Source organism: Mycobacterium sp. WUMAC-067, from assembly GCF_020217485.1.
In the GTDB taxonomy this organism is placed as follows: domain Bacteria; phylum Actinomycetota; class Actinomycetes; order Mycobacteriales; family Mycobacteriaceae; genus Mycobacterium.
The window spans coordinates 1-57,671 of record NZ_JAEKMI010000025.1 but is presented as its reverse complement, the minus strand read 5'-3'; the positions used below and the strand labels follow the sequence as shown (position 1 = coordinate 57,671).

Below are 57,671 nucleotides of genomic sequence, written 5' to 3'. Positions count from 1 at the left end.
TGGCAACGGTATCGAGCGCCAGTACCACAAGTGCCTCGACTACGAAATGCCCGAACCCCTCGAGCACTACCGCGCGCTGCTGACCGCGCTCGCGCGCCTGGCCGGCACGCATCGCTCCGGCCGGCTGCCCGCGGAATTGACCGCTCACTTTCCGTTGGACGTGCGGGCCGCGACGGTCGGGGAGCGGGCGGCGTTGTCCGCGGAGCAGCTGGACCGACGGGTGAACCAACTTGCCGAATTCGCGCGCACCCATCCCGGGTTGCTGCCGGCGAACGTCGGCTCGCCGGAATTCCTGGCCCGCCTGCGCGATGACGTAGCCCGCGTGGCGCTCCATGAGCACACCATCGCGCACCAACTGGCCGACGACTCCGACTATGTCGCGCTGTGCCACTGGAACGCCAACATCGACAACGCGTGGTTCTGGCGCGACACCGACGGCGCGTTGCACTGCGGCCTGATGGACTGGGGATGCGTCGCCCAGATGAATCTGGGCATGGCGCTGTGGGGAGCGATGTCCGGCGCCGAGACCGAGATGTGGGACGCGCATCTCGACGAGCTGCTGACCCTCTTCGTCATGGAATACGAGCGCTGCGGCGGTCCACGTCTCGACCCGTCCCGGTTGCGTCGGCACATGCTGCTCTATGCGGCCGCCATGGGGGTCGCCTGGTTGTTGGACGTGCCGGCCCTGATCCGCAAGCGATTCGACGCCGTGCCCGGCACGCGCAAGGATCCACGCATCCGGGACGACGAAAGCGTGCGCGCGCCACTGCAGATGCTGTCGAACCTGCTCAGCGCGTGGGAATGTCATCGAGTGGGGGACCTGCTCGATGACGCGGTGCCCTAGCGTCAAACTGGGTCGTCGTCGCCGTCGTAATTCAGGAATCGTTCGGGGTGATGGAAGGCGTTGGTGCGGGGTTGTCCGTGGTCGAGGTGGGCCGGTGGGAGCCATTCGGTGTCGCCGCGGGCGTTTTTGCGGGTGGTCCAACCCTTTTCGGCTAGCCGGTTATCCGGTCCGCAGGCCAGGGTGAGGTCGTCGATGTCGGTGCGATGCGTGGTGGTCCAGCCGCTCACGTGGTGGACCTGGCTGTGATACGCCGGCGCGTCACAGCCCGGTTTCGTGCAGCCCCGGTCCTTGGCGTACAACATGATTCGCTGAGCGGGAGAGGCCAGCCGCTTGGTGTGGTGTAACGCCAGAGCCCTGCCGCGGTCGAAGATCGCCAAATAGTGGTGGGCGTGGCTGGCCATGCGGATCAGATCCGACATCGGCACCAACGAGCCCCCGCCGGTGATACCTTTACCTGCCGCGGCTTCGAGCTCCTGCAGGCTGGTGGAGACCACGACCGACACGGGTAGGCCGTTGTGGCACCCCAGCTCCCCGGAGGCCAGCAGGGTGCGCAGCCCGACCAGCAGACCGTCGTGATTGCGCTGGGCTGGGGTACGCAGGTCACGGCGCACTGCATCGTCATCGGGAACCTCATCGATGAACGGAACGTCGTCGTCAGGATTGCAGGCGCCGGGGGCGCCCAGCTTGGCCAGCACGGGTTCGAAGGTGGCGCGCGCCTCGGGGGTCAGATAGCCGCGGATGGGTGACATGCCGTCGTATTGCTGGGCGCCGACGGTGATGCCGCGCTTGCGGGCACGCTCGCCGTCTTTGAGTTTGCCGTCGGGGTTGATCCAGCCCATCAGCCGGTGGGCGTATTTATGCAACTCATCGGGGCGAAAGCCGCGGGCCTGCTGCGCCAAATCTTGGTCGGCGTGCTCGTGGATGCACGGGTCGCCCCCGGACGGCAGGTTGGCAAAGAAACCGCGGATGACCCGCACGTGTCCGTCGCCGATCAATCCTTGGCGTTGGGCGGCCGCTGTGGCGCTCAAGGTGGGGGCCAACACCTCCCCGGTCAACGCTTGACGTTCCCCGAGATCAGCGGCTTCGTCCACCCGGCGGCCGGCCTCGGACTTGGTGATGCGTAACCGATCGGCCAGCGCACAACGCAGGGTGCCACCGAGTTCTGTCGTGGTGGCCTGGGCGCGCAGCTGATTGATCAACTCATGCTGGGGGGCGCGCAGCCGGCGCGCAACGCGTTCGATGCGCTCGAGCGTGCGCAACCGTTCCGGGGTGGTGAACACCTCAAAGGACAACGCGCACAACCGGTCCAGGTCGGCATCGAGCGCTTCGAAGACCTCGACGATCTCATCCCGACTGCTCGAACCCATGCCCCAAAGTGTAGGAACGGCCACCGACAAAAAACCGCGGATTGTGACCACTGAAACCGCAGTGACACAAGGGATTTCGATATCCGTTTCCGGTATCCGTAATCGCGCCCGTGGGGCCGGGAAGGACCGACGCCGCCCAGGCTAACCCCAAGCAGGACTGGTGGTCAGCACATCGACGCCCTCCTCGGTGATGTGGACGGTGTCGCGGCGGAACACCGCGCCGGCGCCCTGCCGCCACACATAACCGGTGATCGCCAACACCATGCCCGCCTCGAGTTGGTCGTGCTCGCCCGCGGCCAGCAGGGCTTCGGACACGACCGGCGGGTCGAAACCCAGCCCCAGCCCGTGCGCGATCGGCATCGGCGGTATCGGCTCACCGACCGCCTCATAGGCGGCGAGCAGATCGCGGGTGGGTGCGCCGGGACGGCACGCGGCGAGCATCGTGTCGTACAACGTGTTCGACCGCGAGAAGAGCTCGCGCACATCGCCGCTGACGGCGTCGCCGGCGGGCCAGGTGCGTCCCACTTCCGCGACGTAGCCGTCCGCCAACGCGCCCGCGGCGAACGCGACGAGATCGCCCGATCCGATCTCGTGCGCAGAAGCGCGGCGCCACGGCTGTTCCCGCGACGTCACCCACGCGGCGTCCTGGGTGGCCGGCGTGCTCACCCCGCCGGCGGCCATCGCCTCCATCATCACCCCGGCCAGGGTCCGCTCCGACACCGCGGGCGCCAATTCGCCCAGGGCAGTGGCGAGTCCGTGGTCGGCGACGCGAAGGGCCGCCTCCATCGCGGCGATTTCGTCGGGCGTCTTGATGCGCCGAGCCGCGCGCATCGCCGGCTCGGCGTCGACGAGTTCCGCGTGGGGAAATGCCTCGGGCAGCAGCGCGGCGAAAGTCGGTGTGATCGCATCGGTTCCGACCCGCCGCGCCGACTCTGCGCCGTCGACCTTCTTCAGCACGTCGATGAGCGTCATCGGGTTCCAGGCCAGCCCGTAGAGGTGATCGTGGTCGATCTCCTCCGGGACCCCCTCATCGTCGGTGCTGTTGAGGTAGATGTCCTTAGTGGCACGCACCAGCACACACATCGGACCGAACGGTCGTGTCCCGGCGATCCACAGCTGCGGCGCGCCGGTGACGTAACGAATGTTGGCCTGCCGCCCGAGCACCAGGATGTCCAGACCATGCTCGTCCATCTGGGCCAGCGCGCGTTCCCGGCGCCCCGAGCGCAACGCCACGGGGTCGGGCAGAACTTCAGTCGTCATAGGGGGTGTAGGGGTAGTCGGTGATCGGCACGTAGCCGTCCTCGGTGATTACCACGATCTCCTCACTCCGATAGCCTCCCGTGCCGTCCTCCCACATGACCGGTTCCAAGACCAGCACCATGCCGGGCGGGAAGACGAAGTTGTCGTCGAACTCCGCGCCGAGATCCGTGCCGATCATCGGCGCCTCGGCGGGATAGGTGCCGATGCCGTGCCCCAGATAGAAATGCGGCAGCCAGGGTTTGCGGCCACCGTTGGCGCCAATCGCCGCGCGCGCCAAATCACCGGACGTCGCACCGGCTTTGGTCACGGCCAGCACCGCGTCGAGGACAGTGCGCCACTGCCGGAACTGGTCCTGCTGTCGTGCCGTCGGGCGCTCGCCGACCACCCAGGTTCGCCCGAAGTCGGAACAGTATCCGGCGTAGGTGATGCTGATGTCGGTCCACAGCACGTCGCCGGCCGCCAGTTCGCGATCCGTCGGCAGCAACGGCAGCGCGAGGTCGCCGTGCGTCGTCCATACCCCGGCTTCCCGGGAGCTCGGCATCACCTGCCAGATGGCCTCCAGCATGTTGGTGGTGGCGCCCAGCTCGAACGCGCGACGCACGAACGTGGCCGAAAGATCGATCTGGCGGACGCCCGGCGCGAGCGCCTGCTGCACGTCCACGATGGCCTGTTCGGTGATGCGGGCCGCCCTGCGCAGACAGGACAATTCGTCGCGGGTCTTCACCAACTGCGCGGCGCCGACCACGATGGCCGCATCCGTCGGTGGGCCCGCCGGGAAGAGCTTGGGCGCCGCCCGCCGCATCGCCCCGGTGAGCTCGTCGACGGCGATGCGCGCTCCCGGCGGGACGATCCCGGCCAGCCGCCGCGCGAAATCCTCGACCCCGTGGTCGAATTCGAGGTACGCGGGGCCGTGCAGATGGTCGTCGGGAACCGGCGCTTCCGCGCACGCCCCGCTGCGGAACGGCATGAACAGGTGCGGATACACGTCATCGGCGAGCACCACCGCGACGGGGCGCTCCACGTGGGACAGGCCCGCATCCAACAGCGGCCAGCTGGCGCCCGTGGCGTAGCCGACGTAGCCGTTCAGCAGCAGGATCAGCGCGTCGACACCGTGTTCGGCCATCGCCGCCCGCAGCCGCGCTCCGGTCTCCGCGCGCATGCGGGCCCAATCCGGCTCGTCGGGGATGTCGAGCACCGAGTCGACGGCGGTCGCCGAGTTCGTCATGCGGCGATCCCCAGGAATTTCTTGATGTTGCCGCCGACAACACGCACGGCGTCCTCCGGCCCGACGGCGCCGACCACCGCGGCCAGCGACCGCTCCGAATAGCCGAAAGTGCTTTCGTTGTGCGGGTAGTCCGACGACCACATCACCTTGTCGACGCCGATCTCGTTGATCTGCCGCAAGCCCAAGGGATCGACCATGAACGAGGCGTACATGTGCGTGTCCCAGTAATGGCGAATGTGGCGCTCGGGCTGGTGCGCGAGCATGTGCCGATACGAGGCCAGCACGTGCTCGGCGTCCTGCAGCGCCGTCGGTACCCAGGCAATACCGCCCTCGAACCAGCCGACCCGCAACCGCGGATGCCGGTCGAGGATGCCGCCGAAGATGTACTTGGAGAACATCTCTCGAAACGAGTCGATGTTGACCATCATGGCCACCGCCACGCTGTTGACCTCGCTGGGGAACTTGGGTTGACTCTCGCCGATATGGTGCGCGACCGGCAGGCCGGCCTCTTCGATCTCGTCCCACACCGCGCTCATCGCGGTGCTGGAGTAATCGATGGGCTGGCCGTCGCGGTCGTTGCCGGGACTGATCGGCATCAGAAACGTGGTCAGCCGCAGCGACTTCAGCTCGGTGAGCGTGCGGCGGGCGCCGGCCGGATCCCACCAGTTGATCAATCCGACGCCATAGCAATGCCCGCCGGAACGTTCCTGAACGTCGGCGATGTGCTCGTTGTAGACCCGAAAGATCCGCTCGCGGATCGCGTGGTCGGGATGGTGGAACAGCGCGAGCACCGCATTCGGGAAGGCCAGTTCCCTGTCGACGCCGTCTTCGGCGAGCTCACGAACCCGGGCCTCGACGTTGTTGGTGGCCGCCCCGGCGAGATCGTCGTACTGCATGAGCACCGCGCTGAAGTCGCCGACCACCATCGACTGTCCGGGCGGGCCGAGCAGGTACGCGCCGTCCTCGTACCAGATCCGCGGGGCCTGATCCTTGAGATCTTCGGGAAAGCGCTCGTAGAAGATGTCGTCGGCCACCGAGATGTGGTTGTCGGCGGAGAAGACCTCGGTGCCGGCCGGCAGGCCGGTGCTGAACTCCGCGGCATGACCGCGACGGTCCTTGGGCGCGCCGATCACGCCGTCGGGATAGACGGTTTGGGCTGGGCTGGACATCATCGTCCCTTCATCGGGGATCACTCATCATTGTGCATCTGGGTCGGGATAGGTGACGCCACTGAGCCGCTCGGAAAGCTGCCACAGCTGTCGCACGTCGGTGTCGCTGCGCACCAACCGGGGGACTCGAGCGAAAGTGACTCCACCCCTGACCGTCTCGTAGAAGCCGCGCGGACCGTAATACATGGCGCCCTGCGCATCCGGGGACACCGCGGCGTAGAGGGACGGCTTGATGCCTTCGTCGATGTCGAGCCACATGAACGGCATCACGCGCCAGGTCAGTTGCGTCAACCGGGCCTGCAACGTGGGTTTGTCGCGGCCGTACGAGGCGCCGCTGAGCAGGTTCGTCTTGGTCAGGCCCGGGTGCGCAGCGTTGGACATCAACCCCCAGCCACCCTGGCGGCTGCGCCGATCCAATTCGACGGCGAACATCAGTTGCGCCAATTTGGCGACCCCGTACGAATGCATGGGCTTATAGCCCTGCTGCGCATTGACATCGCCGAAGTCGAGCTTGCCCTGGGTCGCGGCGAGGCTGCTGACCGTCACCACCCGCGCGGATTCCGCCGCCCGCAGCAACGAGAGCAGGTGTCCGGTCAACGCGAAGTGGCCTAAATGGTTTGTCCCGAACTGCAATTCGAAGCCGTCGCGGGTCTGCTGGCGCTGCGGCGGCGTCATGACGCCGGCGTTGTTGATCAGAATGTCGATCGGGCGCCCTTCGGCGGTGAGCTGTTCACCCAGCGCCGCCACGCTTTCCAGCGACGACAGGTCGAGTTGCCTGATGGAGAGCTTGGCCTGCGGCACCTCTCGGCGGATGTCGGCGGCCGCCCGTTCGCCCTTGACCCGGTCACGGACAGCCATCACCACGTCGGCGCCCGCGGCGGTCAGCCGCTTCGCCAGGCCGAACCCCAAACCGCTGTTCGCCCCGGTCACGACCGCGAACCTGCCGCGCAGATCGGGAACACTCAGCGCGAGATCGGGCTTCACCATGTCACGGGCAGCTCATAGAGGCCGTAGGCCAGCGCGTCGTGCTTGAACGGAAGCTCATCCAGCGGCACGGCAAGCCGCAGCGTGGGGACGCGGCGCAGCAGGGTGGGCAGGACGATCTGCAATTCCATGCGGGCCAGCTGCTGTCCCACGCACTGGTGGCGACCGTAGCCGAACCCGACGTGCGGCCCGTCTTCGCGCAAAAGGTCGAGGCGGTCCGGGTGGGGGAACTGGCGCTCATCCCAGTTCGCCGGGGCGACGTCGAGGATGATGCCATCGCCGGCGCGGATCGTCTCGCCGCCAATCTCGATGTCCTCGACGGCGATTCGGCGCTGACCGGTCTGGATGATGCTCAGGTAGCGCATCAGCTCCTCGACCGCGGTCGCGATGACCTTCGGATCGTCGGTGTCGCGCAACAGTGCCCGCTGATCGGGATGCTCGAGCAACGCGGCGATGCTCAGGCTGATCATGTTCGCCGTGGTCTCATGACCCGCGATCAGCACACCGGTCGCCAATTGTGCGGCTTCGCGCACGCTGATCTCTTCGGCGTTGACCCGCTCGGCGAGGTCGGACACCAAATCCTCTGAGGGGCTTTGCATTTTCGTCCGAACCAGGTTGGCCAGATACTTGGCCAGCGAGGCAGCACCTTGCGCGGTGTCCTCCTCGGTCGCGTAACGGCCCATGCCGCGCTGGGCTTGGGTCTGGAAGAATTCCGCGTCCTCGTACGGCACGCCCAGCAGTTCGCTGATGACCAGGGAGGGGACCGGCAGCGAGAGGGTGCTGACGACGTCGCCCGGCTTCGGCCCAGCCAGCAGGGCGTCGATGTGATCGTCGGTGATCTTCTGCACCGCCGGCCGCAGGGCTTCAACACGCTTGAAGGTGAACGGTTTCGACAGCATCCGGCGAAACCGGGTGTGCTCCTCGGCATCGGAGGTGAACACCGAACGCGGGCGCTTGTGCACCGTGGCCAGCATGCCCGCGTTCCAGTGCGGATAACCCGGCAGCCGGTCGTCGACACTGGTGCGGGAGTCGGTGAACAGCGCGCGGATCGCGTCGTAGCCGTGGATGAGCCACGGTGTGCTGTCGTCCCAGATCCGCACCCGGCTCAGCTGCTTGTCGGCGTTGAGCTCCAATACCTGCGGGGGCGGGGAAAACGGGCACCCCGGCGCGCGTGTCATCGGAAACTCCGGGATATCGGTGGCGGTGGATCCTTCGGTCATCGTGCTCCTCGGTGTTCGGCTTACGCGGTTGTCGGTGACGGCTGGCCGCCCGCCGCGGCCACGTGGACGGGCGCGCGCCACAGGCCGACGATCGCGTCGATCAGCCCTTCGGCGGCGACCGGCCAGGCCGAACGCGATCGCGGCCCGTGCTCGGCCAGCGCGCCCTCGTGCTCGGCGCAGGTGTGCATCAGCAGGTTGCGCACCATCACCATCCGTTCGGAACGCACCCGCTTGGGCAGCTCGGGGAGACAGCGGTTGATGCCCTCGAGCGTCTCCACCAGTAACGGCGAGGCCAGCGCATCTTTGGTGACCACGTGGCGATACGTGGGATCGGCCATGGCCTGGGCGGCGAATCGCGCATACCAGCTCGGGGTTCCCAGCGCGGCCAGATGTTCGGTCAGCGGACGCACCAGCGCGCCCACCCAGTCCCGCAGCTCGGCGGAATCGCCGACCGCGGCCAGCATGTGCGCGCGCAGCTCCTCGATCGGGTCACGGTGTTTGGCTTCGATCGCGCGCAGCAGGTCGACCCTGCTCCCGAAGTGGTAACACGCCGCGGCGTTGTTGCCCTGTCCGGCCGCCTCGCTGATCTGCCGGTTCGACACGGCATACATCCCGCGTTCGGCGAACAACACCTCGGCGGCCGACAAGAGCGCCTCTCGGGTGCCCGTCGACCTTTCGGAACGAGCGATCCGCTCGGCGGTCATCGCCTCAGTGAACACGCGCCGCTGGGTTAAATCAAGCAATTTATTTAGTTGGGGGTTCCGCGGCGGCCCCGGATCCCGCCCGCCGGCGCCCGATGACGGCGGCCGAAAGGTCCGTCGAATTCCAATTCGGCGTGCTGCGAGCGAATTCCGCCCGCGTCACGGTTGTTAGCTGACCGGGAATGCGGGGCGCCGCGCCGGGCACGCCGGGCGGCATCCCCTGGGCACCGCAGGGCCGCCCCTTGACGAAATTGGTCGTGAGATGTCTAATCCGGACGAGAAATCGGGAGGCAGAACCGGTGGTCGTAATCGACACGCGGACCGTGGATCGGACGGGGCTTCACCGCATATGGAAAGCGATTCTTATCGGCATCGCGGCCATTGTGTTTGCGGCATGCTACTTCCAGCCGGTTCTCCTCATCGGGGTCGCCCTGATTGTTGTGGCGCTGCTGTGCGCGCGCTTGGTCTATAAGGGCCGGGACCGTTATATCCCCAATTTGTATGCGCGGGACATCGAAATTTACGACGATGCATATCGTTCGTTTATCGGGCGCACGCTCGCGGATCTGCGTCGGTGCAAGATCGGGGGCCACACGCTGCTGTGGGAGGCCTCGCGCCTGGCGACGCCAAGCCCCGGCGATCCTGACGAATTGCTGCTTGACCTCGGCGTCTGGGCGGGCTGGTCGACCCGGCTCATCTCTGACGCCTCCAACCGCACGGTGTACGGGTTCGATACCTTTTCCGGGCTCGTCGAGGACTGGCAGATCGATGACCACACCGTCATCAAGCGCGGGACCTTTTCACTGGCGGAGCCGGTGGCGCAACGTTTCATCCGGGATACCGGCGTCAGCTTGCACGACGGGGTGCCCGACGCGCTCGGCCGCAAGGTGGAGTTCATCAGGGGAAGCACCTACGAGACGCTGGCCCCATTCCTGGCCGACCGGCCGGGCGCCATCATCAAGCTTTTTCACATGGATCTGGATACCTACGAGAGTTGCCTGCACGCGCTGGAAACCTGTAAGGACCGCTTCGTCGAGGGATCGATCCTTGTCTTTGACGAATATCTGGTCACCAATGGCGAAATGCTGGCGTTCTACGAGTTCCAGAACAAGTACGAGTTGCAATGGCGCTACCGCGCGTGGGGCCTCGAGGCGTGGGAGATGAACCTCGAGATGGTTACCGCACGCCCGAAACGGGCCATCTACTACCTGGTCACGATGGCCTTGCATTGGACGATCGGGAGCGGCAGCTACGCCTGGACCTTTTTCCGCAAAAGGTTTTGGCGATTTTGGCTGGGCGCGCCGCTATCCGACATGCTTTTCATGCTTGGCGCTGCGGGACAACGTAAGTCGGTCAGCCTGGAAATCACCGGGCTGGGCAAACTCGATCGAAACCGCCCCGTGCAGCACTAGCGGCTGTTCAGCCGCCCCAGACCGCGTGGGCGCCGGCGTCGCCCACCCGGTAGATCTGGAGCGTCGACGCGATGCCGGTCGCGAGCACCACGATCGCGACGAGGACGTGGAGCACCACGCGGCGCTGATCGGATCGGCGTTCGACGACACGGAGCGCGATGAGCGCGACGGCAACCGCCAGCAGCGCGGCGGAGAAGTAGGTCATGACGCCGCCCCGCTCGGCGTGCTCGCGCAGGATCGGGCTGGGGTTGGCCTGGCGGTCGTAGAGCCACGCTCCGGCGTCGATGGTGATGGGCGTCAACACCATCGTCACCGCCGCCAAGATCAGCGTGAGCCACATCAGCTGCCCGCGCCGGGCGGCCGGCCAAAGCCCGCACGCGATCTCCAGCGCGGCGGTCAGCGGCACGAGCACCAACACGAAATGCAGCAACAGGGCGTGAGCCGGCATCCCGATGACGTTCATGGCGTCCCTCGGCTGGGGGTCTGCTCGGGCCTGCTCAGCGCCTAGCCGCCGAGCCCCTTCTTGATGGCCGCGTCTTGCTTCTGGCCGACATCGTTGACGAAATCAGGCGGGGCCAGCGTGTCGGTCGGGCCGTCGAACTGCAGCGTGGCGAGCGCCCTTCCCTCGGTGAAGAGCAGGATCACCACACCCTTACTGCGGTCGGGCGCGTTTCCCATCAGCATCGTGCCGCCGCTGCCGACGTTCGACGGTTGCGTGGTCGGGTCCTTGACGACGCCGCCCTGTTGGCCCTTGGCGGCGTTCAACGCGTTCGTCGCCGCCTCGGGGTCGTCGTAGACACCAATGGTCACCTTGATCGCGTGGCTGCCGTCGTCGTCCTTGAAGGTCGTCGCCACGCCCGGCTGCCCATTGGGATTGCTCGTCGGGGGAGCGGCGGTAAAGGGAACCGGTGCATTGATGTCGCTCGCCTGGATGAGCAGCCGGGCGTACTCATTGGGCTGTGCCGGTGCCGCCGACGACGACGGTGGTGCCGAGCCGGGGCTGCTGGTGGCGGAGGTTGCCGAGGTCGCGGATCCGGTCTTCGACGTCGACGGTTGCTGCTTGTTGTTGCCGCAGCCGGACACCGACACCGCCAGCGCCGTTGTCGCTGCGACACCCGCGAGCAGCGCTCGTGAAATCCTCATCGATCGAGTTCCCTTCCAGGTCTTCCCGGCGACCGCGTCGGGTCCGTCCTTCGAATCGCACAGTACATTGCTCCGCGGCGAGGGACGCCGCGGAGCGTACTGGGTGCCGGATGGGTTACTCGAGTTGGTCGCGCAGGCAGCGCAGGGTGTTTGCCAGGATGCGCGAGACCTGCATCTGCGACACCCCGATCCGCTCCGCGATCTGGCTCTGCGTCATCGATTCGAAGAACCGCATGCGCAAAACGTCGCGTTCGCGAGGCGGCAGCGTGGCGACGAGGACGCGCAGCGCTTCCCGGTTGGTGATGTGCTCGATCTGCGGATCGATGTCGCCCACCGAGTCGGCCACCGAGCGCGGCGTTCCGGAACTATCGGCGCCCAGCGGTGCGTCCAAGGAATCGAGCCGGTAGGCATCGCCCGCGACGAGGCATTCGACGATCTCCTCCCGTGGAACCTCGACCATCTGCGATAGCTCGCCGGCGGTGGGGGCGCGCCCCAACTGCTGGGCGAGATCGGCTGTCGCCCTGCTGATTTGGACGTGCAGCTCGCGCAGCCGCCGTGGCACACGCATGCCCCAGCTGTGGTCGCGGAAGTAACGCCGGACCTCGCCCATCATGGTGGGGACGGCGAACCCGATGAAGCTGGGGCCCTTCGCGGGGTCGAACCGGTTGACGGCGTTCATCAGGCCCAGGCGCGCGACCTGAATCAGGTCCTCGAGGCCTTCGCCCCGGCGGGCAAAGTGGCTGGCCACGTGGTCGGCCAGTGGTAGGCATCGGGCCACGATGCGTTCGCGCTGGCGGCCGTACTCATGCGATTCGGCCGGCATCTGATTCAGTTCCACGAACATGTCGACGACGTCGTCGTAGGAATCGTCTGATTGTCGGGCGCCTGCCGGTGCCGGACGGGTTGGGGCAATCGTGTTGGTCATCGGGCGACGCACCTTGTGTTCACTCGAAAAATCGCATAAACGCCTGCGCGAGAACAAGTTTGCATTGCTGACTCACTTCCCTGAGTCTATGCAGAAAGACATTGCGGAACGCCGCACAGTCGCCTCCACTGCATCCTGATCCGCGGGACTTGTCGTTTACCCACCGCACCCGCGCTACCAACGGGGAGATGACTCTCGGGTGTTTGATCGCCGGAGCCAGTACCGAGCTCAGTAGCCGTGGGGCTGACTGGCCGCTTTGAGCTAAACGGCGACAAGTCCAGAAGCGGACTTCAGTGGAGACTATACGCCCCCGCGCAGCACCCGGCGATCGGTCCCGGCAGCCGGTTGGTGGCATTGCTTAACTGTTTCCGCGGTTTACTAGTGGCGTTCAGCAAGTCGGCGATCTGGGCGCCGCGCCTGCACGCTGGCTGCCGTCATGGTCCCGAGCTGCGGTGTTGTGAACTACCGGCGGCCCGACAACCCAGGACGCGGCATGGTTGGCAAACAGAGTCGTCGTCTCGCTCGGCTGGCGCCGCCTGCGGGTTGGTGGCTGGGCCATGGACGCGAACACCCGGTTTGAAGAGGGCGTTTGCGACTCGGGTGGCCCGAAGATGATCGGCGCCAGTGTTCGCTTCGGTATCGTTCGCCTGATGTTCATGATCCAATCCAGTGGCGTGCGTGGGACCGATCGCGAGAGCGATTCGCGCGCAATGCTTTACGTGGGCCGTGCGGTGTGCCGGGGCTCCCGGTGAGCGGACGTGGCGCGCAGGCCCTGCTGGAGGGGCGCGGGGTGGCGGTGTCCGGTGGCAGTCGCGGGATCGGACGCGCCGTCGCCGAATTGTTGGGCGTCCTGGGCGCCGGTGTGGTCGTCAACGGGCGCGACGGGCACGCCGTGGAGGAGACGGTCGCCGCGATCATCGCGTCGGGCGGACGCGCCGCCGCGGTGGTGGGAGCCGCGGATGAGGAACGCGTGGCCCAAACACTCGTCGACGCGTGCGTCAGCACTTTCGGGCGGCTGGACTCGCTGATCAATTGCGCCGGAATCGCCGAGCCGCCGGGTTCCTCGATCCTGAAGATCTCCGCGGCCGAGTTTGACCGGCTGATCGGTGCGCACCTGGGCACGGCGTTTCACACGTGCCGGGCCGCCGCGCCGGTCATGGCGGCGCAGGGCCACGGAGCCATCATCAACACCAGTTCGGTGGCGTTTCTGGGCGACTACGGCGGGACCGGCTACCCCGCGGGCAAGGGGGCCGTCAACGGCCTGACGATGGCCATCGCCGCCGAACTGAAGCCCCACGGCGTTCGCGCCAACGTGGTGTGTCCCGGCGCCAGGACGCGGCTTTCTACGGGTCTCGAGTACGAAAGACATATCGAAGACCTGCACCGCCGCGGGCTGCTCGACGACGTGACGATGCGGGCCTCGCTCGACAGCGCGCCGCCCGCATTCGTGGCCCCGGTCTACGCCTATCTCGCGAGCGACTTGGCGCGTGACGTGACGGGCCAGATCCTCGTGGCCGCGGGCGGTTTCGTCGGCAGCTTCGACCGCCACACGCCGCGCCTGTTGGGTTATCGCGATCACCACGAGGCCGGTCCGTGGTCAGTGGAAGACATGCACAACATGATCGGCGCCGCGACCGAGGCGCGATGAGCGGTGGCGCACCGGACGTCCGAAAGCCGCCGCCTGCCGCATGATCCGGGCCGGCGGGCCCCGCACCGTTTACGGGCGAACACACCCGCGATGGACATATCGATAGAAATGTATGGCCACCGTCGGGGCGCCCGGCGGGTGCGGTACGTGCGAGCCTCTTCGGCGGTCCGGGTCAGGATGCCTTTGACGAGCGCCGGCGCGTTCGCGGCGGCTCGGCGGTGCCCAGCGCATCCATCGCGCGGACCAGCTGCGGGTAGGCGATCGCCGGCCCGATCCAGCGGGTGAGATAGCGCCGCAGATCGGCTCCGCTGCGCGGCGGCCGCCCGGGGTCGGTGAGGAAGGAATGCAGGACCCGCAACGAGAATTCGTTCAGCTCGTCCAGGCCCGCCTCGTCGAAACCGTAATGCTCCCAATCGATGTCGTAGCGATGCAGCATCGACCGACCGAATGCCAACGCGGTATCGGAGATGATCGACACCTTCTGGCCACCGCGATGGCGCTGGTTGAGGACGAATTCGACCTGATTGTCCGAGGCCAGCTCCTCGACGGCGAAGGCCATCCCCTCCGTGATGGCCACGACCGGGTCGGTAACGCCTTCGAGATGGGCCGCCATGCGATCGAGGAAGCCGTCGGCCGAACGCATCGCGGACGCCACCAACAACGCCTGGGTTCCGGGGAAATAGCGATAGACGGTCTGGCGGGTGACGCCCAGCGCCCGCGCCACGTCGGCGATCCGCAACGCTGAACCGCGTTCGTCGATGATCCTGTCGGCGGCGTCGAGGATGCGCTCGATGGCCTCCGTATCGGAAGCCGGAGTATTTCCTGCCCAACCGTGACTGCGCATGATTACCGAACGGCAAACCGGTAGGCGGTGATCCCCACAGCTGGATCATAGCGTCCGTCGCGGCGCCGCCGTTGCTGGCTAACCATCGCGTCGCGGACCGAGAACGCGGCCAGACACTATGCCCAGTATGTATGATCACTGTGGATCCAGCAGGCAGGGCGCCCGGCAGAAAGGCCGACCGATGCAGTACGACACCGTGATCACCAACGGGCGCTGGTTCGACGGGACCGGAGGACCTTCGGCGCTGCGGGACATCGGGGTACGTGACGGCCGCGTCGTCACCATCGCCGAGGGGCCACTCGACACGACCGGCGCCGACGTCATCGACGCGACGGGCCAATGGGTGATCCCCGGCATCATCGACATCCACACCCACTATGATGTCGAAATCCTTTGCGCGCCTGACCTTTCCGAATCGCTGCGGCATGGTGTGACGACCGTGATGCTGGGATCGTGTTCGCTGTCCACCGTGTACCTGAACAGCGTTGACGCCGGAGACATCTTCGGCCGGGTCGAAGCCATCCCCAGGCGCTACGTCATCGAGCACCTCGACGCGGCGCGGTCGTGGACCAATCCCAGGGAGTATGTGGCCGAACTCGAACGCCTCAACCTGGGTCCGAACCTCGCGGCCTTCATCGGCCACTCCGATCTGCGCGCGGCGACGATGGGTCTGGATCGGGCGACGCGCAAGGACGTCCGGCCGTCCGCGGCGGAACTCGCCCGCATGGAAGCGATGCTGAACGATGCGCTCGATGAAGGTTTCGTCGGAATGTCCTCCCAGCAACTGCTGTTCGACAAACTCGACGGCGAAGTCTGCCGGTCGCGCACGCTGCCGTCGACGTACGCGTCACCGCGCGAGCTGCGCCGCCTGAACGCGATTCTGCGGCGGCGCGACAAGATCTTGCAGTCCGGCCCGGACATCAAGAATCCGCTGTCGGTGCTCTCGCAGCTGCTGACGTCGCTCGGGTTCCGCCGGCCCCGGCTGAAGACCAGCCTGTTGTCGGCGGCCGACATCAAGGCCATCCCGTTCGTCATTCACGTCATGGACCGGCTCGCCCGCGTCGTCAACGCCCTCGGCGGCAACTTCCGCTGGCAGCATCTGCCGGTGCCGTTCGAGGTCTACGCCGACGGGATCTCGTTGGTGGTGTTCGAGGAGTTCGGCTCCGGTGCGGCGGCGCTGCACCTGCAGACCGAGATCGAGCGCAATCAGCTCATGCGTGACGAGGAGTATCGGCGCAAGTTCCGCAAGGACTACGACAGCAAGTTCGGGCCACGGGTCTGGCACCGCGACTTCTTCGACGCCGAAATCGTGGCCTGCCCCGATGAATCCGTCATCGGCAAATCGTTCGGGCAGGTCGGCGTGGAGCGCGGCGGGCTGCACCCGGTCGACGCCTTCCTCGACTTGGTCGTCGAACACGGCGAGAAGCTGCGCTGGCGCACCACGATCTCCAACCACCGCCCCGAGGTCCTCAAGAAGATGGCCCAGAGCCCGACCATCCAGATGGGGTTCTCCGACGCGGGCGCGCACCTACGCAACATGGCGTTCTACAACTCCGGACTGCGCCTGCTGCGACACGCGCACGACGCCGAGAAGTCCGGCAGGCCGTTCATCTCGATGGAGCACGCCGTGCACCGGCTGACCGGCGAGCTCGGGGAGTGGTACGGCATCGACGCCGGGACGCTGCGCGAGGGTGACCGCGCCGACATCGTCGTCATCGATCCCGACAAGCTCGACGACTCCCTCGACCGCTACGCCGAGCATCCCGTCGAGTCCTACGGCGGGCTGTCGCGGATGGTCAACCGCAACGACGAGACCGTCACGGCCGTGCTGGTGTCGGGGAAGCTCGCGTTCGCTGCGGGCAAGGCCGCGCCGGCGCTGGGCAAGGAACGATTCGGTCAGTTCCTGCGGGCGGGCCGCCCCTCCCGAAAGCTCGCCGCCACCGGCTAACGGATAAGCTTGCGCGGCAAGGGCTTTCACGCCACCGAGGCGCCCAGGATCAGGTTGACGGCCTCGTCGAGCTGGCCGGCTACCTCGGCGAAGCTGATGAACCGGGCGGTCATCAGCGCCCCCGAAAAGGTCATCTGCAGCGTGGATTTCACCGCACGCGGCCAACCCGGGCCCAACGCGGCGCCGATCCGCCGGGACACCTCCTCGCCGATCTGTTCCCGCAGCGGCGTGACCGCCGGATCGTCGGCCATCAGCGCCGCGCCGCACGCGGCGGTCAACTCCGGCTCATCGGCGACCACCACCGCCATGTCCCGCAAGGTGGCGCTGACCCGGGTTTTGGTCGTCTCGTTGACGTCGGTGTGCAGCGGCAGGTCGCGCAGGAAGCGCAGGTACACCGCGGCGACCAGCGCGCTCTTCGACGGGAAGTAGGTGTAGGCGCTCGCCGGTGACACCCCTGCGCGAGTCGCCACGGCCCGCATCGTCAGGTTCGCGTACGACGATTCCCGCAACTCCTCCAACCCGGCATCGAGTACCTTGCGAATCGTCTGGCCCGGACGGCGATCCGACCGGCGGGCCGCACCGGCGGCGGTTCCGGCGACAACCGCCGGGAACGACGCCTCTTTGGACACTCGTCCAGTGTAGGAAGGCGGCCCGCCGCCAACAACTTCCATTCCTCGCGGTCGTCTTCGCCGCGCGATTCCAATAGCAGACAGCTGTCCAGAAGAAGCGGGTCCTAGAGTGTCGCGTATGGGCGAATCGGACCGGCATCGCTGGGACGAGCGGTACGCGGCGAAGGCGCCGCCGACGCTGGATTCGGTTGCGCCGCCCGATGTTTTCGCGCGCCACGCGCAGGAGTTTCCCACCGCCGGCACCGCGCTCGACCTGGCCTGCGGGCAGGGAATCGGCTCGGTCTGGCTGGCGTTGCGCGGCCTGGACGTGGTGGGGCTGGACATCTCCCCGGTGGCGATCGCCCACGCGCGGGATTTGGCTCAGCGTGCCTCGGTGGCCGGCCGCTGTCGCTTCGACGTCGCCGATTTCGACGGCGGCCTGCCGGCGGGTGCGCCCGTCGACGTCGTCCTCTGCTGCAAGTTCCGGGACCGTCGCCTCGACCGTGCGATCATCGAGCGCCTGGTGCCCGGTGGGCTGCTGGCGATCGCCGTGCTCAGCGAGGTGGGGGCGCCACCGGGGCCGTTTCGCGCGGCGCCGGGCGAGCTAACCGCCGCGTTCGCTCAACTGGAAGCGGTCGCCGCCGGTGAAGGAGGCGGTCAGGCCTGGCTGCTGGCGCGAGCCTGACCGCCAGAAGGCGGACTATCCGGCGCTGCCTTGTGCGCGGCTCGAGCGGCGACGATCCAGTCGCCGTGTCGGTGTGGCGTTGCGGTGCGATATCGCCGGTTCGGCGGGGGAACTGGCCTTGGGTGACCGGGCGTTGCCCCGTCGCCGCCGGTTACCGCCGGTGTTCTGGCGATGCTGGCGCGCGGGAACGTTGGCGGGCGCCGGGGCCTGGTAGGGGGCGACCTCACCCACGAGCACCTGGACCGCATCCGACGTCGCGGTCACCTGCTGAGGAGCGACCTTGATGCCGGCCTTGCGCAGCAACACCTGCGTATCTTGGCGCTGCTCGGGTAGCACCACGGTGACGACGTCACCGGCGCTTCCCGCCCGCGCGGTGCGTCCCGACCGATGCAGGTAGGACTTGTGCTCGCTCGGCGGGTCGATGTGCACGACGAGTTCGACCTCGTCGACGTGCACACCGCGCGCGGCGATATCGGTCGCCACCAGCACGCGGGCGCGACCGGAGGCAAACATGGCCAGGTTGCGCTCGCGCGCGGGCTGAGACAGGTTGCCATGCAGGTCGACCGACGGAACGCCGGACTCGGTGAGCTGCTTGGCGAGCTTGCGGGCTTGATGCTTGGTGCGCATGAACAGGATCCGACGCCCGGTGCCGGAAGCGAGCCGGTGCACCAGGTCCTTCTTGGCCGCAGCGTTGGCCACGTGGAACACGTGATGGGTCATTTGCGCCACCGGTGAGTCGGCCCCGTCGACGGAGTGCAACACCTCGTTCTGGAGGAACCGGGTGACGAGCTTGTCGACGCCATTGTCCAGGGTCGCCGAGAACATCATTCGTTGGCCGCCGTTCGGGGTCGCGGCCAGGATCCGGGTGACGCCGGGCAGGAAACCGAGGTCGGCCATGTGATCCGCCTCGTCGATCACGGTGATCTCGATCGCCTCGAGGCTGATCACACGTTGCTTCATCAGGTCCTCGAGCCGGCCGGGGCAGGCGACGACGATGTCGACACCGGATTTGAGCGCGGACACCTGACGGCTCTGCGATACCCCGCCGAAGATCGTGGTGACCCGCAGGCCGCAGGCCGCCGCCAACGGCTCGAGCGTCGCGGTGATCTGCGTTGCGAGCTCGCGGGTGGGCGCGAGAACCAACCCCGATGGTCGTGCGGGGCGCCGGTTTCCGGGGGAGAGGCGGCTGACGAGGGGGATCGAGAATGCGAGAGTCTTTCCGCTGCCGGTTTTCCCGCGGCCGAGGACATCTCGGCCGGCGAGTGTGTCGGGCAGGGTTTCCACCTGAATCGGAAAGGGGTGTGTTATGCCGCGCGCTGTGAGCGCGCTGACGATGTTTTTGCCCACGCCGAGTTCGGCGAAAGTCTTGTCGGTAGTCACTTTTCGGTGCCTTTCAGGCATCGGTGGTGCCGTGTCGGAGACGAGAGGTCACGCGGGCATCGGCACGAGGATGGCGAGATTGCCGGGTGGCAAAATCGATCGCCGCGAGACAAGCTAGTGCACGATGCACGCTCATCTAGGTGTCAAGCGCGATCTTCTTCGCTGGGCACCAGGGGGATGAGGAAGCGTTCCACGACGGTGTTGGCATGCAGTGTTATGAAGCCAACGTTGTCGCCAGCGTAGCGCATCGCCGACCGAAGCCCCTCATCAGCCGCGAAAAGCAAGGGTTGTTGTGCTGGAGCTCACTATTTGCGATGACGTCGCTCAGGATTCCAACCTGGCCCGCACGGCGGTCAGCCTTGCCTCGAGTTCGGATTCGTCGATGACGCCGCGCGCGACGAGCGAGTGGGCCAGCGCAACCAGCCGGTTCTCCGGGTAGGGCAGTTCGGCGTAGACGGTCGCCGACAGCGTGTCCTCATCCTCCCGCCGCTCGGCGAACCCGAGGGCCTCTGCGCCGCAACGGCTTTGGTCGATCGCATCGCAAATCCCGTCGAGACTCGTCTGCCAGGGCGGTACCGGGTTGTCGACCCCGTACTTCGCGGTCATACGACTCCAGATCTGGTTGCGCTCAACGATTTTCGTCAGCGGCGCGACCGTGGATTCCGCGATCGGGCGAGGGTTGTGCGCGGTGCTCATCTGTGCCTCAGGGCGCTGCGGGATGGACGGCGGCTCGGGTCTGGGTGACGGCGTTGGTTGTCACCCCCGGCTTGGGCAGCGCGACACCGATCAGGCAGTCGCGCGTGACGATCTCGGCGAGTTGGTCTTCGGTCCAGCCCTGCGTTCCGTCGGGACGGACGGGCATCACCATGAACCGGTGCTTCTGGTTGGAGTCTTCCACCCGGATCTCGACGTCCTCCGGAAGGATCAGGCCGAACTCCGCGAGCACCTGGCGGGGCCAGCGGACGATGCGGCGGCGATAGTTGGGCGTCCGATACCACTCGGGCGAATTGCCCAGAATCGGCCGCGGATAACACGAACACAGCGTGCAGACGATCACATGGTGTAGCGTCGGGGTGTCTTCGAGCACGTGGAGGGCCGTGAAGTCACTCGGGGTCCCGAATCCGGTCGGTTCCAGCCAGTCGACGCCCACCTCCTTGCTGGCGGCAAGCGGATCCGAGCGAACCAGCTCCTTGTAGTCGGGATCGAGCCAGGCCCGCGCCACCAGGCGCGCCGCGGGCGTCGGGCCGATCTGTTCGGCGAACTCGGTGAAGCGGCGATGATCCTCCGCGGTGAAAAGCCCCTTCTCGATGCACAATTCGCGGAGCGCGATCTCGAGGACTTCGAAGTCGGTGATTTCATCCACCATGGGCGCGGCGGTGCGCTCGTGATCGTGTTCGTCAGCGCTCATGCCGTAGTCCTTTCTCGAACTCGGATCCCGTGGCTAGGCCGATTCCAGCCATCGTTCCGGGATCTCGGTCTGCAGGGTGTCGTTGCCGGGACCGGTATAGCCGTGCCACAGCTCGGAGAGGTTGAACCGGACGATGTAGAACCACTCGGGCCGTTGGTCCGCGCCGTCCCACGTCTCGTCCTCGGCGGCGGGGCTTTCATAGGACACGACCGCGATCTCGCCAGTCGCGCCGCGCACATATTCCTGGGTGCGGGTGTAGAGCAGCACGGGGAGATCGCGCACCACGACCTTGTCACCGACACCGAACTTCGGTGCGCCGGCCTGCCCGGCGTACACCTGTGGGTCACCCTTGCCCGCGGCGTGGATATGGTGCCGATTGCGGTTGACGGGTGCGGGATCGCCTTCGAACTTCGGCATGGCCGCCAAGGGCTTTCCGCTCGGGCCGTCCGCGTAGCGCGCCTTGACCTCGGCCATTCGTTCGGCCAATTCGGTCAGACCGATGTGGTGCTTTTCGGCGAGCACGCGTGCGACCGCCAGCAGCCACCGCCCGTAATAGGGAAGGCCGAGATAAATGGTGCGGCCGAGATCGACGTTGCCCATCCGGCGCCGTTCCTCGGACAGCCAGATGCCGCGCCAGCCGAGCACCTCGCACATGACATAGGTGTTGTGCTCCCAGATCTCGTACTCCTTGTTCTCGAACTCGATCGGGGCGTCCGGCTCGCCGCCGACGTCGTGCGGGGTCTTGACGTAGGCGGCGAATCGCTCGTGGTCGATGAGATCCGGCGTGGGAGCGTCCGGAAGTTCGGGGTAGGCGGATTTGAGCCGGGCCACGAGGTCCAGCTGCTGCACCCGTTCGAGAGGAGTCGCCATCTCAGCCCCATCCGTCGGCACTGCGCACCCACTACAGCTCACTCCTCGCGCCGCGGTCGCGCAACCGCCAAATCACCGGTGCGCGGGATGCGGAAGGGTATGGTCCGACCATGGAGCGGCGCGAGCTCGAAGCGGTCATCTATGAACGCGAACCGCCAATTGCGCGGATCATCCTCAACCGAGCGGACAAGGCCAACACCAAAGACGCGATCCTGGTCACCGAGGTCGACGACTGCCTGCACGAGGCCGACCGCGACAAGGACATCAAGGTCGTCATCCTCAAAGCCAACGGCAAGGGATTCTGCGGTGGGCACGTGGCGCGTTGGGGCCCGGACGAAAACCCGTACCCGGATTTCGGCGAGACGTTCGAGGACCTTTACAAGGGCACCGCCGACCTGTTCCTGTGGCCGACGTTGTACCTGTGGGAATTCCCCAAGCCGACCATCTCGCAGATCCATGGCTATTGCATGGGCGGGGGAATCTATCTCGGCTTGCTGACCGACTTTTGCGTGGCCTCCGAGGACGCGTATTTCCAGATGCCCCTTGCCCAAAGCCTCGGCGAGCCCGGCGGGCACACCATGATCGAGCCGTGGCTGCTGATGAACTGGCACCGCACCATGGACTGGCTGCTGCTGGCGCCGACCCTCTCCGCGCAGCAGGCCCTGGACTGGGGTCTGCTGAACCGGGTGGTGCCGCGCGATCAGCTCGAGGACACCGTCGAGGAGATGGCGCGCAGGATCGCCCAAATCCCGTTGACCACACTGATGGCCGTCAAGAACAACGTGAAGCGCGCGTGGGAATTGATGGGCATGCGGGTGCACCTGCAGGTCAGTCACATCCTGACGAACATGGTCGGCGCCGCGTCCGATGTGCAGGCGCGGCGGGCCGAGCTCATGCAGTCGGGCCTGAAGCCGCGTGAATTCGTCGACCGCGACGACGACGAGTCCCCGCCAACGTGACGACAGTGTCACGTTCGGCGGCGAGCGTGACGACAGTGTCACGTTCGGCGGGAATGCCCGCCTGACGGGTCCTTTCGCCGTTACTTGCCGGCGGCGTGGCGGGCGGCGACGTAACCGAACACCATCGAGCTGGCGATGCTCGCCCCGGCACCCGGGTAGGTCCGGCCCATCACGGTCGCCGTGGTGTTGCCGGTGGCGTACAAGCCCTCGATCACCCGGTCCTGCTGGTCGAGGACCTGCGCGTGCTCGTTGGTGAGCACGCCCCCGCACGTTCCTACGTCGGCCGGGAGCACCCGGGTCGCGTAGTACGGCGCGGTGTCGAGCGGCCCGATGGCGGCGTTCGGCCGGTACCCCGGATCGCCGAGGCAGTCGTTATAGGCGGACTGGCCGCGGCCGAAGTCGGGATCCAGACCCTTGGCCGCGTACCGGTTGAACCGCTGGATCGTGCGGGCCAATTCGTCTGCGGGAAGGTCGATCTCGCCGGCGAGCTCTCCAATCGTCTCGGCCCGTTTCACGGCGCCGGACTCGATCAGCTCCGGCGGCAACGCCTGGTTCCGCTTGAGCGGGTTGGCGCTGGTGACGTATCTGCGGACGTATCCGTTGTCGAAGATCATCCAGCAGGGCACGGCCTTGTTGGCGTACATCGCTTTGCCGACCTCGACGTAGGAGTTCGATTCGTTGCAGAACCGCCGGCCGCTCGAGTCCACGTAGATGGCGCCGGGCCGCTGGCGGCCCGATCCGAGCGAGGCGGCCACGGCCCCACCGTTGGCGATGAAAACCGAAGGCAGCCACCACGCTTCGTCCAGCAGATCGGTCTTGGCGCCCAGGCGCATCGCCGCCTCGAGCACCTCGCCGGTGTCACCGGCGTTGGCGATCGACCACTGCCCTTCGTTGGGCTGGTCACCGCTGTACCGGCGGCGCATCTCCTTGTTGTGGCCGAATCCGCCCGCGGCCAGCAGGACTCCCTTGCGTGCCTCGACGTTCAACGGCGTGCCGTCGCGCACGACGCGCGCGCCCACCACGCGGCCGTCCTCGACGACGAGGTCCGCCATCGCGGCGTCGGTCCACAGCGGGGGATGCCCGTCGCTGAGATCCATCAGCGCCTTGAGCAGCTGAGCGATCAGCGAGGCGCCGTTGGTGAGGATCTGGCGCCGCCGGGCCCGCGCCGCGGCGGTGCGCAGGAACACCCGGGCCGCGACCGCGAACGCGCGCGGCGAGCGGTTGAAGTATTGCACCGAACGCAACTCGTTGGTCAGCACCACGTATCCGTAGTTCTTGGCCAGCGGCGGCTGCACCTTGTCGCGCCAATCACCCAACTGCGCGGCGTCGAACGGGATTCCCTCGACCGCGCGGCCGGACGCGTTGCCGCCCTTGTGGTTCGGGTAGTAGTCGCTCCAGCCCGCGCACCGGACCAATTTGACGCCCTTGCGGGTGAGGAAATTGATCATCCCGTGGCCCGCCGTGAGGAACATTTCGCGCCGCTCGGGCGAGGACGGCGCCCCGATGTCGCCGACCACGTCGGCCAGGTAGGCCAAACCGTCCTCGTGCGAGTCGGCGACGCCATCCCTGCGCATCAGTGGGTTGTTCGGCAGCCACACGATGCCCCCCGACAGGCCCGTCGAACCGCCGACCAGTGACTGCTTTTCGATGATGAGGGGCTCGAGCCCGCAGTCCAGGGCGGCCAGCCCGGCGACCATGCCACCGCCGCCGCTGCCCGCGATTAGCAGATCCACGGAGCGGTCCCACTGGGCGCTCATCGCGCCTCCACGGAGCTCGCCGTGAAGCCGAGATCGGCGATCGGCACGTCGATGGTGGTGTTGGTCTTCTGGATCGCGGGCACCAGCGCGTCGTACGGCAGGCCCGCCAGGAAACCGTCGATGACACGCTCGAAGTTGGAGATCAGTCCTTCGATCTGGTGGGACAACCGCATGAAGTCAAAGCCCTTGGAATGCAATCCTTTTTGTTGCCGCGGCAGGTTGGAGAAGTCCTGGGCGGGAATCGGCGGCCAGCGCGGGTCGTCGGGCGCCATCGGTACCGGGGGCGTCGGTTTACCGGCCGACGCGTCGTTGGGAAGCCGGGCGAGGGACCAGATCTCGAACAACGTGTCCTCGGGCCCCAGCGGCCGGATGCGGTACGACGACGCGCTGCTGTAGGTGGGCAGGATGAAGTAATGCGGGAATGCGAACCCGATCGCGTCGGTGATCCCGCGGCGGACCAGGTCGTTGAGGTCGGGCATGCCGCTGCCCCGGGCGCGATGCCAGTCGACGACGGCGTCGTTCAGCGCGCTGCGCCACGCGGCCATCGCCGCCGCCGGGTCGGACGGCAGCTCGATGTTCTGCAGGCCCTCGGCGATGCGGATGTCGTTCTCGTGCGTCATGCCCGCCATGCCGTCACCGAGGGTGCGCATGAAATACAGGCTGCTCGCCACGACCGGGTGCACCGCCGCGGCAACGTCGCCGGTCTGCGCGGACGGCAGCAACTGGGGATGGGTCTGCGGGACGTGGTAGCCCTCCATGAACGCCGCGGCGGCGAGTTTCCAATTCACCGGCAGTCGGCACGATTTCCACCACTCGACGCGCAGCGAGTCGACCTGCCAGGCGTCGTACACCGATGCGAACGGTTCCATCCAGTCACGCAGCGCCGGGGCGTCGTCGTCGAGGTTGATCCACGCGCAACCGCCCCAGAGCTCGCATCGCACCGGCACGAGTCGAAGGTCGTCGGCGGCCAGGTTCTCGTCGGCGAAGGCTTCGGGCCGCAGCACAAACGTGTTGTGGCCGTCGAGGCCCCAGCACCAGCCGTGGAAGGGGCATACGAAGGTGCGGCGGTTCCCGTTGCCCTCCACCAGCTTTACGCCGCGATGCCGGCAGGCGTTGTGGTAGGCGCGCACCGTCTGGCTGTCCACCCGCACCACGATGACGGACTCGTCGAGGATTTCGTATTCGACGTAATCGCCGGGCCGGGGGATCTCCTCCAGCCGGCACGCCATTTGCCACGTGCGGGGCCACAGCATCTCGGCTTCCAGCGCGTAGAAATCCGGGTCGTAGTAGCGCTGCTTGGGGATCCGATCGGGGGTCCGGACCGCCCACGGCACGTTCCTAGCGTTCATAGCCATCCTCGTTCACAAGATCCGCGATACCCGTCCCTGCCAGTACCGTTCGCGGATGCGCCTCTTGTAGAGCTTTCCGTTCGGGTCCCGCGGCAGCGCGCGGTCGAACTCCACGCTGCGCGGGCACTTGTAGCCGGCCAGGTGGGTCCGGCAGTAGTCGATGAGCTCGGCCTCGAGGTCCGGCCCGGCCACGATGCCGGCGGCCGGCTGCACGACGGCCTTGACCTCTTCGCCGAATTCCTCGTTGGGGACCCCGAACACCGCCGCGTCCAACAGCTTTGGATGCATGACGAGCAGGTTCTCCGCCTCTTGCGGATAGATGTTGACCCCGCCGGAGACGATCATGAACGTCGACCGGTCGGTGAGGTACAGGTACCCGTCTTCGTCGACGTATCCGATGTCACCGAGCGAGCGCCAGCCGCGGTCGTTGTACACCGACGCGGTCTTGGCGGGATCCTTGAAGTATTCGAAGTCCGGTCCAGCCTCGAAATAGAGTTCGCCGGATTGACCGACGGGAAGCTCCCGCCCGTCTTCGCCGACCACGTGCACCGGGGCCATCGGGATGCCCACCGAACCCGGATGGTCGAGCCACTCCCGTGGTCCGATCGTGGTGCCCGCGAATCCCTCGGTGCCGCCGTAGTATTCGTGGATGATCGGTCCGAACCACTCCATCATCCGGTGCTTGACATCGACCGGGCACGGTGCCGCCGCGTGGATGACGCACCGCAGGCTCGACACGTCGTAGCGCCGTCGCACGGCTTCGGGCAGTTTGAGCATGCGCACGAACATTGTCGGCACGAACTGGGCGTGGGTCACCCGGTGGGTCTCGATCAGCCGCAGCACGGTCTCGGCGTCGAACCTGCGCATGAGGACCGACGCGGCGCCGACGCGGTTGGCAACCATGGTGTAGTTCACCCCCGCCGCGTGATACAGCGGCGCGGGGGACAGGTACACACTCGACGGGCCCATCCCGTACTTGTGGATCAGGGCCATCTCCAGCACCGACTGCGCCCAGGATCCGTTGCCGTCCTCGGGAAGCGGCCGCCGCACCGCCTTGGGCCGTCCCGTGGTGCCCGACGAATACAGCATCTCCGAGCCATCCGACACCGGTGGCGCTTCGCCGGCCGCGGCAAGCTCGTCCTCGTAGCACTGCCAGCCGTCCGTCGAGCCCCCGACGGCGACGTGGGCGACCGGCGCGGCATTGGCGGAACGCAGGTGCGCGGCGAGTTCGGGCCTCGAGGCGTCGACAAACACCGCTTTGGCGTCGGAGTCGTCGATGACGTAGGCCACCTCGTCGGGGGTGAAGTGGGTGTTGACGGGGGTGTAGTAGAGGCCGGACAGCTGAGCACCCCAGGCGATTTCGAGGAATTCGGGCCGGTTCGGCAGGACCAGCGCGACGCCGTCGCCGCGTCGTAGCCCGGCGTCGTGCAGCAGCGCGGCGACCCGCCGGCTGCGCGCGTGCAGCTGGGCGTACGAGATCACCTCGCCGTCCGCGACGATGAGCGCCGGCGACTGCGCGGCACTGCGGGCGTGGTCGGCGATGTTCACCGCGAACCCTATGTGGTTGCGGCGCCGTCGGTCTGGGCGGCCGCGGCGGCCTGGCGGCGGGCGTGCTCGGAGGGCAACACCTTGTCCTTGAACACCGTCTGGATCAGCTGCTGCACGTCCTTGCTGATCGACGCGAGCGCGACCAGATCGTTGGAGCTCTGCCAGTGCACCCGCATGCCCATCAGCTCCCAGGCCCGCTTGAGATTGGCCTTGGTGAGCATCAGCGTCGTCAACGGCGCCTGGGCGATGTGGCGGGCGATCGCGTCCACCCGGGCGTCGAGGTCCTCACGCTTGACCACCTCGTTGACGAGGCCGACTTCCAGCGCCTTCCTGGCGTCGATCACCTCGGCGGTGAACAGGTAGTAGGCGGCGCGCCGCCAGTTCATGAAAACCCAAGGCTCGATGGAACATTCGCCCGACGGCATGCCGAACCCCTGCAGGGGTGGGTAGGAGAAGTAGGCGTCCTCGGAGGCGATGACGATGTCGGTGGTCAGGCCCATGTGCGTGCCGCCGCCCACGCAGTAGCCGTGCACCTGGGCGATGGTGGGTTTGGAGAACTCCCACAGGTTCAGTGTCGGCTTGACGAACAAGTCGCTCTGGGCTTTCCAGGGGTGGCCGGTGACCATGGCGTTCTCCACGAACGACGGGTAATCGACGGCGTTGTTGCCGATCGCGTGGCCCGAGCAGAAACCCTTGCCGTTGGCCTTGAGGATGAGCACCTTGATGTCGTAGTCGCGGTCGGCGTCGGCCAGTGCCGCGTCGACTTCCTCGGCCAACTTCTGGTCCTGGGCGTTGGCCTTCTCCGGCCAGTTCAGGGTGACGCGCGCGATGGGGCCGTCCTTTTCGTAGATGATTCTCTCGCGGGTCTCGTTGAGATCCATGGGATACCTTTCTTCGTTATGACGAGATGACGCCGATTTCGGCGCCGATGTCGTAGGTGGTCCCGACCTGGCCCGTCCACCGCACGGTCCCCGTCGCCCCGGCTTCGATCTCCTGCTCGACCTTCTCGGTGGCGATGACGTAGATCGGCGTGCCCGCCTCGACGTGCTCGCCGGCGCCGACGAGCAGCCCGGTCAGTTCGGCCTCCGAGACCGCCACCGAGACCCGCGGGATGCGAATGATGAAGTCAGCCACGCACCTTCGTCCTCTCGCAGGTGCGCAGGGCCGCTTCGACGATCCGCGCCGGCGACGGATACACCTGGGCCTCCAGCGCCGCCGCGGCCGGGTTGGGGACGAATCGTGCGGCGACCCGCTCGACGGGCGCGGCCAGCTCCCCGAAGAGCTGTGCGTGCAGGATCGCGGCGATCTCCGCTCCGGGGCCCCCGAATTGCACGGCGTCATGGACGATCACGGCTCGGCGCGTGCGGCGCACGGACCCCACGATGGTGTCGACGTCGAGCGGCACCAGGGTGCGCAGGTCGATCACCTCGGCGCTGACACCCCGTTCCCTTAGCGTCTCCGCGGCGCTCAGCGCCTCGTGCACGCAGCGGCCGTAGGCGATCACGCTGACGTCGGTGCCCGGCCGCTTGATGTCGGCCTGGCCGAGCGGGATGGAGAACCCGGGCTCGGTGGGGACCGGGCCCTTCTTGCTCTGCAGCCGAATCGTTTCGACGAACAGGCAGGGATCGGGGTCGAAGATCGCCGCCGTCAGCAGCCCCTTGCCGTCCCGCGGGGTGGACGGCACGATCACCTTCATCCCGGGGATGTGCATAAACCACGCCTCCAGGCTCTGCGAATGCGTTGCACCCGTGGCCAATCCGGCGTACACCTGGGTGCGGACGGTGATGGGCGCCGACGTGCGCCCGGCGGTCATGAACCTCAGCTTGGCGGCGTTGTTGATCAGCTGATCGGCGGCGATCCCGATGAAATCCATGATCATGATCTCGGCGACGGGCAGCAGCCCGTCGATCGCGGCGCCGATGGCCGCGCCCACGATCGCGGCCTCCGAGATCGGCGTGTCGAGGACGCGGTCGTGGCCGTACTTCGTCGACAAGCCCGCCGTCGGCCCGGTGGCGCCGGGATCGGCGATGTCCTCCCCGAGCAGGAACACCCGTTCGTCGGCCGCGAGCGCCTGGTCCAGCGCGAGGTTGAGCGCCTCGCGCATGGTCATCTCCTTGTCGTCCATGCGGTCACACCGGGAACGCGATCGGGGTGGCGTACACGTCGTGGTCGAGTTCGTCGATCGACGGGGAGTCCGCGCCGAGCACGATTTGCAGCGCCGCCTCTACCGCGGCCGACGCGTCGCTGTCGATGCGGTCGAGTTCGTCGTCATCGCAGACGCCGGTCGCGGCCAAGTGGCTGCGGAACCGGGGCACCGGGTCGGCGGCCATCGCCGCCTCGAGTTGCTCTTTGGGGATGTAGGGCGTCCGGTCGCCGAAGTAGTGGCCGCGGAAGCGGAACGTGACGCATTCGATGAAGGTGGGGCCGTCTCCGTCGCGCGCCCGCCGCAGCGCGTCGTCGAGCGCCGCTTTCACCGCGAGCGGGTCGTTGCCGTCGACGCGCACGCCCGGCATGCCGTAGCCGGCGGCCCGGTCGACGACGTGTTCGAGCTTCATGGTGTCCGACGTCGGCGTCATCTCGGCGTAGAGGTTGTTCTGGCAGACGAAGACAAGCGGCAGGTCCCACAGCGCGGCCATGTTGGCCGCCTCGTGAAACGAGCCCGTGTTCGTGGCGCCGTCGCCGAAGCTGACCACAGTGACGCGGTCGATGCCCTTGCGTTTGGCGGCCATCGCCAGCCCGACGGCCACCGGTGGTCCGGCACCGACGATGCCGGTCGAAAGCATCACGCCCTTAGCGGGATTGGCGATGTGCATGGTGCCGCCCTTGCCCCGGCCGGCGCCGACCGTGCGGCCCATCATCTCGCCGTAGATCTCCTCGAGCGGGACGCCCTTGCCGATCAGGTCGTGCAGGCCGCGGTAGGTCGTCACCAGCTGGTCGTCGGGCCGCAGCGCCACGCCCATCGCGGCGGCGATCGCCTCCTGGCCCCGCGAGGGCCAGTACACGCACATGAACTCGCCGGTGCCGATGCCCTTGGACAGTCGATCGTCGGCCGCCTTCATCAGCACCATCAGCTCGTACAGGCGGCGCTCGACGCCCTCTGAGCCCCATTGCGGTGCACCGCGTTTGGTGGTCATCACGCTCCCGACCAGGGTTTGACCTTCAGGAAGCCCCCGGCGTCGACGCGCAACTGCTGACCGGTGATGTAGCGCGCCGCATCCGAAGCGAGGAACAGCACCGCCTCGCTGATGTCTTCGGGTTCGACGTAGGGGACCGGCATCGCCTGCACGAGCGGGAACACCGGCTCGGCATCCTCGCGGGTCGGTTCTGTCAAATCCGGCCGGAACGCGCGGTACATCGGTGGGCTGTGCAGCATGTCGGTGTTGACGTTCGTCGGATGCACCGCGTTCATCCGGATGGAAAACCGGGCGAGCGCCAACGCGAAGTCGTTGACGTAGTGTGCGGCAGCCAGTTTCGCGAAGGCATACCCGGCCCCGCCGGGACCGCCGTCGATTCCGGAGGTGCTCAGGGATGACATGAACGCCGCGTTGGAGCCGATGACGATGATCGACGCGCCGGAGCGCAGATGTTTGAGGCTCGCGTGCACCAGGTTCAGCACACCGATGAGATCCACGTCCACGGCGTCGGCGAAAGCCTGCGGCGGCAGACCCGCGGTCAGGGGACAGATCCCCGCGTTGGCGACCACGATGTCCAGATGCCCGAACTCGGCGACGCCGGCATCGATGGCCGCGGACAAGGCGACGCGGTCGCGAACGTCCGCGACCGCCGTGTATGCGCGTCGCCCTTCCTTTTCGACCAGCCGCGCCGTCTCGTCGAGGTCCTCCGGACGGGCCAGGGGGTACTCGTTGGTCTCGATGTCCGCGCACAGGTCCACCGCGATGATGTCCGCACCCTCGGCGGCCAGCATCCGCGCGTGCGAACGGCCCTGGCCGCGCGCGGCGCCGCTGATGACGGCCACCTTGCCCGCTACTCTGCCCATCCCTCGTCCTTCGTCCGTGCGGCTATATCACGATCGACCTTGGGGCCCAACGGCATTCGGATTGACGGCCGCCGCCGCGACGAGAAGGAGGGGGCCGGTCACCCGGCCGGGTCGTGCCGCGACACGCGATCACCACGGAGGGCGGCGAAATGAGACCTTCGCTCGGCTCCATCGCGTCTCTTCCCCGAAAAACTGCGCTGACCTGCGGACGGGCTATCACTACGCCCAAGACTAGCTAGAATATCTAAAATAGCAAGGAATGGCAGCGAACAAGGGGGTTGGCGATGTCCGACGGTGTTCTCCACGGCGTGCGGGTCATCGAGTTGGCGTCGTGGACCTACGTGCCGTCGGCCGGTGCCGCCCTGTCGGACTGGGGCGCCGACGTCATCAAGGTGGAGGGCGTCACCTCGGGCGACCCCGGCCGCGCGCTGGTGGTCGGCGGCTTCACCCGGCAAGCCGCCCGCCCCGACGCCGACTTCATCCTCGAGTTGGGCAACCGCGGCAAGCGCAGCATCGGGATCGACATCAAATCGGCGACCGGCCGTGAGCTCTTCGGCCGGCTGCTGGCCAGCGCGGACGTGTTCTTGACCAATTGGCTGCCGGGCGCGCTCGAGCGGGCGCGCCTGACCGTCGACGACATCCGCTCGTTCAACCCGAAGATCATCATCGCGCGCGGCACCGGGCTGGGAGTGCGGGGCCCGGACCGGGACAGGGGCGGGTTCGACGCCGCGACGTACCTCGCGCGGGGCGGGGTCGCGTACACGCTCACACCGTTCGGCAGCGAGACCCCAGCGGTTCAGGGACCCGGTTTCGGTGACCTGCAGGGTGGTGCGACGCTGGCCGGCGGCGTCTGCGCCGCCCTGTTCCATCGCGAACGCACCGGCGAGCCGACCATCGTCGACTCCTCGCTGCTCGCCCAGGCGATGTGGTCGATAGCGCCCTCCATTTCGGCCGCCGACTTCTTCGACATCGACGGCATTCCGGGCGCCCCGCCGGGCCTGGCCATCAACCCCCTCGTCAACCGGTACAAGACCAAGGACGGCAGGTGGATCCAGCTGGTATTCCTGCAGCCGGACAAATTCTGGGTGGGCTTCTGCCAGCGCATGGGCCTCGCCGAGCTGGCCGACGACGAGCGCTTCGTCCCGTCGAGCAACCTGATCGCCAACGCCGCCGCGGCGACCGAACTTTTCGCGAATGCGTTCGCCCGCCACGACCTCGCACACTGGCAACGCGCGCTCGCGGACGAACCCGGCGTGTGGGGCGCCCTGGCGACGCCGCGGGAGACCCTCAACGACCCGCAGGTCGAGCCCAACGGCTACGTGGTGACCAACGTCGACGACCACGGCGAGAAGTACCGAATCGTCGCCGCGCCAGTGCAATTCGACGAAACCCCGCCGGCGCCCGCGCGTGCGCCCGAACACGGACAGCACACCGAGGAAATCCTGCTGGAGCTCGACGTCGATTGGGACGACATCGCCAAGGCCAAGGAACTCAAGGCGATTCTCTAGGGTAGGGGATCGGCCTAATCGCGCATTTTTGCAACCCAGTTTCGATACCACGCGTCGCGGATTCCGTGGTTAGCAACCGATTCCGAAACGGTCACGGGCGCATATCGATGTCGGCGGCGGTCTGGCAGAACGCGGGCAATCGACAAATCATGGCACAGGGCGCTTTTGAGGTATGCGGCCGCGACGATGCGTAGCACACACGAATTCCTCGTCCGGTACGTGAGTGACGGATTCATGAACGGCGCCGCAGGAGGTATCCACAGCATGTCAACGAACTGGGTTCCCGCCCAGACTTCGTGCGGTCCGCACTCCGGTCGCATTCTGGACACCGCGCGGGGCATTCTCATCGGGCTGCGCCGATGCCCCTCGGACGCCGCATTGGACGAACTGCACAGCGCGGCATTGCGGCACAAGGTGCCGGTGTTCGCGATGGCATGGGCCCTGGTGCATCTGGCCGGCGATGGCCAACAGACACCGAGCTTCGTCGATGCGCAATCCGCGGCCCGGCGCGAATGGGGACCGCTGTTCGAGTCCGCCGCAGTGACCTGTTGAGCGGGCACCAAGACGTTGGGACGGCCGAGCTTTCGAGGGGTAACCCGGCCGTCTCCAACTCTTTCGATAACTCTTTCGATGAAGCACCGGACCGTTCCGCGGGTCGCGCCTTGGGGCTCGAGCTCTATTGGCCGGCGCGCGGGCGGGGTAGCAGGCGCTGGCGGAAGATCAGGGCGGCCAATCGACCGATGTCCGAAACCGACTACGGCATAAGCCTGTTCCGCTGACGGGCGCGCACCGTATCCAAGGTCGTAGGCGTCGAGCGAAGTGCGAGAATGTCCTCTGTGACCGGTGTCCAACGCGATGTGAACCGGGTCTGCTGATGGGCTCGGCGCCGCAGCTGTACCGCCCGGGCTCTGTGCTGGCGGACCATATCGAATTCTTTGGGCATTGGCTTCATCGCGGGGCGAGATACCGAAGCCGAGCGCTGCCGCGCGGCGCGGTGACGATCGTCTTCGACGTTGGCCACCGCCAGCACCTGGACCTTTATGCCGCCGACGGCACCACCGAGATGAGCGTTCCGCCTGCGTTCGTCACGGGATCGCAGAACACGCCCTACGTCTCGGACATCGCGGCCGACGAGGCCGTCATGGCCATTCATTTCCGACCCGGGGGCGCATTTCCGTTTCTGGGCATACCGTTGGGCGACCTGGCGGATGGACCCGTGGGCGGCGGTGAGATCTGGGGACGGCGAGGACGCGACTTGCACGAGCGCTTGATCGAGGCGCCGTCCGTCCCGGCCAGGTTTCGTCTGCTGGAGGAGTTCATGCTCGCGCAGGCGCGCTCGTCGGTGCATCGGCATCCCGGCGTCGCTGCCGCGATGGTTGCGGTCGAAGCCGATCCCTCGATTCGACTGGCTGACGTCCGCCGCATGACGGGTTTGTCCACCAAGCGGCTCATCGCACTGTTCCGCGCCGAAGTTGGCTTGCCCCCAAAGGAATTCGCCCGTGCCCGACGCTTCCAAGCCGCGCTGAAGCGCCTTGGCGACGGCACGGGCGGCGCCCGCATCGCCGCCGACTTAGGGTATTTCGACCAATCCCACTTCGTGCGGGAATTCCGGGCGTTCAGCGGGACGACGCCGACGTACTACCGGCGGCAGCGCATCCTGTTGCCCAGCCACGTCCCGCTCGAGCGGCACAAATATCCAAGACCATTCGCTCGGGCGTGCACATGATTGCGACATGGAAGACACCGGACGAGCCGTAGCTCACACAGGCCTGTTGGTTGCCGCGATGCGCGCCGAGGAATCGTCGCGCCGGGACCGACTGTTCACCGATCCGTTCGCCGAACGGCTCGCCGGCAACGAAGGTCGCGAATTGCTTGCCAAAGCCGTGGCGAAGACGGGCGCAACGTCACCGCAAATCGCCATCCGGACTCGCTTCTGGGATGAGCGCCTGCTGCGGGCTCATCGGACGGCATTTCGCAGGTGGTGATCCTCGCCGCGGGCATGGACGCCCGCGCTTACCGTCTGCCGTGGCAGCCGGGCACCACCGTTTACGAAGTCGACCAGCCGCGGGTGACCACGATCAAAGACGAACGGCTCGCCGGCGAGCAACCCCGGTGCCATCGGGTCACGGTGGGAATCGATCTGGCCGACGATTGGCCGAAGGCCTTGCGTTCCTATGGATTTTCATCATCTGCACCGGCGGTGTGGCTAGTCGAGGGTCTGCTCCAGTACCTCGAGGCATCGGATGTCGGCGCCTTGTTCACCAGGATCGACGCGTTATCAGCGCCGGGTTCGCGGGTGCTCTATGACCTGGTCGGGGCGACGTTGATGGAAGCGGAATTCCTGCAGCCCACCCTGGAATTCATGCGGCGCCTCGGTGCGCCATGGACGTTCGGTACCGACGCACCGGCGTCCCTTGTCGAGCGGCACGGCTGGACGGCCCAAGTTACCGATGTCGCCGAGCCCGGAACGAAGTGGAATCGCTGGGACCATCCGGTGGTCCCGCTCGACGTGCCCGGAATACCGCGCGGCTACTTCGTCGAGGCGATCAAGGCCTAGCGTCGGTTCGCAAGCCCGCCGCGTGTGGCGGGCTTCACAGGCCGGCGGGATCGACGCAGATCACCCGCCGCGCGGGCCCGGTTTACCGGGACGGGAACTGACGCGTATTCCTGCGACGCGAGCGGATCAGCGGCCGTTCGGGCAGGCGACGTGAGACCGTATAAGCCTATGTCGAATCACGATTTTGTCACCTACGAGGAATTCGGTCGCCGGTTCTTCGAGGTCGCCGTCACCCCCGAGCGTGTTGCCGCCGCGTTCGCCGACATCGCCGGCAGCGAGTTCGACATGGAGCCGATCGCCCAGGGGCCGGGCAAGATCGCCAAGGTCAGCGCGAACGTGAAAATCCAGGAACCCCGCGTCACCCGCCGGCTGGGCGACAGCATCACCTTCGTCATCCACATTCCGCTGTCGATCGATCTGCTGGTGGACCTGTGGCTCGACAAGCAGCGCTTCGTGGTCTCGGGCGACATCGCCCTGCGTGCGACGGCGCGCGCGGCCGAACCGCTGCTGTTGATCGTCGACGTCGCCAAGCCGCGGCCTTCCGACATCACCGTCAACGTCTCGTCCAAATCCATCCGCGGCGAGGTGCTGCGGATCTTGGCCGGGGTGGACGGCGAGATCCGGCGATTCATCGCGCAGTATGTCGCGACCGAAATCGACGCGCCGGCGTCGCAGGCCGCACAGATCATCGACGTCGCTCAGCAACTCGAACAGGCATGGCCCTGAGCCTGGCCAACGAATAGGGCCGGCGGTGTTGGGGTACTCACCCACGGTTGTGCGTCTGTCACCCGTAGGTGGCAGCGCTGGTGATGTGGCGGAGGAGCGGAGAAACGCCTTGGCTCGAGTAGATGTTTCGGTGTCCTCGAAGGTGGAGCCGGAAGCGGCCTGGAAGCTGGCGTCGGACCTGGACCGGTTCAACGAGTGGATGACGATCTTCGCCGGATGGCGAAGTCCCGTTCCGGCCACGATCGAGAAGGGCACCTGCGTCTCGTCGTGCGTGAAAGTCAAGGGTTTCCGCAACGTCATCCATTGGACCGTCACCCGGTACGACGAGCCGAAATCGATTGAGCTGCAAGGCCGCGGCCGCGGGGGAATCCGGCTCAACGTGGAGATGACCGTCTCCGCGAACAACCCCGGATCGACCTTTCACCTCGCCGCCGATCTCAAGGGCGGCTTACTCAGCGGGCCGATCGGGGGACTGGTCGCCCGGGTGCTGCGATCCGATGTGCAAAAGTCCGTGAACAATCTCGCGTCGTTGCGGTAGCGGAGCTAGCGGCCCGGGTGTCCGATCACCCACTCGCGCTGTTCCTGGCGAATCCGCCTGCGGTCCATCGCAAGCCACGCCAGCCCCGCCCCGAACGCGAGCATCGCGACGATCGCGGCGGTGACGCCCGCGCGCGCCTGCCCCAGAGCGAAATTCGCGACGCACACCACGAACGCCAGCGCCGCGGCGCAGACCACGACCAGTCCGGGCGTCGGCGCCGCATCAGGCACCGATTCGTCGCGATCGCGGGCGGCGGTCCGATGATGGTCGACAGGGCTGTGCCTCATGGGCGTCTCCTCTGCTGTCGCTTCCGTCCGGCCGATTCTTTGGAGCTACCCAAAACGCCCGGTGGACAAACGACTTGGAGGAGTTGACGGGCCTTACAGGGTTTGGTGCCGCCCGAAGTACTTGTGGTCTTCGCTGTAGCCGCCGTAACCGCTTCCGATGTCGCGGTAGTCGGCGACGAATTCGATGCCCTTGATCCACTTGACCAGTTTGAAGCCGTGTTGCAGCTCGTTGCGCAGCCGCAGCGGCCTGCCGTGCATGTACGGCAGCTGCTGGTCATTCATGTTGTAGGCCAGCATCGTCATGTGGTGGTCCATCTGGCCGATGTGATGGGCGTTGTAGTAGATGCCCCCGGTGGCGCCGAGACCCATCGAATAGAACACCGCCCATTTCGCCTCGGGCAGTGGCTTGACGATGTCCATGATCGTTTTCATTTGCACGCCACCCCATTTGGCGACGCCCGACCATGCCTGGATGCAGAAGTGCTGGCTGATCTGCTCGTGGTAGGGCAGCGCCATCAAGTCCTCGAGCGAGAACTCCATCGGGTGCTCGACCAGCCCGTAGACCTTCAGCCGCCAGTCCTTGAAGTCGTCGCGCTCGAGTTCTTTGTACTCGACGGTCTCCGGCAGGCGTCCGTTGCGCCAGTGGTGCGGCGAGATGTCCTTTTCGGTGAAGGCGCCCGGCTTGGGGTCCAGCCGCTCGAGCACCCGCTGGAACGGGCCGACCAGGGCGTACCCGACCCGCTGAACGACCCGCGGGTGCTTGATGGTGAACGGTGTGGCCCACACCCACGCGACGGCCGTCAGCACCATGGCCGCGGCGAAGATCCAGAAACCGATCCAGCTGTTGTCGTCGCGGGAGGCGAACATGTGGTTGAGGTTCCGCAGTGCCTGAGTGGTCAACACCATCGTCACGTGTACCAGGATGAAGAACAGGAAGTACACCAGCACCAGGAAATGCAGCGACCGTGCGTGCTGAATGCTCAGGCGTTTGCTCAGCCAGTGCACGCGCTGCGACAGCGCCGGCGACATCCCGAGGCCGGTGATCAACGCGGCAGGCGCGGCGATGAAGACGGTGGTGAAGTACGACAGCAGCTGCAGGCCGTTGTAGGCGACCCAGCCGTTGTCAGTCGGCCAGTCCAGCGACATGTACTGAATCGTGACCGACGCGGCGTTGGGGAAGACGTCCCAGCTGGTCGGCACGATGTGGCGCCACTGCCCGGTGGTGAACAGCAGCACGTAGAACACGGCCCCGTTGAGGAGCCACAGCACGTCGACGCCGAGGTGCCACCACCGCGCCAGCCCGATGGAGTGCCGGAATCCGGGCAGGCCGAATTGCGGTGGGAGGGCGACGGTGTCGGCGTTGGCGGTCCAGAGCTCGTCGTCAGGCACCGGTGGGCCGACCCGCAGCCACTCATCTTTGCCCGGGGTGGCGTTGCGGCTGAAGTAAAGCCGGGGATGGTCACAGAGAATCTGAATCCCCGTCCTGATGATGAACATCATCATGAAGAGGTTGAAAAAGTGCGTCCAACCGATCCACGCCGGCAGCCCGGCCGGAGCGCCGCTGTGCGGGTCGGTCCCGGGGTAGCGCGCGATGAACGACTGGATGGCCGGGATGTTGTGCAAACCCTTACCGATCGCCACCGACGCGATCAACAAGGCAAAGCCGATCGGGATCAGCCACAGTAGGTTGAACCACCGGTCGCGGCCGACGCGCAACTTCGGGGCGGTCGCCCGCCTCGTGAGATCGAACCCGCCGCCGTACTCCTCAACATCGATGGTGTCGTGAGCGGTATGGATCTCGTGCCGATAACCAGGATCGGATGTCAGCGGCGTGCCTACCGCCAACGTCGAGATCGAGCTGTTCCCCACCGGATCAACGTGCTTGCTTTCGGCATGCGTCACGGGCTTGAAAATACACGAAAACACCTGGATAAATCCAAGTTTGATTGGAAAAAACGCCGCTGGGCGAGTCTTGTCGCGCCATATATTCGTCGGCAACAGTTGCCAGCGGGCAGAATCCGCCAGGGCATTGGTGACGATCGCCGCAACTGCGACAGGAAGGCGAAGGCTTACGCCGCAAACTCGGACCCTGGGCGGTAGCTGTGAGTTTACCTACAACTTCCGGGATGGTCGGGGCTACGCCGGGTCGCGGGGCCGCAATCGTTTGGCCGGCCGAGCCTCGATGGCGTTGATGGTCAAGACCCGGCGGTCGATCCGCCAGCGCCCGTCGGTCAGGCGGTAGTCATCGTCGTAGCGCAGATGCCACACCACATCCACCACCTCGTCGCCGCGCTGGTTCCAGTGGTGGGCGACGCACGTGACGCGCCCTCGTGCGGTGCCCGGCCGCCCGGCCGCCTCGTACACCTCACCGACGATCGCGTGCTCGGTGCGCGCGACCGCGGCGACGGCCGCGACGGCCCTCGCGATGGCTTCCCGGCCGCGATGCGCATGTATCGGCAGCAGATCGGCCGGTGGTGCGGGCACGACCAACTCGGCCTCGACGGTGAAAAGGTCCGCGACGGCATCGAATTCACGGTCGTCGACGTGGGCGGCGTACCGGTGGACCACATCGCTGAGCGCCATTCGCTCGTCGGCGGACAGCGTCATCGGCCTCACGAAACCAGTGACAGCCGCTGCGCGCACGCCGACAGGGCGTCTTTGGCCTGCTCGATGTCGGCGGTCGGCGGCATGGCCAACACCAGCCGGTCGGCGCCCTGATCGACGAGGCTCGCCGCGCGCTCGGCGTCGATCTTGGTGACACTGTGGCCGAGCGAAACCTCCAGGGTCGCGGGATGGCGGCCCGCCGCCGAGGCCTCGTCGCGCATGAGCGCGATCAGCGAGGCGAGCCGGTCTCCGGTGACGCCGAGCGGCTGGAAGCCCTCGCCGAAGCGCCCCGCCCGGCGCGCGGCCGCTCGGCTATGGCCGCCGATGTGCACCGGAAACCGTTCCGCGGTAACGGGTTTGGGATAGCTCGTCACATTGTCGAAGCTGAAGAAGTCGCCGTGGAATGATGCCCCCCGGGGTTGGTCGGCCCACAGCGCGCGCATCACCGCCAGCTGCTCGTCGGCACGCCTGCCCCGGTTGTCGAAGTCCGCGCCGCACGCCTGCAGCTCTTCTTTGAGCCAGCCGACGCCCACGCACAGCCGCAGCCTTCCGCCCGAGAGCACATCGACGGTGGCGACCCGCTTGGCGAGCACCACCGGGTGGTGATTGGGCAGTACCAGCACCCCGGTGGCCAGCCCGAGGCTGGTGGTGTGGCCCGCCAGAAACGCCAGCAGATCGAGCGGGTCGGGAATGGGACAGTCGGCCGCCAGCCCGACCCGTCCGGAACTGTCGTAGGGATAAACGCTGTCGTAGCGCGTGAGCAGGACCGTGTGCTCGACGGCGACGATCGATTCGAATCCGCACGCCTCGAGGTGGCGCGCGAAAGCCACCATCCAATCGGGGTCCGCGGTGACACCGTCGGCGACCGGGGCCACGACTGAGACCTTCATGGTTGCTGAAGCTAACAAGGCGGCCGGTCGCGCCGTCAGCGGGTCGCGCCTTCCCTGCTTTCTGAGGGTGCGACCGCGGCGCGCACGGCCTCGGCCAGCGTGGCGGCCCGGGGATCGGTGAAGACGTCTTCGAGCATCACGTCGCGCCCGTCCGGGCCGGTCAGCGGGACCCGCCAATTGGGGTATTCGTCCGTGGTGCCGGGCTGGTTCTGGGTGCGGCGGTCACCGACGGCATCGGTCAACGCCACCCCCAGCAGCCGCGACGACGTCCTGCCCAGATACCGGTACAGCGCCACGACGACCCGCTCCGGGTCGTCGTCGCCGTCCTCGAGCAGACCCACCCGCCGCAACTCGGCCAGCCACGCCGCCAACTCGGCACGGTCGGACTCGAGCTCCTCGGCGACGGGCCGGGTCAGCAATCCCAGCGAATCGCGCAGCCGCACATGGTCGCCCGCCAGGTAGCCGGCGGTCGGCGGCAGGTCGTGGGTGGTGACCGAGGACAGGCAGTACTCCCGCCAGCGCTCGGCCGGCAGTGGCCCGCCGTTCCCGTCGCGATCCAACTCGAACCAGAGGATCGAGGTGCCCAGCAAGCCGCGTAACAGGAGGTAATCCCGCACCCACGGCTCGACCGTCCCGAGATCCTCGCCCACCACCACCGCGCCCGCCCGATGCGCTTCCAGGGCGACGATGCCGATCATGGCTTCGTGGTCGTAGCGCACGTAGGTGCCCTCGGTGGGTGACGCGCCCCGCGGGATCCACCAGAGCCGGAACAACCCGATGATGTGGTCGATGCGCACCCCGCCGGCATGCCGCAGCACCGCGCGGATCAACGCGCGAAAGGGCCGGTATTCGTGCTCGTCCAACCGGTCCGGCCGCCACGGCGGCTGCGACCAGTCCTGGCCGAGCTGGTTGAACTCGTCCGGCGGCGCGCCGGCGGTCACGCCCAGCGCCATCACGTCCTGCAGCGCCCAGGCGTCGGCGCCGTTGGGGTGCACACCGACGGCCAGGTCATGCATGATGCCCAACGCCATTCCGGCCCGGACCGCCTGGGACTGCGCCGCGGCGAGCTGCTCGTCGAGCTGCCACTGCAACCAGCGGTGGAAATCCACTGTGTCGGAATGCTTTTCGACGAAGTCCGCGACCCCGGAGGCATCGGGATGCTGCAGCGCTTCGGGCCAGGAATGCCAGTCGTCGCCGTACGTTTCGGCCAACGCGCACCAGGTCGCGAAGTCATCGAGCGCGCGGCCCTCCCGGTCGCGAAAGGCGACATAGGACAGCTCCCGGCCGGCCGACCGCGGTTCCTCGTGCAGCAGCTTGAGGGCGACCCGTTTGGCCGCCCACGAGCTGTCGCGGTCGACGGCGTCGAGGCGGCCGGCGCGCTGCTGGACTTCCGAGCGCAGCCGGCGGACCCGGCTGCGCTTGCCCAGGTCGGCGAATTCGGGGATCGCCTCGACGCGAAGATAAATCGGGTTGACGAAGCGCCGCGACGTCGGCAGGTACGGCGAGGGCTCCATCCGGCTCTTCGGACCGGGAGGCGCCGCCGCATGCAGCGGATTGACCAAGAGGTAGTCGGCGCCGTGCCGCGACGCCGACCACACCGCGAGGTCGGTCAGATCGGTGAGATCCCCGACGCCCCAGGACTTCCGGGACCGCACGCTGTAGAGCTGCGTGGCCAGGCCCCACGCGCGGCGACTGCCCAGCTGCTCCGGCAGCCCGAGCCAATCGGGCGTCACGATCAGCGCGGTGCTGGTCTCGGAGTCCCCGGAACGCAGGTGCACCCGGTGATATCCCAGCGGCAGGTCGGTGGGCAGCAGGAAGCTGGCCTCGCCGACCCAGCGTCCGTCCAGGTCGAACGGCGGGGTGAAATTGTCGACCTGCACGACGCCGCCGCGCACCGTGCCGTCCTCGAGCGCCAACCACACCTCGGCGGGGTCACCGTGGGTGACGTGGGCCCAAAACCGGATCTGCTCGCCGGTACGTCCGACGATGGTCGCCGGCAGTCGCCGCGCCCAGTGTGACCGTAACTTGGCGGTCAGCGCGACGTTGCGTTCCTGTTCGTTGTCGGCCGCGACGCCGAGCGCGGCCAGCACGGCCTTCAGCGTCGTCTCGGAGACTCGCACCCGCGCGCCGCTCCAGTCCTCGTACTCCGTCGCGATGCCGTACCTCCGGGCGAGTTCGATCAGCGACGGCGCGAGTTCGGTCATAGGGCCATCTTGCTGCCAGGATTCGTGGACCGGCGACCCGGACCCGGCGCGAGTTGGCGTTTTCTTTGCTGGACGGTCGCCTGCCGTTCATTTATCTCGCCCGTCGGTAACCCGCTCGCGCGCTCAACAGGACGCCGACGCCATGGGCCACTACGATGCCCTGAGGGGACCGACAAGAATCCGGTGAACTGATCCGTGGGGGAACAGAAACTGCCAGCTCAGTGGTGTCATCCGCCGCCGTCGGCGCGGCGGGCTCCGGCGCGGTGAACGGCGCCGGATTCGGGTGCCTCGACAGATGTGGAAATGCATGCGCTTCGGCGCCGCATGGCGAGGTCCGTGCAGGTGCCTTACCGTTGTCATGTAATTCGCGCTGGATCGGTCCCGAGAGACGAAATCCAGGCGTTCGAGCAAACCGGATGGTGAATTAGTGGCGGAAGAGAGTCGCGGGCAGCGCGGGTCGGGGTACGGCCTCGGGCTGTCGACGCGGACCCAGGTCACCGGCTATCAGTTCCTTGCCCGCCGGACCGCGATAGCGCTGACCCGGTGGCGCGTGCGCATGGAGGTCGAGCCCGGTCGGCGCCAGAACCTTGCGGTAGTGGCCTCGATTTCGGCCGCGCTGGTGATCTGCCTGGGCGCGCTGCTCTACTCCTTCATCAGCCCGGCCGGCCAGATCAACGAATCGCCGATCATCGCCGACCGCGACTCGGGCGCCCTGTACGTCCGCGTGGGGGACCGGTTGTATCCCGCGCTGAACCTGGCGTCGGCGCGCCTGATCACCGGTCGCCCGGACAACCCCCACCTGGTCCGGTCGAGCCAAATCGCGACCCTGCCGCGCGGCCCGATGGTGGGCATCCCGGGTGCGCCCTCGAGCTTCCACCCCACCAGCCCGGCCGCGTCGTCGTGGCTGGTGTGCGACACCGTGGCGAATTCGAGCGGTGCCGGGGCGCCGTCCGGCGTGACGGTCACGGTCATCGACGGCAACCCCGATCTGAGCCACCACCGACGGGTGCTGACGGGGACGGACGCGGTGGTGCTGAATTACGGCGGCGACGCCTGGGTGATCCGCGACGGACGCCGCTCGCGCATCGACGCCGCGAACCGGTCGGTGCTGCTGCCGCTGGGCCTGACCCCCGAGCAGGTCAGCATGGCCAAGCCGATGAGCCGCGCCCTGTACGACGCGTTGCCGGTGGGCCCGGAACTGACAGTGCCCCAGATTCAGAACGCGGGCGCCGGCGCCTCGTTCCCGGGGGCGCCCGGACCCATCGGCACGGTGATCGTCACCCCGCAAATCAGTGGGCCGCAACAGTATTCGTTGGTATTGGCCGACGGTGTGCAGACGCTGCCGCCGTTGGTGGCCCAGATCCTGCAGAACGCCGGACCGGGCAACACCAAACCGGTGACCGTGGAACCGTCGGCGTTGGCGAAGATGCCGGTGGTCAACAAGCTGGATCTGTCGTCCTACCCGGATGCGCCCCTGAACGTGATGGACATCCGCGAGAATCCGGCGACCTGCTGGTGGTGGCAGAAGACCTCCGGTGAAAACCGGGCCCGTGTGCAGGTGATCTCGGGCGCGACCATCCCGGTCGAGTCCAAGGACGTCAACCGGGTGGTGTCGCTGGTCAAGGCCGACACCACCGGCCGCGAAGCCGACCAGGTGTTCTTCGGGCCCGACTACGCGAACTTCGTCGCCGTCACCGGAAACGATCCCGGCGCCAAGACCACCGAGTCGCTGTGGTGGCTCACGGATGCCGGCGCCCGATTCGGGGTCGACGACACCCGCGAAGTCCGAGAAGCGTTGGGCCTGAAGACGAAACCGGCCCTGGCGCCGTGGGTGGCGCTGCGGCTGCTGCCGCAAGGGCCGACGTTGTCGCGCTCCGATGCGCTGGTGCAGCACGACACGCTGCCGATGGATATGTCCCCAGGAGAGTTGGCGGTACCCAAGTGAAACGCGGATTTGCCCGGCCGACACCGGAGAAGCCCCCGGTCATCAAGCCGGAGAACATCGTCCTTCCGACCCCGCTGAGCATTCCGCCACCGGAAGGCAAGCCGTGGTGGCTGGTCGTGGTCGGTGTCCTGGTGGTCGGCCTGCTGATCGGCATGGTCGGCATGACCTTCGCCAGCGGCTCGCACGTGTTCGGCGGCGCGGGCGCCATCTTCCCGATCTTCATGATCGGCGGCGTCGCGATGATGATGTTCGGCGGCCGATTCGGCGGCCAGCAGCAGATGAGCCGGCCCAAGCTGGACTCGATGCGGGCCCAGTTCATGTTGATGCTGGACATGCTGCGCGAGACCGCCCACGAGTCGGCCGACAGCATGGACGCCAACTACCGGTGGTTCCACCCCGCGCCCACCACGCTGGCCGCCGCGGTCGGCTCGTCGCGCATGTGGGAACGCAAACCCGACGGTAAGGACCTCAACTTCGGTGTCGTCCGCGTCGGCGTCGGTATGACACGCCCCGAGGTGACCTGGGGTGAGCCCCAGAACATGCCGACCGACATCGAGCTCGAGCCGGTGACCGGTAAGGCGCTGCAGGAGTTCGGGCGCTACCAAAGCGTCGTTTACAACCTGCCCAAGATGATCTCGGTGCTGGTCGAACCCTGGTACTCGCTGGACGGGGACCGCGAGCAGGTCCTGGGATTGATGCGGGCGATCATCTGCCAGCTGGCGTTCTCCCACGGACCCGACCACGTGCGGATGATCGTCGTCAGTTCGGATCTGGACGAATGGGACTGGGTGAAATGGCTGCCCCACTTCGGTGATCCGCGCCGCCAGGACGCCGCGGGCAATGCCCGGATGGTCTACAGCTCGGTGCGCGAGTTTGCCGCCGAGCAGGCCGAATTGTTCGCCGGCCGTGGGTCTTTCACTCCCCGGCACGCCAGCTCGTCCGCGCAGACCCCGACACCGCACACGGTGATCATCGCCGACGCCGTTGACCCCCAATGGGAATACGTGATCAGCGGTGAAGGCGTCGACGGGGTGACGTTCTTCGATCTCACCGGCTCGCCGATGTGGAGCGCCGTCCCGGAGCGGACCCTGCGGTTCGACAAGAAGGGTGTGATCGAGGCGCTGCCCCGCGACCGCGACACCTGGATGGTGATCGACGAGAAGCCCTGGTTCTTCGCCCTCACCGATCACATCAGCGTCGCCGAGGCGGAGGAGTTCTCGCAAAAGCTGGCGCGCTGGCGGCTCGCCGAGGCATACGAAGAGATCGGCCAACGGGTGGCGCACATCGGCGCCCGAGACATCATGGCCTACTACGGAATTGACGATCCTGGCCACATCGACTTCGAGGCGCTGTGGGGCAGCCGCAACGACTCGATGGGCCGGTCGCGGTTGCGGGCCCCGTTCGGTGTTCGTTCCGACAACGGCGAGTTGTTGTTCTTGGACATGAAGTCGCTGGACGAAGGCGGCGACGGCCCACACGGGGTCATGTCCGGAACGACGGGTTCGGGGAAATCGACCCTGGTGCGGACCGTGATCGAATCCCTGATGCTCAGCCACCCGCCGGAGGAGCTGCAGTTCGTGCTCGCCGACCTCAAGGGTGGTTCGGCGGTCAAGCCGTTCGCCGGGGTCCCGCACGTGTCCCGGATCATCACCGACCTGGAAGAAGACCAGGCGCTGATGGAGCGCTTCCTCGACGCGCTCTGGGGTGAGATCGCGCGCCGTAAGGCGATCTGCGACAGCGCCGGCGTCGACGACGCCAAGGAATACAACTCGGTGCGCAGCCGGATGCGGGCGCGAGGGCAGGACATGGCGCCGCTGCCGATGCTCGTGGTGGTCATCGACGAGTTTTACGAATGGTTCCGCATCATGCCGACGGCGGTCGACGTCCTCGACTCGATCGGCCGTCAGGGCCGCGCCTACTGGATTCACCTGATGATGGCGTCGCAGACCATCGAAAGCCGCGCCGAAAAGCTCATGGAGAACATGGGTTACCGGCTGGTGCTGAAGGCGCGTACCGCCGGTGCGGCGCAGGCGGCCGGCGTGCCGAACGCGGTCAACCTGCCCGCCCAGGCGGGCCTGGGCTATTTCCGCCGCAGCCTGGAGGACATCGTCCGGTTCCAGGCCGAATTCCTGTGGCGGGACTACTTTCCGCGCGGCCTCACTGACGACGGGGACGAGGCGCCGGCGTTGGTGCACAGCATCGATTACGTGCGCCCGCAGCTGTTCACCAACTCGTTCACCCCGCTGGAGGTCAGCGTCGGGGGACCTGAGGTCAACGTCCCGGCCATCCCCACCGACGGCGACGTACTTCCGATCGAGGCGGCCGAGGAGGACGTCGAGGGGATCAGGACGCCGAAGGTCGGCACCGTCATCATCGATCAGCTGCGCAAGATCGACTTCCAGCCGTACCGGCTGTGGCAGCCGCCGCTGAACCAGCCGGTCGCCATCGACGATTTGGTGAACCGGTTCCTCGGTCACCCGTGGCAGCAGGAGTACGGCACCGCGCAGGATCTGGTCTTCCCGATCGGGATCATCGACCGCCCGTTCAAGCACGACCAGCCACCGTGGACGGTCGACACGTCCGGCCCCGGCGCCAACGTCCTGATCCTGGGGGCCGGCGGTTCGGGCAAGACCACCGCGCTGCAGACCCTGATCTGCGCGGCGGCGCTGACCCACACGCCCGAGCAGATCCAGTTTTACTGCTTGGCCTACAGCAGCACCGCGCTGACCACGGTCGCCCGGCTGCCCCACGTCGGTGAGGTGGCCGGTCCGACCGACCCGTACGGCGTGCGCCGCACGGTGGCCGAGCTGCTGGCGCTGGTGCGGGAGCGCAAACGCACCTTCCTCGAGTACGGGATCGCCTCGATGGAGGTGTTCCGGCGGCGCAAGTTCGGCGGTGAGCCCGGCCCGGTCCCCAACGACGGGTTCGGCGACGTCTACCTGGTGGTGGACAACTACCGGGCGCTGGCCGAAGAGAACGAGGTGCTGATCGAGCAGGTGAACGTGATCATCAACCAGGGCCCCTCGTTCGGGGTGCACGTGGTGGTCACCGCCGACCGCGAATCCGAGTTGCGGCCACCGGTGCGCAGCGGCTTCGGCTCCCGGGTCGAGTTGCGGCTGGCCGCCGTCGAAGACGCCAAGCTGGTGCGCTCCCGGTTCGCCAAGGACGTTCCGGTCAAGCCGGGTCGCGGCATGGTCGCGGTCAACTACGTCCGCCTCGACGCCGACCCCCAGTCCGGTCTGCACACGCTGGTGGCCCGGCCCGCGCTGGCCAGCACGCCGGACAACCGTTTCGAGTCCGACAGCGTCGTCGAAGCCGTCAGCCGGATCGCGAGCGGCCAGGCCCCGCCGGTGCGCCGGCTGCCGGCGACCTTCGGCGTGGAGCAGCTGCGGGAGATCGCCGCCCGAGACACCCGCCAGGGCGTCGGCGCGGGCGGAATCGCCTGGGCCATCTCGGAATTGGACCTGTCGCCGGTCTATCTCAATTTCGCCGAGAACGCGCACCTGATGGTCACCGGCCGCCGCGAATGTGGGCGGACCACGACGCTGGCCACCATCATGTCCGAGATCGGGCGGCTCTACGCGCCGGGAGCGACCAGCGCGCCGCCGCCGCCGGCCGGACAGCCCTCGGCCCAGGTGTGGCTGGTGGACCCGCGCCGTCAGCTGCTGACCACGCTGGGCTCCGACTACGTGGAGAAATTCGCCTACAACCTCGACGGCGTGCAGGCGATGATGGGCGAACTGGCCGCGGTCCTGGCCGGCCGCGAACCACCGCCCGGCTTGTCCGCCGAAGAGTTGTTGTCGCGGTCGTGGTGGAGCGGACCGGAGATCTTCCTGATCGTCGACGACATCCAGCAGCTGCCGGCAGGTTTCGATTCGCCGCTGCACAAGGCCGCACCGTGGGTGACCCGGGCCGCCGACGTCGGCCTGCACGTGATCGTCACCCGGACGTTCGGTGGTTGGTCGTCGGCGGGCAGCGACCCGATGTTGCGGGCGCTGGCCCAGGCGAACGCGCCCCTGCTGGTGATGGACGCCGACCCCGACGAGGGATTCATCCGCGGCAAGATGAAGGGTGGCCCGCTGCCCCGCGGCCGTGGCCTGCTGATGGCCGAGGACACCGGTGTGTTCGTCCAGGTCGCGGCGACCCAGTTGCGCAAGTAGGGCCCATGGGGACTGCAGCCGCTGCGCCGGGGCCGGGCGGGAGATCCCGCTCAGCCCCAGCACAGCGGCAGTTCCTTGAGCGCGAAACTCTTTGAGGGGTAATTGATCACGGGGGAGTAGTCCGCGGGCAGCTCGAAATCCGGAATCTGGGTGAGCCACTCCGCGACGATCACCGTCAGCTCGATGCGCGCCAGGTGCGAACCCAGGCAGCGGTGCGGGCCGCCGCCAAACCCCCAGTGCCGGTGCACTTTTCCGTCCATGTTGAGCTCATTGGTGGACATCGAGTCGCTGTCGTCGCGGTTGACGGCCGCCATGCAGAGCCGCACCGAGGTGCCCGGCGGCAACGTCATGCCGCCGACTTCGACGAACTCGGTGGTGATCCGCGGCGCCACCGGCGCCGAGGGTTCCAGCCGGACGATCTCTTCGATGAAAACCCTGATCTGCTTGGGGTTGTCGCGAAGTTCCGTGCGCAGCTGCGGCCGGCGCGCCAATTCGAAGAGCGAGAATCCGATCGCCGCGGTCACCGTGTCCAGACCGGCGAGGATCAACAGGTGACTCATGCCGAGCAGCTCGATGTCACTGAAGCCGCCGTCGCCGGTCATCACCTGCGACAACATGTCCGAACCCGGATTCTGCCGGCGTTGCGCGATGGCGTCGACGAGGTACTGCAGCAGCTGCTGGCCCTTCGCCATATCGGCCTGGGTGAGGAACGGCTTGTCGGAGATGACGGAGTCTTTCCAGTCGATCAGCCGATCACGATCCTCGAGGGGCAGACCGTAGAGGTCCAGGAACACCTGAAACGGGTACAGGCTCGCCAGATCCGCCATCACTTCGCACGCACCCCGGCCGGCCAGCGCCCCGATCATGTCGCGGGCGTGCCGCTCCAGCGCGGGGCGGGACTTGCTCAGCGCGTGCGGGCTGAAATACGGCTGCAGGATCTTGCGGTAGCGGGTGTGTTGCGGCGGGTCAAAAGCCAGGGGCAGCACCGGCAGCGGGTGGCCGGGGGGCTGCAGCACCGTCGACGAGAAGACCTTGGGATTACGAAGCGCGGACAGCACGTCTTCGCGGCGCGTGATGTAGTAGTGGCCGTTCATGAAGACGACCGGCCCCGCGTCGCGCAGCGTCTTCCACCCCAGGCCGCGATCGGCGCTCATCGGCAGCTTGTCGAATTCCAGCCGGGGTAGGTGGAACGAGCCGTATTGACCGTCGCTCATGCCGGCAGCAACATCTGGGGGCGCATCAATATTGCATGGGGGGCAAAGGAACACGGATCCGAGCACCCGAACCGATGCGAGCCATTCGGCGCCCGGTTCTCGATGGCGAACATCTTCGATACATTACCGACCGGCTAATCTGGGTATCGGACCGTGAAGCGCAATGTCGGGCCGCGTAGGGAGGAATTCGTGAGGGTTCGTCTGGACCAGTCGAAATGCGTGGGCCACGCCCAGTGTTACGCCGTCGACCCCGACCTTTTTCCCATTGACGAGTCCGGCTATTCAATTCTTCAGGAGCACGACGTCCGGCCCGAAGACGAGCAATTGACTCGCGATGGCGTCGCCTCCTGCCCCGAGATGGCGCTGATCCTCGACGAGGACTGACGGCGCGAAACCGCGGCACGGCGCGGTGGAAAGCAAACGGTTAATGAACAAACCGTTGCCCTGTATGAACTGCTGCCGACCGGGAATGAACAGTGGTTGGCCATTAATGAACAGGGCCCTTTGCGTGTCGGCGATTGCCCCGTAACGAACTAATCTCAGTGCCGGGCGGCAGTTCGAAGACACGGGGCTGTCGCTCGGTTGCTGAAAACGGGATTGGCCGAGGCAGAAGGTGCATGTCGTTTTTGACCAGACGTCCGAGAAGCGTGGTGGCAGATCACCTTTCCGGGCGCAGCCCCTTGGTCAGCATGCGCCGGCCCGCCCGGCCGGCCGAGTCGCGGTCCGAAGGGCCGCTGACGGGCTCCCGCGGACGCAGCGATCGACCGGTGGGGTCGTTTACAGAGCCGTGATTACCGCCACCACTGATTCCCATGTGCCAGCCGAAATCGCCTGCGGGCTCGGCCGACTGAGGAGGATAGGTGCTTGAGTTCGGTGCGTTACCGCCCGAAATCAATTCAGGTCGCATGTATGCGGGTCCGGGCTCGGGGCCGATGATGGCCGCGGCCGCCGCCTGGGACGAGATCGCGGCCGAGGTGGGCGTGGCGGCCACCGGCTACAACTCGGTGGTCACGGAGCTCATCAGTGGGCCATGGGTGGGGCCGGCGTCGATCTCGATGATCTCGGCGATCACCCCGTTCATCAGCTGGCTCAGTGCCGTGGCCGCGCAGGCCGAAGAGGCCGCCAGCCAGGGCCGGGTGGCCGCGGCGGCGTTCGAGGCGGCGTTTGCGATGACGGTGCCGCCGCCGGTGATCGCGGCCAATCGGGTGTTGCTGGCGAATCTGATCGCGACGAACTTCTTCGGGCAGAACACCCCGGCGATCGCGGCCACCGAGGCGCAGTACATGGAGATGTGGGCTCAGGACGCCGTGGCGATGTACGGGTACGCCGCATCGTCGGCGACTGCCTCGGAGTTGGCCCCGTTCGCGCCGCCGCCCAACACCACTGCCCCGGACGCAACCGGCAATCAGGGCGCCGCGGTGGCGAAGGCCGTCGCCGAGCCGGCGGGCAACACCGCACAAACCACGTCGCAGCTGGCCTCGCCACAAGCGTTGACGCTGAACACAGCTCAAGCCATGCAGGTCCAGGCCACGGCGACGAACGCATCGGCTCAGGGGTCGACGACGACCGGGGTCTCGAGCTCGCTGCAGGACCTTCTGGGGCTCAATCCCACTGTCTACGACACGATCCTGAAGCGGACGACGGGTCTGGCGTACTTCTCGAACGGCATGGGGCAGTTCGCGTCGTCGATCGCCCAGCAGTTGACCTTTGGTCCCGGTGGTAGCACGGCGGGTGCCGGCGGTGCGTGGTTCCCCACGCCGCAGTTCGCGAACCTGGGATTGGGCAACCTCGGTGGTGGAGCGGGCCACCTGAGCGCGGTTACCGCGAGTGCCGGGCAGGCCGCGCGGGTGGGGACGTTGTCGGTGCCCCAGCATTGGGCGACGCTGACCTCGGCGGTCAGCCCTTCGACGGTCTCGGAGCTGGAGGCCGCCCCCGTGCAGGCCGCCGCGACCGGGACCACCGGACCGGCCAACGGACTACTGCGCGGCATGCCCGCCGGGGCACTGGGACGGCGGGGCGCCTCCGCCGGCTATGTCAACAAATACGGATTCCGCTACAGCGTGCTGACACGCCCGCCCTCGGCCGGATGACCCCCCATGGACAGCTCGACATACGGAGGCGATGCCCCATGATCCACCTCATCCCGGAGGTGACTGCGGCGCCGTTCGCTGCGCACGCACAGATGTATCAGGTCGTCGGCGCGCAGGCGGCGGCAATCCACGAAACGTTCGTCAACACCCTGAGCACCGGCTCCGGGTCGTACGCGGTGACTGAGGCGGCCAACGCGGCCGCGACGGGTTAAGGAGTCAATGATGTTGGATTACGGGGCTTTTCCGCCGGAGTTCAATTCGGCGCGGATTTATTCGGGTCCGGGGTCGGGTTCGTTGGTGTCTGCGGCGTCGGCGTGGAGTGCGTTGGCTGCGGAGTTGAATTCGGCGGCGCTTTCTTACGAGAAGGTGGTGACCGCTTTGAGTAGTGAGGAGTGGTTGGGTTCGGCGTCGGCGACGATGGCTCAGGCGGTGGAGCCGTACGTTGCGTGGATGACCTCGGCGGCGGCGCAGGCTGAGGAGGCGGCGACGCAGGCGCGGGCGGCGGCGGCGGCGTATGAGGCGGCGTTGTCGGCGTCGGTGCCGCCGCCGTTGGTGGCGTCGAATCGGATGCAGGTCTCTCAGTTGCAGGCGACGAATGTGTTGGGGCAGAACACGCCGTTGATTGCGCAGTTGGAGGCCCAGTATGGCGAGTATTGGGCTCAGGATGCGGGTGCGATGTATGGGTATGCGGGTCAGTCGTCGTCGGCGACCAAGCAGACGCCGTTTCAGAAGGCTCCCGAGATCACTAATGCGTCGGGGCAGGCCACTCAGAATGCGGCGGTCACCAAGGCGACCACGGATTCCTCGGCGGTCAACACGTCCAAGGTGTTGCAGTCGCTGGCCCAGCCCACCACCAACGCCACGACGCAGGCGACGTCGCAGGGCTCGGATCCACTCTCTGCCATCTGGTACCTGTTGACCGGCCAGACCACCTTCCCCACCAGCCTGGGAACGGCCGTCAATGGCTATAGTCCGTTCGCCAGCCTCTTCTATAACACCGAGGGTCTGCCGTACTTCAGCATTGGTATGGGGAACAACTTTGTGCAGATCTCGAAGTCGTTGGGGTTGATCGGTAGTGCGGCCCCGGCGGCGGCCAAGGCCTTGCCCGCGCTGGGTGGTTTGGGCGGCATGCTCGGTGGGGGGGCTGCGGCGGCGCATCCGGTGGCGGCGTTGGGCAGTGCGGCCTCGATCGGGGGCAAGTTGTCGGTGCCGGTCGCGTGGTCGGGGGCCCCGGCGGCGGCGCCGGCGCTCGGGCATGCGATTCCGGTCAGCACCATCAGCGCGGCCCCCGAGGCCGCCGGTGGACCCGGAAACCTGCTCGGCGGGATGCCGTTGGCCGGTGCCGGTGCCGGCGGACACGGCGTGGCCGGACCCAAATACGGCTTCCGGCCCACTGTCATGGCCCGACCACCCTTCGCCGGATAGCTTCCCCGGGCCCCGCGAGCCCGGGAGCGATCGAGAACACGCCCTGCCCCGAAAGCAAAAGCGGCAGGGCGTGTTTCGTCGTGACAGCTGCCGCCCTGTTCGCGGCCGTCGTGCTGGCCGCGGTGGTCGCCGCAGCGGCGAACCTCGCAACGGCTTTATCTGCGGCCGGATTTTTATCCCGCGGTGGGGCTTTTGACCTGCGCGCAGACACCCGGAATCGGCCCGCCGACCCGGGACGACGGCGCGCCCTGGTGGGCACGGACGCGGTGTTCCCGCAGGTAATCGGTCGCCGCGGCGCGACACGGCCCAGCGCGGCGACGCGCCGGCGCTGAGTCGTAACTCCGCTCTGGGCGCGGCCGTCGCCGCACCAGCGGCCGTGCGACCAGGCGGCGATAAGCCGGGCGGCCACTTAGCCTTCCCAAGCAAGCCAATGCTGAATTTCACCGACTCAATGCCACGTACGAGGGGATACATGTCGTTCGAGCCCGGCGCTTCATAGCCATGGACTTCGGGGCATTACCGCCGGAGGTCAATTCCGGTCGCATGTATGCGGGTCCGGGCTCGGGGCCGATGATGGCCGCGGCGGCGGCCTGGGATGGACTCGGCGCCGAGTTAGACACGGCCGCAAGCGGTTACGCGGTGGTGATCTCGGAACTGACCCACGCTCCCTGGGTGGGCCCGGCATCCGCGTCGATGTTGTCTGCGGTCACGCCGTATGTGAGCTGGCTGAGCATCCTGGCCGCGCAGGCCGAGGAGACGGCCGGCCAGGCACGCGCCGCCGCGGCGGCGTTCGAGGCGGCGTTTGCGATGACGGTGCCGCCGCCGGTGATCGCGACCAATCGGGTGCTGCTGGCGAATCTGGTCGCAACGAATTTCCTCGGCCAGAACACGCCGGCGATCGCGGCCACCGAGGCGCAGTACATGGAGATGTGGGCCCAGGACGCCGCGGCGATGTACGGGTACTCCGGCTCGTCGCTGACCGCGTCGGAGTTGGCCCCGTTCACGGCGCCGCCGCACACCACGACCCCCGACGGGGACTCCGGGCAGGCCGCTGCGGTGGCCCAGGCGGTTGCCGAGCCGGCGGGCAACACCGCACAAACGACCTCACAGCTGGCGTCGCCACAAGCCTTGTCGCTCAGCGCAACTCAAGCCGCGCAGGCGCCGGCGACCGTGACCAACGCCTCGGAATCAGGGTTGCTCACGAGCACGCTTCAGAACTTGCTGCAGAACGGGCTGCCGACCCCCACCAACAACTGGCTGGGGCTGACCCCCACGATCTACGACACGATCCTGAAGCGGACGACGGGTCTGGCGTATTTCTCCAACGGTATGGCCAGCTTTTGCACATCGATCGCGCAACAGCTGACCTCTGGTCCCGGTGGTAGCACGGCGGGTGCCGGTGGTGCGTGGTTCCCCACGCCGCAGTTCGCAAGTTTGGGTCTGGGCAACCTGGGCGGGGGGCTGGGCCATGCGAGCGGGGGGGTTGCCGCCGGTGCCGGGCAGGCCGCGCGGGTGGGGATGTTGTCGGTGCCCCAGCATTGGGCGACGCTGACCTCGGCGGTCAGTCCTTCGACGGTCTCGGAGCTGGAGGCCGCCCCCGTCCAGGCCGCCGCGACGGGCACCACCGGTGGACCGGCCAACGGGTTGCTGCGTGGCATGCCGGCCGGGTCGCTGGGTCGTCGTGGCGCGGCCGCCGGTTATGTCAACAAATACGGATTCCGCTACAGCGTGCTGACACGCCCGCCCTCGGCCGGATAAGCGGCGGAATTCGGCATGCGCACCCTCACCTTTATCCGCGACCGGATTTTATCCCCGGCCCCGATACCCGTGCCCCGAGCGACCACGACATCGCACCGCGGTAGCCCGACCGGGCGCACCCTCGGTTCCGGCCGTTTCCGCAGTTCCAGACCGCTATCCGGGCCGACCACCGCGCGGTCCGCCGGCGGCGAGCGGCGCATGGCGCCGGCCACCCGAGAGGCGGGCCGGAAGGCCGCCCGCCATTCGAGCGGGGCGGGGCCGGCCACCAGCGCATTAACGTCTTTCGCAACTCGACGCGTCGATTCGCAGATCACAGGTTAAGGGGCTATTCGTGCTGGATTATGGGGCTTTTCCGCCGGAGTTCAATTCGGCGCGGATTTATTCGGGTCCGGGGTCGGGTTCGTTGGTGTCTGCGGCGTCGGCGTGGAGTGCGTTGGCTGCGGAGTTGAATTCGGCGGCGCTTTCTTACGAGAAGGTGGTGACCGCTTTGAGTAGTGAGGAGTGGTTGGGTTCGGCGTCGGCGACGATGGCTCAGGCGGTGGAGCCGTACGTTGCGTGGATGACCTCGGCGGCGGCGCAGGCTGAGGAGGCGGCGACGCAGGCGCGGGCGGCGGCGGCGGCGTATGAGGCGGCGTTGTCGGCGTCGGTGCCGCCGCCGTTGGTGGCGTCGAATCGGATGCAGGTCTCTCAGTTGCAGGCGACGAATGTGTTGGGGCAGAACACGCCGTTGATTGCGCAGTTGGAGGCCCAGTATGGCGAGTATTGGGCTCAGGATGCGGGTGCGATGTATGGGTATGCGGGTCAGTCGTCGTCGGCGACCAAGCAGACGCCGTTTCAGAAGGCTCCCGAGATCACTAATGCGTCGGGGCAGGCCACTCAGAATGCGGCGGTCACCAAGGCGACCACGGATTCCTCGGCGGTCAACACGTCCAAGGTGTTGCAGTCGCTGGCCCAGCCCACCACCAACGCCACGACGCAGGCGACGTCGCAGGGCTCGGATCCACTCTCTGCCATCTGGTACCTGTTGACCGGCCAGACCACCTTCCCCACCAGCCTGGGAACGGCCGTCAATGGCTATAGTCCGTTCGCCAGCCTCTTCTATAACACCGAGGGTCTGCCGTACTTCAGCATTGGTATGGGGAACAACTTTGTGCAGATCTCGAAGTCGTTGGGGTTGATCGGTAGTGCGGCCCCGGCGGCGGCCAAGGCCTTGCCCGCGCTGGGTGGTTTGGGCGGCATGCTCGGTGGGGGGGCTGCGGCGGCGCATCCGGTGGCGGCGTTGGGCAGTGCGGCCTCGATCGGGGGCAAGTTGTCGGTGCCGGTCGCGTGGTCGGGGGCCCCGGCGGCGGCGCCGGCGCTCGGGCATGCGATTCCGGTCAGCACCATCAGCGCGGCCCCCGAGGCCGCCGGTGGACCCGGAAACCTGCTCGGCGGGATGCCGTTGGCCGGTGCCGGTGCCGGCGGACACGGCGTGGCCGGACCCAAATACGGCTTCCGGCCCACTGTCATGGCCCGACCACCCTTCGCCGGCTGAGCCGCGGCCATCGGTGCGATCAACCAGCTGAAATGGACGAAAGGAGGTGCGAGCGACGCGCTAGTGGCAAAGGTCATCGCGATGACTCGGTGCGGCGAGTTCGTCGGCAGTCGGATCGTTGTGGCGCTCGACGTGGCCGCAGCAACCTGTCCGATGGCTACCAGCAACTTTTTCGACCGGGGCCAGATGCCGTTTGTTCTGACTGTCGCGCGAAGGGCTGCGGTCGAGGTCAGACGCTGTTACTGTGTCGTTAACGAAAGTGAATTCGCCGTACCACTACGTGAACAATTGCAAACACGCTGCGTCCACCCCGGCCTCGGGGGTCGCAGTCATCTACTCTCGCAGAGTCGGGGATTTGAACTAGGAGGGAAACAAATATGTCGTTCGTGACCACACAGCCGGAGGCTTTGGCCGCGGCGGCCGGGAATCTGCAGGCTATCGGGTCGACCTTGAGCGCCCAGAACGCAGCCGCTGCAGCCCCAACGACGGGGGTGGTACCCGCTGCTGCCGACGAGGTGTCGGCGTTGACCGCGGCTCAGTTCGCGGCGCACGCGCAGATGTACCAGGCGGTGAGCGCCCAGGCTGCCGCCATCCACGAGCAATTCGTGAACACCCTGTCCATGAGCTCCGGTTCGTACGCTGCCACCGAGGCAGCCAACGCGGCCGCCGCCGGCTGAGTCGCATCGGCGGTTCCGGGCTTGGGACAGATCCTCATCGACGTGGGTTCCCACGTAACCGCCCACCAGGGGCTGAGCGCGGGGCCGCAGGGTTCGCCCCACGCAGCAACCCCAACACCAACACGCATTCCGTCAACTCAAACGTCGCGGTTCGGGTCTGACGTCCGTCTTACCGTGACAACGCCCGGTGGCCGCCGGCTGACGGGAAGGGGGGGCCATTTCTATCCATTCGGCACGGCGGTTGCGTAATCCGTAAACGATCCGGCCACCGTCTTAAACCACACACCCACTAACTACGTAATA

51 protein-coding genes and 2 pseudogenes (1 of these 53 running past the window's edge) are annotated in these 57,671 nt (G+C 67.1%); 23 read left to right on the top strand and 30 right to left on the bottom strand.

Going from position 1 to position 57,671, the window contains the following annotated elements; genetic code table 11:
- Positions 1-844, top strand: partial view of a hypothetical protein gene (locus JF781_RS17985; RefSeq protein WP_225328217.1) — the 3' portion only. 416 nt of this gene lie to the left of the window's left edge; 844 of the gene's 1,260 nt are visible here — the last part of the coding sequence; the start codon falls outside the window, past its left edge; it ends in the stop codon at positions 842-844.
- Between the two features lie 2 nt (positions 845-846).
- On the opposite strand, the gene JF781_RS17980 is transcribed toward JF781_RS17985, so the two are convergent.
- The 7 genes from JF781_RS17980 to JF781_RS17950 form a co-directional block, all read right to left on the bottom strand.
- A complete protein-coding gene (locus JF781_RS17980; RefSeq protein WP_225328171.1) occupies positions 847-2,211 on the bottom strand; it encodes an HNH endonuclease signature motif containing protein in 1,365 nt (454 codons plus the stop codon).
- A 141-nt stretch (positions 2,212-2,352) separates the two neighbouring features.
- Positions 2,353-3,471 carry a Xaa-Pro peptidase family protein gene (locus JF781_RS17975; protein ID WP_225328172.1) on the bottom strand — a complete coding sequence of 373 codons (1,119 nt, stop codon included), beginning with the start codon at positions 3,469-3,471 and terminating at the stop codon, positions 2,353-2,355.
- Positions 3,461-4,696: a Xaa-Pro peptidase family protein gene (locus JF781_RS17970; protein ID WP_225328173.1), complete on the bottom strand. Its 1,236-nt coding sequence runs from the start codon at positions 4,694-4,696 to the stop codon at positions 3,461-3,463. Before JF781_RS17970 ends, JF781_RS17975 begins: the two co-directional genes overlap by 11 nt.
- Positions 4,693-5,865: an amidohydrolase family protein gene (locus JF781_RS17965; protein ID WP_225328218.1), complete on the bottom strand. Its 1,173-nt coding sequence runs from the start codon at positions 5,863-5,865 to the stop codon at positions 4,693-4,695. The genes JF781_RS17970 and JF781_RS17965 overlap by 4 nt, the downstream gene beginning before the upstream one ends.
- Before the next feature lie 27 nt (positions 5,866-5,892).
- Positions 5,893-6,852, bottom strand: a complete 960-nt coding sequence (locus JF781_RS17960; protein WP_225328174.1) for an SDR family oxidoreductase — start codon at positions 6,850-6,852, stop codon at positions 5,893-5,895.
- Positions 6,846-8,069 (bottom strand): cytochrome P450, encoded by a 1,224-nt coding sequence (locus JF781_RS17955; protein WP_225328175.1) that lies wholly within the window; start codon positions 8,067-8,069, stop codon positions 6,846-6,848. The genes JF781_RS17960 and JF781_RS17955 overlap by 7 nt, the downstream gene beginning before the upstream one ends.
- 20 nt (positions 8,070-8,089) lie before the next feature.
- Positions 8,090-8,788 carry a TetR family transcriptional regulator gene (locus tag JF781_RS17950; RefSeq protein ID WP_225328176.1) on the bottom strand — a complete coding sequence of 233 codons (699 nt, stop codon included), beginning with the start codon at positions 8,786-8,788 and terminating at the stop codon, positions 8,090-8,092.
- Between the two features lie 281 nt (positions 8,789-9,069).
- Between JF781_RS17950 and JF781_RS17945 the strand changes: the two genes are divergently transcribed.
- Positions 9,070-10,182 carry a class I SAM-dependent methyltransferase gene (locus tag JF781_RS17945; RefSeq protein ID WP_225328177.1) on the top strand — a complete coding sequence of 371 codons (1,113 nt, stop codon included), beginning with the start codon at positions 9,070-9,072 and terminating at the stop codon, positions 10,180-10,182.
- A 7-nt stretch (positions 10,183-10,189) separates the two neighbouring features.
- Here JF781_RS17945 and JF781_RS17940 read toward each other — a convergent pair whose 3' ends face one another.
- The 3 genes from JF781_RS17940 to JF781_RS17930 all read right to left on the bottom strand — a co-directional run bounded on the left by JF781_RS17940 (position 10,190) and on the right by JF781_RS17930 (position 12,250).
- The gene (locus JF781_RS17940; protein ID WP_225328178.1) at positions 10,190-10,645 is read right to left on the bottom strand and encodes a DUF2231 domain-containing protein; all 456 of its coding nucleotides are present in this window, start codon (positions 10,643-10,645) and stop codon (positions 10,190-10,192) included.
- A 41-nt stretch (positions 10,646-10,686) separates the two neighbouring features.
- Positions 10,687-11,325, bottom strand: a complete 639-nt coding sequence (locus JF781_RS17935; protein WP_225328179.1) for a hypothetical protein — start codon at positions 11,323-11,325, stop codon at positions 10,687-10,689.
- 115 nt (positions 11,326-11,440) lie between these two features.
- Positions 11,441-12,250: a SigB/SigF/SigG family RNA polymerase sigma factor gene (locus JF781_RS17930; RefSeq protein WP_225328180.1), complete on the bottom strand. Its 810-nt coding sequence runs from the start codon at positions 12,248-12,250 to the stop codon at positions 11,441-11,443.
- Positions 12,251-12,807: 557 nt separating this feature from the next.
- Between JF781_RS17930 and JF781_RS17925 the strand changes: the two genes are divergently transcribed.
- Positions 12,808-13,002, top strand: coding sequence for a hypothetical protein (locus tag JF781_RS17925; protein WP_225341287.1), 195 nt, complete (start codon positions 12,808-12,810; stop codon positions 13,000-13,002).
- Complete coding sequence (locus JF781_RS17920) at positions 12,999-13,898, top strand: SDR family NAD(P)-dependent oxidoreductase (RefSeq protein WP_225328181.1); 900 nt, start codon at positions 12,999-13,001, stop codon at positions 13,896-13,898. The genes JF781_RS17925 and JF781_RS17920 overlap by 4 nt, the downstream gene beginning before the upstream one ends.
- A 172-nt stretch (positions 13,899-14,070) precedes the next feature.
- Here JF781_RS17920 and JF781_RS17915 read toward each other — a convergent pair whose 3' ends face one another.
- Positions 14,071-14,742: a TetR/AcrR family transcriptional regulator gene (locus JF781_RS17915; RefSeq protein ID WP_225328182.1), complete on the bottom strand. Its 672-nt coding sequence runs from the start codon at positions 14,740-14,742 to the stop codon at positions 14,071-14,073.
- Positions 14,743-14,923: 181 nt separating this feature from the next.
- Here JF781_RS17915 and JF781_RS17910 point away from each other — a divergent pair, with 181 nt between their 5' ends.
- Positions 14,924-16,690: an amidohydrolase family protein gene (locus tag JF781_RS17910; RefSeq protein ID WP_225328183.1), complete on the top strand. Its 1,767-nt coding sequence runs from the start codon at positions 14,924-14,926 to the stop codon at positions 16,688-16,690.
- Positions 16,691-16,716: 26 nt separating this feature from the next.
- On the opposite strand, the gene JF781_RS17905 is transcribed toward JF781_RS17910, so the two are convergent.
- The gene (locus tag JF781_RS17905; protein WP_014942069.1) at positions 16,717-17,319 is read right to left on the bottom strand and encodes a TetR/AcrR family transcriptional regulator; all 603 of its coding nucleotides are present in this window, start codon (positions 17,317-17,319) and stop codon (positions 16,717-16,719) included.
- 118 nt (positions 17,320-17,437) lie between these two features.
- Here JF781_RS17905 and JF781_RS17900 point away from each other — a divergent pair, with 118 nt between their 5' ends.
- Positions 17,438-17,983 (top strand): bifunctional 2-polyprenyl-6-hydroxyphenol methylase/3-demethylubiquinol 3-O-methyltransferase UbiG, encoded by a 546-nt coding sequence (locus JF781_RS17900; protein WP_225328184.1) that lies wholly within the window; start codon positions 17,438-17,440, stop codon positions 17,981-17,983.
- 15 nt (positions 17,984-17,998) lie between these two features.
- Here the strand turns inward: JF781_RS17900 and JF781_RS17895 are convergent, their stop codons facing one another.
- The 4 genes from JF781_RS17895 to JF781_RS17880 all read right to left on the bottom strand — a co-directional run bounded on the left by JF781_RS17895 (position 17,999) and on the right by JF781_RS17880 (position 21,641).
- Entirely contained in the window at positions 17,999-19,363 is a 1,365-nt protein-coding gene (locus JF781_RS17895; protein ID WP_225328185.1) for a DEAD/DEAH box helicase, read from the bottom strand.
- 324 nt (positions 19,364-19,687) lie between these two features.
- The gene (locus tag JF781_RS17890; protein WP_225328186.1) at positions 19,688-20,059 is read right to left on the bottom strand and encodes a thiocyanate hydrolase; all 372 of its coding nucleotides are present in this window, start codon (positions 20,057-20,059) and stop codon (positions 19,688-19,690) included.
- A 7-nt stretch (positions 20,060-20,066) separates the two neighbouring features.
- A complete protein-coding gene (gene scnC / locus JF781_RS17885; protein WP_225328187.1) occupies positions 20,067-20,771 on the bottom strand; it encodes a thiocyanate hydrolase subunit gamma in 705 nt (234 codons plus the stop codon).
- Positions 20,772-20,804: 33 nt separating this feature from the next.
- A complete protein-coding gene (locus JF781_RS17880; RefSeq protein WP_225328188.1) occupies positions 20,805-21,641 on the bottom strand; it encodes a nitrile hydratase subunit beta in 837 nt (278 codons plus the stop codon).
- 110 nt (positions 21,642-21,751) lie between these two features.
- On the opposite strand from JF781_RS17880, the gene JF781_RS17875 reads away from it, so the two are divergent.
- Positions 21,752-22,600: an enoyl-CoA hydratase-related protein gene (locus tag JF781_RS17875; protein WP_225328189.1), complete on the top strand. Its 849-nt coding sequence runs from the start codon at positions 21,752-21,754 to the stop codon at positions 22,598-22,600.
- An 80-nt stretch (positions 22,601-22,680) separates the two neighbouring features.
- On the opposite strand, the gene JF781_RS17870 is transcribed toward JF781_RS17875, so the two are convergent.
- From JF781_RS17870 to JF781_RS17835, 8 genes are read right to left on the bottom strand one after another with little or no spacing between them, the layout of a single operon-like run.
- Positions 22,681-24,357 (bottom strand): FAD-binding protein, encoded by a 1,677-nt coding sequence (locus JF781_RS17870; RefSeq protein WP_225328190.1) that lies wholly within the window; start codon positions 24,355-24,357, stop codon positions 22,681-22,683.
- Positions 24,354-25,706 carry a Rieske 2Fe-2S domain-containing protein gene (locus JF781_RS17865; protein ID WP_225328191.1) on the bottom strand — a complete coding sequence of 451 codons (1,353 nt, stop codon included), beginning with the start codon at positions 25,704-25,706 and terminating at the stop codon, positions 24,354-24,356. The genes JF781_RS17870 and JF781_RS17865 overlap by 4 nt, the downstream gene beginning before the upstream one ends.
- 12 nt (positions 25,707-25,718) lie before the next feature.
- On the bottom strand, positions 25,719-27,254 hold the full coding sequence (locus JF781_RS17860; protein ID WP_225328192.1) for an acyl-CoA synthetase: 1,536 nt from the start codon (positions 27,252-27,254) through the stop codon (positions 25,719-25,721).
- Between the two features lie 8 nt (positions 27,255-27,262).
- Positions 27,263-28,135 carry an enoyl-CoA hydratase-related protein gene (locus tag JF781_RS17855; RefSeq protein ID WP_225328193.1) on the bottom strand — a complete coding sequence of 291 codons (873 nt, stop codon included), beginning with the start codon at positions 28,133-28,135 and terminating at the stop codon, positions 27,263-27,265.
- Between the two features lie 16 nt (positions 28,136-28,151).
- Positions 28,152-28,388, bottom strand: coding sequence for a biotin/lipoyl-containing protein (locus tag JF781_RS17850; protein WP_008257090.1), 237 nt, complete (start codon positions 28,386-28,388; stop codon positions 28,152-28,154).
- Positions 28,381-29,379, bottom strand: coding sequence for an alpha-ketoacid dehydrogenase subunit beta (locus tag JF781_RS17845; RefSeq protein WP_225328194.1), 999 nt, complete (start codon positions 29,377-29,379; stop codon positions 28,381-28,383). Before JF781_RS17845 ends, JF781_RS17850 begins: the two co-directional genes overlap by 8 nt.
- Positions 29,380-29,383: 4 nt before the next feature.
- Positions 29,384-30,388 (bottom strand): thiamine pyrophosphate-dependent dehydrogenase E1 component subunit alpha, encoded by a 1,005-nt coding sequence (locus JF781_RS17840; RefSeq protein WP_225328195.1) that lies wholly within the window; start codon positions 30,386-30,388, stop codon positions 29,384-29,386.
- Positions 30,388-31,251, bottom strand: a complete 864-nt coding sequence (locus JF781_RS17835; protein WP_225328196.1) for a mycofactocin-coupled SDR family oxidoreductase — start codon at positions 31,249-31,251, stop codon at positions 30,388-30,390. The genes JF781_RS17840 and JF781_RS17835 overlap by 1 nt, the downstream gene beginning before the upstream one ends.
- Before the next feature lie 284 nt (positions 31,252-31,535).
- Here JF781_RS17835 and JF781_RS17830 point away from each other — a divergent pair, with 284 nt between their 5' ends.
- The 6 genes and pseudogenes from JF781_RS17830 to JF781_RS17805 all read left to right on the top strand — a co-directional run bounded on the left by JF781_RS17830 (position 31,536) and on the right by JF781_RS17805 (position 36,580).
- Positions 31,536-32,759 (top strand): CaiB/BaiF CoA-transferase family protein, encoded by a 1,224-nt coding sequence (locus tag JF781_RS17830; RefSeq protein ID WP_225328197.1) that lies wholly within the window; start codon positions 31,536-31,538, stop codon positions 32,757-32,759.
- Between the two features lie 264 nt (positions 32,760-33,023).
- A complete protein-coding gene (locus JF781_RS17825; RefSeq protein WP_225328198.1) occupies positions 33,024-33,311 on the top strand; it encodes an antitermination regulator in 288 nt (95 codons plus the stop codon).
- Between the two features lie 322 nt (positions 33,312-33,633).
- Positions 33,634-34,485, top strand: a complete 852-nt coding sequence (locus JF781_RS17820; RefSeq protein WP_225328199.1) for a helix-turn-helix domain-containing protein — start codon at positions 33,634-33,636, stop codon at positions 34,483-34,485.
- Positions 34,486-34,492: 7 nt separating this feature from the next.
- Positions 34,493-35,316 (top strand): annotated as a pseudogene (locus tag JF781_RS17815) (SAM-dependent methyltransferase).
- 168 nt (positions 35,317-35,484) lie between these two features.
- Complete coding sequence (locus JF781_RS17810) at positions 35,485-36,042, top strand: hypothetical protein (protein WP_014942085.1); 558 nt, start codon at positions 35,485-35,487, stop codon at positions 36,040-36,042.
- A 109-nt stretch (positions 36,043-36,151) separates the two neighbouring features.
- A complete protein-coding gene (locus JF781_RS17805; protein ID WP_225328200.1) occupies positions 36,152-36,580 on the top strand; it encodes an SRPBCC family protein in 429 nt (142 codons plus the stop codon).
- Between the two features lie 5 nt (positions 36,581-36,585).
- Here JF781_RS17805 and JF781_RS17800 read toward each other — a convergent pair whose 3' ends face one another.
- From JF781_RS17800 to malQ, 5 genes are all read right to left on the bottom strand, one after another.
- Positions 36,586-36,867: a LapA family protein gene (locus JF781_RS17800; protein ID WP_225328201.1), complete on the bottom strand. Its 282-nt coding sequence runs from the start codon at positions 36,865-36,867 to the stop codon at positions 36,586-36,588.
- 93 nt (positions 36,868-36,960) lie between these two features.
- The gene (locus JF781_RS17795; protein ID WP_225328219.1) at positions 36,961-38,736 is read right to left on the bottom strand and encodes a molybdopterin-dependent oxidoreductase; all 1,776 of its coding nucleotides are present in this window, start codon (positions 38,734-38,736) and stop codon (positions 36,961-36,963) included.
- Positions 38,737-39,003: 267 nt separating this feature from the next.
- The gene (locus JF781_RS17790) at positions 39,004-39,474 is read right to left on the bottom strand and encodes a nuclear transport factor 2 family protein (protein ID WP_225328202.1); all 471 of its coding nucleotides are present in this window, start codon (positions 39,472-39,474) and stop codon (positions 39,004-39,006) included.
- A 5-nt stretch (positions 39,475-39,479) separates the two neighbouring features.
- Positions 39,480-40,361, bottom strand: a complete 882-nt coding sequence (locus JF781_RS17785; RefSeq protein ID WP_225328203.1) for an LLM class F420-dependent oxidoreductase — start codon at positions 40,359-40,361, stop codon at positions 39,480-39,482.
- Positions 40,362-40,396: 35 nt separating this feature from the next.
- On the bottom strand, positions 40,397-42,565 hold the full coding sequence (gene malQ, locus JF781_RS17780; RefSeq protein ID WP_225328204.1) for a 4-alpha-glucanotransferase: 2,169 nt from the start codon (positions 42,563-42,565) through the stop codon (positions 40,397-40,399).
- A gap of 427 nt (positions 42,566-42,992) precedes the next feature.
- Between malQ and eccB the strand changes: the two genes are divergently transcribed.
- Together eccB and eccCa are read left to right on the top strand one after the other, a co-directional pair.
- Complete coding sequence (gene eccB, locus JF781_RS17775) at positions 42,993-44,510, top strand: type VII secretion protein EccB (RefSeq protein ID WP_225328205.1); 1,518 nt, start codon at positions 42,993-42,995, stop codon at positions 44,508-44,510.
- On the top strand, positions 44,507-48,670 hold the full coding sequence (gene eccCa, locus JF781_RS17770) for a type VII secretion protein EccCa (protein WP_225328206.1): 4,164 nt from the start codon (positions 44,507-44,509) through the stop codon (positions 48,668-48,670). Before eccB ends, eccCa begins: the two co-directional genes overlap by 4 nt.
- Positions 48,671-48,720: 50 nt before the next feature.
- On the opposite strand, the gene JF781_RS17765 is transcribed toward eccCa, so the two are convergent.
- Entirely contained in the window at positions 48,721-49,884 is a 1,164-nt protein-coding gene (locus tag JF781_RS17765) for a cytochrome P450 (protein ID WP_225328207.1), read from the bottom strand.
- A 189-nt stretch (positions 49,885-50,073) separates the two neighbouring features.
- On the opposite strand from JF781_RS17765, the gene JF781_RS17760 reads away from it, so the two are divergent.
- From JF781_RS17760 to JF781_RS17725, 8 genes and pseudogenes are all read left to right on the top strand, one after another.
- The gene (locus JF781_RS17760; RefSeq protein ID WP_225328208.1) at positions 50,074-50,268 is read left to right on the top strand and encodes a ferredoxin; all 195 of its coding nucleotides are present in this window, start codon (positions 50,074-50,076) and stop codon (positions 50,266-50,268) included.
- 476 nt (positions 50,269-50,744) lie between these two features.
- A complete protein-coding gene (locus JF781_RS17755) occupies positions 50,745-51,974 on the top strand; it encodes a PPE family protein (protein WP_225328209.1) in 1,230 nt (409 codons plus the stop codon).
- A gap of 50 nt (positions 51,975-52,024) precedes the next feature.
- Positions 52,025-52,186 (top strand): annotated as a pseudogene (locus tag JF781_RS17750) (PE family protein); the annotation flags it as partial.
- A gap of 7 nt (positions 52,187-52,193) precedes the next feature.
- On the top strand, positions 52,194-53,399 hold the full coding sequence (locus tag JF781_RS17745; protein ID WP_225341286.1) for a PPE family protein: 1,206 nt from the start codon (positions 52,194-52,196) through the stop codon (positions 53,397-53,399).
- An 80-nt stretch (positions 53,400-53,479) separates the two neighbouring features.
- Positions 53,480-53,731: a hypothetical protein gene (locus JF781_RS17740; protein WP_225328210.1), complete on the top strand. Its 252-nt coding sequence runs from the start codon at positions 53,480-53,482 to the stop codon at positions 53,729-53,731.
- A 169-nt stretch (positions 53,732-53,900) separates the two neighbouring features.
- Entirely contained in the window at positions 53,901-55,157 is a 1,257-nt protein-coding gene (locus JF781_RS17735) for a PPE family protein (protein ID WP_225328211.1), read from the top strand.
- A 331-nt stretch (positions 55,158-55,488) separates the two neighbouring features.
- Positions 55,489-56,691 carry a PPE family protein gene (locus JF781_RS17730; protein ID WP_308014234.1) on the top strand — a complete coding sequence of 401 codons (1,203 nt, stop codon included), beginning with the start codon at positions 55,489-55,491 and terminating at the stop codon, positions 56,689-56,691.
- A gap of 377 nt (positions 56,692-57,068) precedes the next feature.
- A complete protein-coding gene (locus JF781_RS17725; protein ID WP_014942104.1) occupies positions 57,069-57,368 on the top strand; it encodes a PE family protein in 300 nt (99 codons plus the stop codon).
- Positions 57,369-57,671 lie beyond the last annotated feature (303 nt).

Excerpts from the sequence above, each read along its gene's own strand:
- JF781_RS17980 (WP_225328171.1), bottom strand. The coding sequence starts at position 2,211 with ATGGGTTCGAGCAGTCGGGATGAGATCGTCGAGGTCTTCGAAGCGCTC.
- JF781_RS17975 (WP_225328172.1), bottom strand. The coding sequence starts at position 3,471 with ATGACGACTGAAGTTCTGCCCGACCCCGTGGCGTTGCGCTCGGGGCGC.
- JF781_RS17970 (WP_225328173.1), bottom strand. The coding sequence starts at position 4,696 with ATGACGAACTCGGCGACCGCCGTCGACTCGGTGCTCGACATCCCCGAC.
- JF781_RS17965 (WP_225328218.1), bottom strand. The coding sequence starts at position 5,865 with ATGTCCAGCCCAGCCCAAACCGTCTATCCCGACGGCGTGATCGGCGCG.
- JF781_RS17960 (WP_225328174.1), bottom strand. The coding sequence starts at position 6,852 with ATGGTGAAGCCCGATCTCGCGCTGAGTGTTCCCGATCTGCGCGGCAGG.
- JF781_RS17955 (WP_225328175.1), bottom strand. The coding sequence starts at position 8,069 with ATGACCGAAGGATCCACCGCCACCGATATCCCGGAGTTTCCGATGACA.
- JF781_RS17940 (WP_225328178.1), bottom strand. The coding sequence starts at position 10,645 with ATGAACGTCATCGGGATGCCGGCTCACGCCCTGTTGCTGCATTTCGTG.
- JF781_RS17935 (WP_225328179.1), bottom strand. The coding sequence starts at position 11,325 with ATGAGGATTTCACGAGCGCTGCTCGCGGGTGTCGCAGCGACAACGGCG.
- JF781_RS17930 (WP_225328180.1), bottom strand. The coding sequence starts at position 12,250 with ATGACCAACACGATTGCCCCAACCCGTCCGGCACCGGCAGGCGCCCGA.
- JF781_RS17925 (WP_225341287.1), top strand. The coding sequence starts at position 12,808 with ATGGACGCGAACACCCGGTTTGAAGAGGGCGTTTGCGACTCGGGTGGC.
- JF781_RS17915 (WP_225328182.1), bottom strand. The coding sequence starts at position 14,742 with ATGCGCAGTCACGGTTGGGCAGGAAATACTCCGGCTTCCGATACGGAG.
- JF781_RS17910 (WP_225328183.1), top strand. The coding sequence starts at position 14,924 with ATGCAGTACGACACCGTGATCACCAACGGGCGCTGGTTCGACGGGACC.
- JF781_RS17900 (WP_225328184.1), top strand. The coding sequence starts at position 17,438 with ATGGGCGAATCGGACCGGCATCGCTGGGACGAGCGGTACGCGGCGAAG.
- JF781_RS17890 (WP_225328186.1), bottom strand. The coding sequence starts at position 20,059 with ATGAGCACCGCGCACAACCCTCGCCCGATCGCGGAATCCACGGTCGCG.
- scnC (WP_225328187.1), bottom strand. The coding sequence starts at position 20,771 with ATGAGCGCTGACGAACACGATCACGAGCGCACCGCCGCGCCCATGGTG.
- JF781_RS17880 (WP_225328188.1), bottom strand. The coding sequence starts at position 21,641 with ATGGCGACTCCTCTCGAACGGGTGCAGCAGCTGGACCTCGTGGCCCGG.
- JF781_RS17875 (WP_225328189.1), top strand. The coding sequence starts at position 21,752 with ATGGAGCGGCGCGAGCTCGAAGCGGTCATCTATGAACGCGAACCGCCA.
- JF781_RS17870 (WP_225328190.1), bottom strand. The coding sequence starts at position 24,357 with ATGAGCGCCCAGTGGGACCGCTCCGTGGATCTGCTAATCGCGGGCAGC.
- JF781_RS17865 (WP_225328191.1), bottom strand. The coding sequence starts at position 25,706 with ATGAACGCTAGGAACGTGCCGTGGGCGGTCCGGACCCCCGATCGGATC.
- JF781_RS17855 (WP_225328193.1), bottom strand. The coding sequence starts at position 28,135 with ATGGATCTCAACGAGACCCGCGAGAGAATCATCTACGAAAAGGACGGC.
- JF781_RS17845 (WP_225328194.1), bottom strand. The coding sequence starts at position 29,379 with ATGGACGACAAGGAGATGACCATGCGCGAGGCGCTCAACCTCGCGCTG.
- JF781_RS17840 (WP_225328195.1), bottom strand. The coding sequence starts at position 30,388 with ATGACCACCAAACGCGGTGCACCGCAATGGGGCTCAGAGGGCGTCGAG.
- JF781_RS17835 (WP_225328196.1), bottom strand. The coding sequence starts at position 31,251 with ATGGGCAGAGTAGCGGGCAAGGTGGCCGTCATCAGCGGCGCCGCGCGC.
- JF781_RS17830 (WP_225328197.1), top strand. The coding sequence starts at position 31,536 with ATGTCCGACGGTGTTCTCCACGGCGTGCGGGTCATCGAGTTGGCGTCG.
- JF781_RS17825 (WP_225328198.1), top strand. The coding sequence starts at position 33,024 with ATGTCAACGAACTGGGTTCCCGCCCAGACTTCGTGCGGTCCGCACTCC.
- JF781_RS17820 (WP_225328199.1), top strand. The coding sequence starts at position 33,634 with ATGGGCTCGGCGCCGCAGCTGTACCGCCCGGGCTCTGTGCTGGCGGAC.
- JF781_RS17810 (WP_014942085.1), top strand. The coding sequence starts at position 35,485 with ATGTCGAATCACGATTTTGTCACCTACGAGGAATTCGGTCGCCGGTTC.
- JF781_RS17800 (WP_225328201.1), bottom strand. The coding sequence starts at position 36,867 with ATGAGGCACAGCCCTGTCGACCATCATCGGACCGCCGCCCGCGATCGC.
- JF781_RS17790 (WP_225328202.1), bottom strand. The coding sequence starts at position 39,474 with ATGACGCTGTCCGCCGACGAGCGAATGGCGCTCAGCGATGTGGTCCAC.
- JF781_RS17785 (WP_225328203.1), bottom strand. The coding sequence starts at position 40,361 with ATGAAGGTCTCAGTCGTGGCCCCGGTCGCCGACGGTGTCACCGCGGAC.
- malQ (WP_225328204.1), bottom strand. The coding sequence starts at position 42,565 with ATGACCGAACTCGCGCCGTCGCTGATCGAACTCGCCCGGAGGTACGGC.
- JF781_RS17765 (WP_225328207.1), bottom strand. The coding sequence starts at position 49,884 with ATGAGCGACGGTCAATACGGCTCGTTCCACCTACCCCGGCTGGAATTC.
- JF781_RS17745 (WP_225341286.1), top strand. The coding sequence starts at position 52,194 with ATGATGTTGGATTACGGGGCTTTTCCGCCGGAGTTCAATTCGGCGCGG.
- JF781_RS17735 (WP_225328211.1), top strand. The coding sequence starts at position 53,901 with ATGGACTTCGGGGCATTACCGCCGGAGGTCAATTCCGGTCGCATGTAT.
- JF781_RS17725 (WP_014942104.1), top strand. The coding sequence starts at position 57,069 with ATGTCGTTCGTGACCACACAGCCGGAGGCTTTGGCCGCGGCGGCCGGG.